Below are 57,671 nucleotides of genomic sequence, written 5' to 3' on the forward strand. Positions count from 1 at the left end.
GCCGCTCGCGCAACGACCAGACCGCCAATGACCTGCGCCTGTTCCTGCGTGATCACGTGCGGACCCTGGCCGTTGAAGTGCTGACCTTGCAACAAGCGTTAGTGGATCAGGCCGAGCAACACATCGAGAGCATCTGTCCTGGGTTCACCCACTTGCAACAGGCCCAGCCGATCGTCTTCGCCCACCACTTGCTGGCCCACGCCCAATCGATGCTGCGCGATGTGCAGCGTCTGGTGGATTGGGATGTGCGCACCTCGCTGTCGCCACTCGGCGCGGCGGCCATGGCCGGTTCCGCCATCGCGCGCCTGCCGCAGCAGTCGGCCAGGGAAATGGGCTACAGCGGTGTTTGCGAAAACTCCATCGACGCCGTGGCCAGCCGCGATCACGTTGCCGAGTTCCTGTTTATCGCCAGCATGCTGGGGATCAACATTTCCCGCCTCGCCGAAGAGTTCTGCCTGTGGTCGTCGCGGCAATTTCGCTGGGTCGCGCTGGACGATGCCTACGCCACCGGCAGTTCGATCATGCCGCAGAAGAAAAACCCGGACATCGCCGAACTGGCTCGGGGCAAGGCCGGTCGCCTGATCGGTAACCTGACCGGTTTGCTGTCGACCCTCAAATCCCTGCCGCTGTCCTACAACCGCGACTTGAGTGAAGACAAAAATGGCGTGCTGGACAGCGTCGACACCCTGCTGCTGGTACTGCCGGCGATGGCTGGAATGGTCGCGACGATGAAGGTCAACGTCGAAGAACTTCGGCGTCAGGCCCCGCTGGGTTTCACCCTCGCTACCGAAGTGGCTGACTGGCTGGCAGTGCGGGGCGTGCCGTTCAAGGAAGCTCACGAAATCACCGGCGCACTGGTCCAGGCCTGTGAGAAACATGAGATCGAATTGTGGGAAGCATCCCCGGCGCTGCTGGCCGAGATCGATTCGCGCCTCAAACCTGAAGTGCGCGACAGCCTGACGCTGGAAGCCGCCATCGCCGCCCGCAGCGGCTGGGGCGGCACCGCGCCGCAACAGGTGCGCGAGCAGATCGGCCGACTGAAAACTGCCCTTGCGGCGCAGCAGCAATGGACCGAGAACTATCAGGGATTTCGTCTTTAAGTCAGAGCGCAAAACCTGTGGGAGCGGGCTTGCTCGCGAAGGGGCCGTGTCAGTCGCCATTCATGTTGAATGACACACCGCATTCGCGAGCAAGCCCGCTCCCACAGGGGATTGTGGTTGGCCTGAATTACCAAGTGTACGGAGAAACAACATGAGCCAGACTCAGGCAGAACGACTCCAGGCGGAGCGCAAACTGGCGGAAAACCAGTTCGATATCACGCAGTACCAGCATGTGCCACGGCGTTATTACGGGCGGATTTTCTTCGCCACGGTGATCGTGATTGCGATTGTCGGTCTGGTACGGGCCTTCGCCGAAGGCAAGATCGAATGGTCATACATCGGCCAGTTCCTTACCTCACAGGCCATTATGTGGGGCTTGCTCAACACCATCGTCATGGCGGTGCTGGCGATGGCGCTGGGCATCGTGTTCGGGGTGATCACGGCGATCATGCGCATGTCGGCCAACCCGATCCTGCGCTATGTGGCGCTGACCTACACCTGGCTGTTTCGCGGCACGCCGCTGATTCTGCAGCTGCTGCTGTGGTTCAACCTGGCGCTGATTTTTCCCACCATCGGCATCCCCGGCCTGTTCGAAATGGACACCGTAAGCCTGATGACGCCCTTCGCCGCCGCCCTCCTCGGCTTGAGCATCAACCAGGGCGCCTACACCGCCGAAGTGGTGCGTGCCGGCCTGCTCTCGGTGGACACCGGGCAGTACGAAGCCGCCAAATCGATCGGCATGCCGCGCCTGCAAGCCTTGCGCCGGATCATCCTGCCCCAGGCCATGCGGATCATCATTCCGCCGGTGGGCAACGAGTTCATCGGCATGGTGAAAATGACCTCCCTGGCGAGTGTCATCCAGTATTCGGAACTGCTCTACAACGCCCAGAACATCTACTACGCCAACGCCCGCGTGATGGAGCTGCTGATCGTCGCCGGTATCTGGTACCTGGCCACCGTCACCGTGCTGTCGTTTGGTCAAAGCCGTCTGGAGCGTCGTTTCGCTCGCGGCGCCGGCAAGCGTTCTTGAGGAGTTCAACATGAGAAGCATCGTCAAGGCCGTGAGCCTGAACAAGTACTACGACCATTTCCACGCGCTCAAGGACATCAACATCGAGGTCGAGCAAGGCGAAGTGCTGTGCATCATCGGCCCGTCTGGCTCCGGCAAGAGCACGCTGCTGCGGTGCGTCAATCAGCTGGAAAAAATCGACAAGGGCGGCCTGTGGGTCGACGGCGAGCTGGTGGGTTACCGCATCGCCGGCAACAAACTGCACGAACTCAATGAGTCGCAGATCGCCCGTCAGCGCCTGGCCACCGGCATGGTGTTCCAGCGCTTCAATCTGTTCCCGCACATGACTGTGCTGCAAAACATCATCGAAGGGCCGTGCCAGGTGCTCAAGCGTTCGCCCAAAGAAGCGCACGAAGAAGCCTTGGAATTGCTCGCTCGCGTCGGCCTGGCCGACAAGCGCAACAGCTACCCGATCGAGTTGTCGGGCGGTCAGCAACAACGGGTGGCGATTGCCCGCGCGTTGGCCATGCGCCCCAAGCTGATGCTGTTCGATGAACCCACTTCGGCACTCGACCCGGAACTGGTCGGTGAGGTGCTGTCGGTGATGCGCGACCTGGCGCAGACCGGCATGACCATGATCGTTGTCACCCATGAGTTGGGCTTCGCTCGCGAGGTTTCCAACCGCATGGTGTTCATGGACGAAGGACAGATCGTGGAGGCTGGAAGCCCCGAAGAAATACTAATAAGTCCGCAAAACCCACGCACCCAAAGCTTCATTTCTGCCGTTCGAACCTAAGCGCCAGCCTCGTAAACCAAGAGCTGCGTAATAACACTCATAAGAGAACGACCATGAAGAACATAGTTATCCCAGCAGTACTCGCAGGCGTTATGGCTTCCAGCTTCACCTGGGCCGCCGAGCTACCGGCCAGCATCAAGGCCAAGGGCGAGGTCGTTGTGGCAATCATGCCGAACTACCCGCCAATGGATTTCAAGGACCCGGCCACCAATACCCTCACAGGGCTCGACGTTGACCTGGGCAACGCCCTGGCCGAACGTTTGGGCGTGAAGATCAAATGGCAGGAAACCGGCTTCGAGCAAATGATCAACGCGCTGACCACCGACCGCGTCGACATGGTGATGTCGGGCATGACCGACACCGCCGAGCGTCAGGCCAGCGTGACCTTCGTCGACTACTTCACCAGCGGCCCGCAGTTCTACACCTTGCAGAAAAACAAGGACTCCAACGAGATCATTGATCTGTGCGGCAAGAAAGTCGGCACCAGCCGACGTACGACCTTCCCGACGGAAATCTCCGAGTGGAGCAAGGCCAACTGCGAAGCCGCCGGCAAGCCCGCGATCAACGTGATCGGCACCGAAGGCTCGGCGGACGCCCGCGCGCAACTGCGTCAAAGCCGTATCGACGCGGCCATGCAGGGCAGCGAAACCCTGCCGTACCTCAAGACCCAGGAAAAGGACATGTACAAAACCGTGGGCCTGCCAATTTCCAAGCAATTCACCGGGCTGGGTGTGAGCAAGAAAAAGCCTGAGCTGAGTGAAGCGGTGAAAGTGGCGATGCAGAGCCTGGTCGATGACGGCAGCTACCAGGCGATCCTGAAGAAGTGGGACCTGGAACTGGGCGCGATCAAAACTGTGACCATTAACGCCGGCAAGTAATGCTTGCCCCGTAGGAGTGAGCCTGCTCGCGATAGCGGCCTGTCAGATGACATAGGTGTTGAATGTACCGGCCTCTTCGCGAGCAAGCCCGCTCCCACACTAACTCTGGGTTGATCACAATTTTGTGGCCAACCGAAAAACCTGTGGGAGCGGGCTTGCCCGCGAAGGCGGTCTGTCAGGAGACAAAGATGTTGAATGTGCCAACCTCATCGCGAGCAAGCCCGCCCACACTAACTCTGGGTTGATCACAATTTTGTGGCCAACCGAAAAACCTGTGGGAGCGGGCTTGCCCGCGAAGGCGGTCTGTCAGGAGACAAAGATGTTGAATGTGCCAACCTCATCGCGAGCAAGCCCGCCCACACTAATTCTGGGTTGATCACAATTTTGTGGCCAACCGAAAAACCTGTGGGAGCGGGCTTGCCCGCGAAGGCGGTCTGTCAGGAGACAAAGATGTTGAATGTGCCAACCTCATCGCGAGCAAACCCCGCCCACACTAACTCTGGGTTGATCACAATTTTGTGGCCAACCGAAAAACCTGTGGGAGCGGGCTTGCCCGCGAAGGCGGTCTGTCAGGAGACAAAGATGTTGAATGTACCGCCCTCTTCGCGAGCAAGCCCGCTCCCACAGGGTTCGGCGTTTACTTATAAATAGTTGGAGCACCACATGTCCTCCTCACCCCAGCCGACCTGGCCCGACCAGCACACAGCCTGTCTCGCTCTGGCCTTCGACCTCGATGGCCCGACCGGCGATGCAATGCTCAACGGCTCGATCTGGCGCAAGCCCGAGTATTTCGGTTTCGGTGGTTATGGCCCCTATCGGGCGCTGCCGCGGATTCTCGATTTACTGGATGAGTTCCAAATCCCGACCACGTTCTTCGTCCCGGCCTGGGTCGTAGAGAACTGGCCGAAACAGTGCCAGGCAATCGTCGAGCGCGGGCATGAGGTGGCTTACCACGGTTACAAACATGAATCCTTTTACGCCCTGACGCTGGACCAGCAAAAGGACGTGATGCACAAATCCCGCGAGGTCTTCTGGAAGCATCTGAACATCCGCGCCGAAGGTTTCCGCACACCATCCGGCGACTGGCGAGCCGAAACACCGGCCATGCTGGTGGAAGCCGGCGTGACTTATTCCAGCAGCATGCGCGGCGATGATCGGCCGTATCTGGTCAACGTGCCGGGCTTCGATACGCCGCTGGTGGAAATCCCCGGCCGCTGGGAAATGGACGACTACGCCTCCCTCGCCTACACCCGCGCGCCGGACTTTCCATCGGGACTGGACCGCACGGCGAGCTACGAACTGACCCTGGACAACTGGTGTCGCGAGTCGACGGTGCCATGGATGAAGGGTTGTGCCTGACCACCCTGTTCCATCCCAAGATCATCGGCAAACCGGGGCGCATCCTGCTTCTGGAAAAACTCTTGGAACACATGCGCCAACGCGAGGACGTCTGGTTCGCCACCTGCCGCGACATCGCCCACTGGTGGCTGAAGGAGCATCACCATGGCTGATTCCATCGTCTGGCCCAACGGCTACCGCTGCGCCGTGGTGCTGACCGTCGATTACAACGACATCCACGGCATCCTCACCCAGGCGCCGGAAGTCGCCGGGCGCGACAAGACTTTATCGGTGTGGCGCTACGGCACCCAACGCGGCGTCGAGCGGTTGCTCAAGCTTCTCGAAGAGCTGGGCGTTTCCAGCAGTTGGTTCATTCCCGGCATCGTCGCCGAGGAAAACCCGCAGCACATCCGAGCGATCCAGGCTGGCGGGCATGAGATTGCCTGCGCCGGGTATCGCCATCAAAACTACGACAACCTGACGCTGGCCGAGCAAAGTGCAGAGGTCGCCAAGGGTTGCGCGGCCTTGAGCGCGCTGACCGGTCAGCTTCCCACAGGCTTTCGTATCCCGGCCGGCAACGGTGCGCCCGGATTCATTGAAGCGTTAAGGGGACATGGCATCCGCTGGGATTCGTCATGGCGCGGCGATGATTTGCCCTTCGCTCATCCGACGGCCCCCGAAGTGATCGAGCTGCCGTTGCACTACGAACTGGAAGACGAACCCTACTTCGCCTTCAACCTCAGCCCGGCGGTGCCGCCGGCACAATCGCGGATCGCCTCTTACAGCCACACGCGGGGCAATCTGCAAATGGACTTCGCCGGGTTTCACCGCTTCGGGCTGTGTTACGTGCTGCGACTGCACCCGGAAATCATCGCCACGCCCGGGCGGATCGGCATATTGCGTCAATTGCTGCAAAGCATCCAACAGCATGACGACGTGTGGATTGCCACCGGTGCCGAGGTCGCTCAATGGTGGGCTGAATCGGCAGCGCCCGTGGCCGAGGATCATCCGGCGGCCGTGTACGAACGTCATTATCGGGATTACGGCGTATGAAAGATCAGGAGATCGCAGCCTTCGGCAGCTCCTACAGTGGGGTGATGCGGATGGAGCGGTTGGTCCATGGGCATTGCCGGTTGGAAGCCTACGATGACGAAAAGCGTCGCCACCCGCGAATTGCTTACTGGATGTCGCGCATTCGCCTTGAAGTAGACCCGCTACTGTCGGAGGATGGCGAGCCTGTGGTTAGCGTGCAGACCGTGGACGGTCGGCAAGCGAGCCTGTGTGTTGAGGTGCCGTTGGGTGCGCCGGGCAATCCGCTGAGTGATGAGGCGCTGGAGGAGAAGTTTTTCAGTCTGGCGGGGCGGGTGATGCCGCAGGAGCAGGCGAAAGGGTTGCTTGAGCAGTTGTGGCGGCTGGAAGAGCTGGAATCGGTTCGCGCCCTTGATCGGTGGCTGAGTTGAATAGTGTGTTGCCTGGTCCGGCCTCTTCGCGAGCAAGCCCGCTCCCACAGTTGATCGGGTTGATCACACATTTTGTGATCGGCACAGTTTTAATGTGGGAGCGGGCTTGCTCGCGAATGGCAGCGACTCGATATCCCGGCGAACACCGCAGAATCTGAAATAAGGACATTTGCCCACCGTGGCCACTTACTCCCTCGTTATCCGCCGCTTGATGATCGTTTCGCTGACCATCGTCGTCAGCCGCGCCATTACCAGCCCGTTGCTCACCCTGTTTCTGAGCAACAAACTCGGCCTCAACCAACAGGACGTCGGCCTGTTGTTGGGTATCGCGGTGTTCATCGCCACGCTGCTCGCGCTTTACGGCGGTTACATCATCGACCGCCTCGAAAAACGTCGGCTGCTGATTCTGACCATGCTCTCCAGCGCCATCGGTTTCGTGTTGCTGACCTTCGCCGAAAACCTCTACCTGACCACCGCCACCCTGGTGCTCACCGAAACTGCTTCGGCGCTGTTCCTGATCGGGTCCAAGGCAATCCTCAGCGAAAACCTGCCCGTGGGCCAGCGCGCCAAGGCTTTTTCACTGCGCTACACCCTGACCAATATCGGCTACGCCACCGGCCCGATGCTCGGCGTGGTGATCGCCGGGGTGCAGCCGCTTGCGCCGTTCCTGATCGCCGGCGGCATCGCATTCTTCAGTATTTTCCTGATGAGCGGGATTCCCAAAGACCCGGCCGAGACACCCGCCATCGGCCAGCCCCAGAGTTTCCTCAAAACCCTGATCACCCTGAAGAACGACCGCACACTGATCATGTTCACTTGCGGCTGCCTGCTCAGCACCGTGGTGCACGGTCGTTTCACCCTGTATCTGTCGCAATACCTGCTAGTCACCCAAGACACCAAACGCGCCCTGGAAACCATGGCTGCCCTGCTCGCCTGCAACGCCATCAGCGTGATCCTGCTGCAATACCAGATCGGCCGGTTCCTCAAACGCGAACAACTGCGTTACTGGATTGCTGGCGGCACCAGCCTGTTTATCCTCGGGTTGATCGGTTTCAGCCTGGCTGACAGCCTGGTGAGCTGGTGCGTGGCGATGTTCATCTTCACGCTTGGCGAAATGATCATTTACCCGGCCGAATTTCTGTTCGTCGACACCCTGGCCCCGGAAGAACTGCGCGGCAGCTACTACGGCGCGCAGAATCTCGCGGCCCTCGGTGGGGCGCTGAGCCCGGTGATCTGTGGCTATCTGCTGCTGCACACGCCCGCGCCCACCATGTTTTATGCTCTGAGCGCGTTGACGGCGATGGGCGGTTTGCTGTGCTTCATGAGCGGTCGACGCGTGGCAATACCGCAAAAATAATGCACTGAAGCAGCATTAATATGAATTTGTCAGCATAAGGAATGATCGGCACACTGTGCGCCGTTCCTCCCCCAATAGTTGGAACTACTTCAAGGGCTTTCTGGGTATCCCAGCTAAGCCTTTTTTTTGCCTCGATTTTTTATGGACCGTTTGCCTCATGTTCGCTCGCTGGTTACCTGCCGCCATCAACACCCGCCCTTCAGAATGGAGCCGCGCCGCCATCGGTATGTCACTGGGCACGATGTTCAGCGTCTGGCTCTGCAGTCAGGTATTCGGCATGCAAGTGGCGCTGCATCTGATCGGGCCACTTGGCGCCTCGGCGGTGCTGTTGTTCGCTGTGTCCTCGGGCGCGCTTGCCCAGCCGTGGTCGATTCTTGGCGGTTACCTTTGCGCGGGAGTGGTCTCGCTGCTGGTGGCTCATGTGCTCGGACGCACCCTCGGCAGCGCTTGCCTGGCGGCGGGCATGGCGTTGATTCTGATGTGCTGGCTGCGTTGCCTGCACCCACCGGCCGGTGCCTTGGCGTTGCTTATGGTGATAGCAGACCCGGCGACCATCGCCCTGGAGTGGAAAGCCCTCGGCCCGGTGATGCTCAGCGCTTCGACGATGCTGCTCAGCGCATTGGCGTACAACAATCTGACGCGCATTCGTTACCCCAAACGTCCCGCTGAACCGGCGCCGATGATGCCCGTCCCCGACAGTCAGGCGATCACCGCCGCGGATCTGAAACTGGCCCTAGCCGACATGGAGGCCTTCTACGACGTCACCCCCGAGGACCTCGAGCAGTTGATCCATGCCAGCGAGTTGCATGCCAGGCGGCGCAGTATCGGAGATGTATTTGCCAACAAGCGGTGAAGATCAAAAGATCGCAGCCTTCGGCAGCTCCTACGTGGTCCATGTGCACCGCAATTTTGCGCATGAACACCAATCCCGTAGGAGCTGCCGAAGGCTGCGATCTTTTGATCTTGCTTTAAGGCACAAACGCAAACTAACCCTGCACATATGCCGGTTGTACATCACAAATTTGCACTGTTACGATCCTCCATCGCTCGCGCGCGAGCTTCTCTATAAAGAACAATAAAAGCAGGGAGTTAGTGATGACTGCTCAGGTTTCATCCCCGACAACACAGTCCATGGATGCCACGCAAAACGAAGTGTTGGCCGAGGTTCGCAATCACATCGGTCACCTGACCCTCAATCGCCCCGCCGGCCTCAACGCCATTACCCTGGACATGGTGCGCAGCCTGCAACAGCAGCTCGATGCCTGGGCACAGGATCCGCAAGTACATGCGGTAATGTTGCGCGGCGCTGGTGAGAAAGCGTTCTGTGCCGGCGGCGATATCCGCTCGCTGTATGACAGTTTCAAAAACGGCGACACCCTGCACGAAGACTTCTTCGTCGAGGAATACGCCCTTGACCTCGCCCTCCATCACTATCGCAAACCGGTCCTGGCCTTGATGGACGGCTTTGTGCTGGGCGGTGGCATGGGGCTGGTGCAAGGCGCCGATTTGCGGGTGGTCACCGAACGCAGCCGCCTGGCGATGCCGGAAGTGGCCATCGGTTATTTTCCGGACGTTGGCGGCAGTTACTTCTTGCCGCGCATCCCCGGTGAGCTGGGCATTTATCTCGGGGTCAGCGGCGTGCAGATTCGTGCCGCCGATGCGCTCTATTGCGGCCTGGCTGACTGGTACCTGGAAAGCGCCAGCCTGGGCGCGCTGGACGAGCAACTCGATCACCTCCAATGGCACGACACGCCGCTCAAGGACCTGCAAGGTGTGCTGGCGAAACTCGCCGTACAGCAACTGCCGGTAGCGCCCCTGGCGGCGTTGCGGCCGGCCATCGATCACTTCTTCGCCCTGCCCGATGTGCCGAGTATGGTGGAACAACTGCGTGCAGTGACCTTCGCCGATAGCCACGAGTGGGCCACGGCCACCGCCGACCTGCTGGAAAGCCGTTCACCGCTGGCCATGGGCGTGACCCTGGAAATGCTGCGGCGCGGTCGGCACCTGAGCCTGGAACAGTGCTTCGCCCTCGAACTGCATCTGGATCGTCAGTGGTTCGAACGCGGCGACCTGATCGAAGGCGTGCGCGCCTTGTTGATCGATAAAGACAAGAATCCGCGCTGGAACCCGCCGACCTTGCAGGCGCTGGATGCCGAGCACGTGGCGAGTTTTTTCACCGGGTTCGACCCAAGCTGGAGCTGAGCCATGCACGATATCGAATTGAGCGAAGAGCAAGTGATGATCCGCGACATGGCCCGGGATTTTGCCCGTGGCGAAATCGCGCCCCATGCACAAGCCTGGGAAAAGGCCGGCTGGATCGATGATGGTCTGGTGGCGAAGATGGGTGAACTGGGTCTGCTGGGCATGGTGGTGCCCGAGGAATGGGGTGGCACTTATGTCGACTACGTCGCCTACGCCTTGGCGGTGGAAGAGATTTCCGCCGGTGACGGCGCCACCGGTGCGCTGATGAGCATCCACAATTCCGTGGGCTGCGGGCCGGTGCTCAACTACGGCACCGAAGAACAGAAACAGCAATGGTTGCCGGATCTTGCCAGCGGCCAGGCCATCGGCTGCTTCTGCCTCACCGAACCCCAGGCCGGGTCCGAAGCGCATAACCTGCGCACCCGCGCCGAATTGCGCGACGGCCAGTGGGTGATCAACGGCGCCAAGCAATTCGTCAGCAACGGCAAACGGGCGAAACTGGCGATTGTGTTTGCCGTGACCGATCCGGAGCTGGGCAAGCGCGGCATTTCGGCGTTCCTGGTGCCGACCGAAACCGCGGGTTTCATCGTCGACCGCAGTGAACACAAGATGGGCATCCGCGCTTCCGATACCTGCGCCGTGACCCTGAACAATTGCACCGTTCCCGAGGCCAATCTGCTGGGCGAACGTGGCAAAGGACTGGCCATCGCCCTCTCCAACCTCGAAGGCGGCCGCATCGGCATTGCTGCGCAAGCCTTGGGCATCGCCCGGGCAGCGTTCGAAGCGGCGCTGGCTTATGCACGGGATCGGGTGCAGTTCGACAAGCCGATCATCGAGCACCAGAGCATCGCCAATATGCTGGCCGACATGCACACCCGACTGAACGCCGCACGCTTGCTGATCCTGCACGCCGCGCGCTTGCGCAGTGCTGGCAAACCGTGTCTGTCGGAGGCTTCACAGGCCAAGCTGTTTGCCTCGGAAATGGCCGAGAAGGTCTGCTCGTCGGCGATACAGATTCATGGCGGGTATGGGTATCTGGAAGACTACCCGGTGGAGCGTTACTACCGGGATGCGCGGATCACGCAGATTTATGAAGGGTCGAGCGAGATACAGCGGATGGTGATTGCCCGGGAGTTGAAAAATTATCTGGTGTGACACCTAAAAAGCTTCGCGAGCAAGCCCGCTCCCACATTTGATCTTGGGTGTTCACAAATGCTGTGTACACCGCAGGACTAATGTGGGAGCGGGCTTGCTCGCGAAGGCGTCCGTGAGAACGCTACATCACTTACCCAGGAACTGCGCCTCACGCTTGCCAATAAACGCCGCCATCCCTTCCTTTTGATCCTGCGTGGCAAACGCCGCATGGAACACCCGACGCTCAAAACGCACGCCTTCCGACAGGCTGACTTCAAAGGCGCGGTTGACGCTTTCCTTGACCATCATCGCAATCGGCAGCGACTTCTTGGCAATCAGTGCCGCGACTTTCAGGGCTTCTTCCAATAACTCATCCGCCGGCACGATCCGCGCAACAATGCCGCAACGCTCTGCTTCTACGGCATCGATCAAACGTCCGCTCAGGCACATTTCCATGGCCTTGGCCTTGCCCACTGCGCGAGTCAGACGCTGAGTGCCGCCCATGCCCGGCAGCACGCCGAGGTTGATTTCCGGCTGACCGAATTTGGCGTTGTCGCCCGCCAGAATGAAGTCGCACATCAACGCCAGTTCACAACCACCGCCCAAGGCGAAACCGTTGACTGCGGCGATGATCGGCTTGCGGCGGTTGGCCACCCGATCGCTGTCGCTGAACAAGTCGTCGAGATAAATCTGCGGATAGGTCAGCTCGGCCATTTCCTTGATGTCGGCACCGGCGGCGAAGGCTTTTTTCGAGCCGGTCAGCACGATGCAACCGATGTTCGAATCGGCTTCCAGGCCATCGAGGGCATGGTTCAGTTCGCTGACAATTTGCGCATTCAACGCGTTCAAGGCTTGCGGACGGTTGAGGGTAATCAGGCCGACGCGGCCTTGGGTTTCCAGCAAAATCGTTTCGTAGTTCATATATGACTCCTGATAAACACTCGATCCCCCGTAGCAGCTGCCGAAGGCTGCGATCTTTTGATCTTGCTCTTCTGGCGTCATCAAGTGCGACACAAAAACAAGATCAAAAGATCGCAGCCTTCGGCAGCTCCTACAGCGGTTCCTTCTCAAAGATTGCGCGAAATGACCATGCGCTGAATATCGCTGGTGCCTTCGTAGATCTGGCACACCCGCACGTCGCGGTAGATCCGCTCCAGCGGGAAGTCGTTCAGGTAACCGTAACCGCCAAGGGTTTGCAACGCCGAGGAGCAAACCTTCTCGGCCATTTCCGAAGCGAACAGCTTGGCCATGGACGCTTCGACCAGCGCCGGTTTGCCGCTGTCGCGCAATGCCGCCGCGTAATGCACCATCTGCCGGGCGACGGCGATCTGGGTGGCCATGTCCGCCAGCCGGAAGGCCACCGCCTGGTGTTCGATGATCGGCTTGCCGAAGCTCTCGCGTTCACGAGCATAGTCGCGGGCCGCTTCGAACGCGGCGCGGGCCATGCCCACCGATTGTGAGGCGATGCCGACACGGCCGCCTTCGAGGTTGGCCAAGGCGATCTTGTAGCCTTCGCCCTCCTCGCCCAGTCGATTGGCCACCGGGACTTTCACATCCTCGAAGAGGATCTGGCAGGTGTCGGAGGCGTGCTGACCGAGTTTGTCTTCGACTCGCGCGACTTTGTAGCCTGGCGAATCGGTCGGTACGATCAGCGCTGTGATGCCGCGTTTGCCGGCACTCGGATCAGTCACCGCAAACACGATCACCACCCCGGCGTTTTGCCCGGAAGTGATGAACTGCTTGCAGCCGTTGAGCACGTAGTGATCGCCATCCAGCCGAGCCCGGGTTTTCAGGCTGCTGGCGTCGGAACCGGCTTGCGGTTCGGTCAGGGCAAACGCACCGAGCATCGCGCCGCTGGCCAGTGGCTTGAGGAAGCGTTCTTTCTGCTCGTCGTTGCCGAACTTGAGGATCGGCACGCAACCCACCGAGTTGTGCACGCTCATGATGGTCGAGCAGGCGCCATCGCCCGCAGCAATTTCTTCCAGCGCCATGGCATAAGCCAGGTAACCGGTGTCGCAACCGCCCCACTGCTCCGGCACCAGCATGCCGAAGAAGCCCAGGTCGGCCATCTCGCCGATGGCTTCCTTGGGGAAGCGATGTTCGCGGTCCCATTCGGCGGCGAACGGTTTCAGCCGTTCCTGGGCAAACTGCCGGGCCGCGTCGCTGATCTGAAGTTGTTCGTCATTGGGAATCATGCCAAGTCCTTAAAAATACAGTTGCCCTTGTAGGAGCTGTCGAGTGCAACGAGGCTGCGATCTTTTGATCTTGATCTTTAAAAAGCAAAGTCAAAAGATCGCAGCCTCGTTTCACTCGACAGCTCCTACAGAAACCATGCGGGCCTTAGTAGAGGCATTCCACGGCCATGGCCGTGGCTTCGCCGCCGCCGATGCAGATCGCTGCAACGCCGCGTTTCAGGCCTTTCTGGCGCAGGGCCGAGAGCAAGGTCACGAGGATCCGCGCGCCGGACGCACCAATCGGGTGACCCAACGCACAGGCACCGCCGTGGACGTTGATCTTCTCGTGGGGAATCTCCAGTTTGGTCATGGTCACCAGACTCACCACCGCGAACGCTTCGTTGACTTCGAACAACTCGACTTCGTCCAGCGACCAGCCGGTTTTCTTCATCAGCTTCTTGATCGCGCCCACCGGTGCCACCGGAAACAGCCCCGGCGTATCGGCAAACGCGGCGTGGCCGTGAATCACCGCCAGCGGTTTCAGGCCTTGTTTCTCTGCTTCGGAACGGCGCATCAACACCAATGCCGCCGCGCCGTCGGAGATCGAACTGGAGTTCGCCGCCGTCACAGTGCCGCCATCGCGGAACGCCGGTTTCAGCGAGGCGATCTTGTCCAGTTTGGCTTTCGGCGGCTGTTCGTCATGGCTGATCAGCACCTGCTCTTTGCCGACGGTCACGGTGAGCGGCACGATCTCGGCGTTGAAGCTGCCGTCCTTGATCGCCTGTTGCGCGCGGGTGGTCGAAGCAATGGCAAACGCGTCCTGAGCTTCACGGGTAAAGCCGTTGGTTTCAGCACAATCCTCGGCAAAGGTGCCCATCAGGCGCCCCTTGTCGTAGGCATCTTCCAGGCCGTCGAGAAACATGTGATCAAGCACCCGGCCGTGGCCCATGCGGTAACCGCTGCGGGCGCGGTCCAGCAGGAATGGCGCGTTGGACATGCTTTCCATGCCCCCGGCAACGACCACATCGGCACTGCCGGCGATCAGCATGTCGTGAGCCAGGATCGTGGCTTCCATGCCCGAGCCGCACATCTTGTTCAGTGTCGTGCAACGGGTCGACTTATCCAGCCCGGCGCCCAGTGCCGCTTGCCGCGCCGGCGCCTGGCCGAGGCCGGCGGAGAGCACGCAGCCGAACAGCACTTCTTCTACGGATTCAGGGGCGACACCGGCGCGTTCGACGGCAGCACGAATCGCCGCGGCGCCCAGCTGCGGCGCGGTCAGGCTTTTCAGTTCGCCCTGAAAACCGCCCATCGGGGTGCGGACGGCGCTGACAATAACAATCGGATCGTTGGAAAGTGTCATGACAAATCCTCCTTATTTGGCGGCCATGCGCAAGGCACCGTCGAGACGGATGACCTCGCCGTTGAGCATGCTGTTTTCTATGATATGCCTGACCAGCGCGGCGTACTCGCCCGGCTTGCCCAGACGCGGCGGGAACGGCACGCCAGCGGCCAGAGACTCGCGCACTTCCGGGGTCATGCCGGCCATCATCGGCGTTTCGAAAATGCCCGGGGCGATGGTCATCACGCGGATACCGAAGCGCGCCAGTTCACGGGCGGCGGGCAAGGTCAGGCTGACGATCGCGCCTTTCGATGCCGAATACGCGGCCTGACCGATCTGGCCGTCGAAGGCCGCGGCCGACGCGGTGTTGATGATCACCCCACGCTCACCGTCTTCGTCAGCTTCAGTTTCGGCAATCGCCGCCGCCGCCAGACGCAGCATGTTGAAGCTGCCGATCAGGTTGACGTTGATCACCTGGCTAAAACTGTCCAGCGCATGAGGACCGTTCTTGCCGAGGATCTTCTCGCCACGCACGATACCGGCGCAGTTGACCAGACCATTGAGGCCGCCAAACGCTTTGACCGTCGCCTGCACCGCCGCTTGCGCCGCCGATTCATTGCTGATATCCGCCACCACGCTTTGCGCGCCCAGACGTGCAGCCTGGGCCGCGACGGCTTCGGCGTTCATATCCACCAACATGACCCTGGCACCAGCAGCTACCAGCATTTCAGCGGTGGCGGCACCGAGGCCGGACGCACCGCCGGTGACGAGAAAAACCTTGTTTTCGATCTGCATCATTGTTTCCTTGGATTCAAGCTGAAACGTTCTTCGCGGCGGCCTCTTGAGCCTTGGCGATTTCCTGGTTGCGCAAGATAAAGCGCTGCAATTTGCCGCTCGGGGTTTTGGGCAATTCGCTGACAAATTCAATTTCACGGGGGTACGCGTGCGCCGCCAGACGCTTGCGCACGTGTTGGCGCAACTCCTCGGCGAGTGCTGGTTCGGCGCGGTATTGCGGGCTGAGCACGACGAAAGCTTTCACCAGCTCGGTGCGTTCCGGATCGGGCTTGCCGATCACCGCTGCCTCGACCACCGCCGGGTGTTCGATCAGCGCGCTTTCCACGTCGAACGGGCCAACGCGGTAGCCGGAGGTGGTGATCACGTCGTCGCTGCGGCCGACGAAGCTGATGCTGCCGTCCGGGTTCCACTCGACGGTGTCGCCGCTCAGGTAATAATTGCCGACGAACGCCTTGGTCGGCGCGCCTTCGTAGCCGCCGAACCAGCACATTGGCGACTGAGTGCGGTCGATGGCCAGAATGCCGGGCTGGCCGACGCCCAGTTCTTTGTATTCGTCGTCGAGCACCACGATGCGGTGGCCCGGTGAGGCGAAACCGGCAGCGCCGACGTGCACCGGATGATCGAGGCCATGGTGATTGCACAACACCATGCCCAGTTCGGTCTGGCCGTAATGGTCGTGGATCACCACGCCGAGGTTATCGGCGAACCAGCGAATCACTTCCGGGTTCAGCGGCTCGCCGGCGCTGCTGACGATGCGCAGCTTGCCCTTGATCGAGCGGGAGAATTCATCGCCACCGGCAATCAGCAAGCGGTAGGCCGTCGGCGAGCCAGTGAGGTTGGTGATCCCGTATTTGTTGATCACCCGGCAGGTGCTTTCGAGGGTGAACGGGCCATCGTAAAAGGTGATCGGGTGCCCCATCGCCATCGGTCCGGTGACGCCGAAATAGATGCCGTAGGCCCAACCCGGATCGGCGACGTTCCAGAATGCGTCTTCAGGGCGCAAATCCACCGCGTCACGGGTGTAGCTCTGGAACGCGACGATCGCCTTGAGCGGCACCGACAGCGCTTTTGACGGCCCGGTGGTGCCCGAGGTGAACATCAGCAGGAACGGGTCTTCGCCGGTCAGCAATACCGGTTCGCACTCGCAGGAATAATTGGCCAGTTCGGCCCAGAAACTGAAATCGCCCCGCACGATGCCCTGCCCCTTGGGGCCGCCAACGGTGACGATGGTCGGGCAGTCGGCCACTTCAGCGAGTTTCGGGCGATTGACGGCGTCGGTTACTACGACTGCGGCGCCGGAGCTGTTGAGGCGATGTTCGATGGCTTTCGGGCCGAAGGCGGTAAACAGCGGCTGATAGACCGCGCCGATGCGCCAGGTGGCGAACACGGTGATCAGCAATTCGATGTTGCGAGGCAGGAGGCCGGCGACTTTATCGCCCTTCTTCACGCCCTGGGCCAGCAGGAAATTGGCAAACCGCGCGGCTTTGTCCTGCAAGTCGCTGAAAGTGTAAGTCGCGCTGCTGCCATCGCGGCCTTCCCAGAACAGCGCGATGCGCCCCGGCAAGACATGCCGGTCGCAACACTCAACGCAGGCGTTGAGCGCGCTCAACGACCCGGTGAGCGCGGCATCGACGGTGTGCTGATAATTGAACTGTGACGTAGCAGACAAGTAATCGCGCATTGCCAGAATCCCTGTGTGTTTTTATTAGGCTGGGGGAACCGTAAACAACAGGGAAATACTCGCTCTGCGCGGGGAGCGGGACAATGGTCAAAGCTATCAAGTTGGGTGACTGGTTTGGCCAAGGTCGAAGGATGTGGCGGCTGTAGATGATCCCTGTAGGAGCTGCCGAAGGCTGCGATCTCTTGATTCTGATCTTCTGACTGAATCGAGAACCGCACAAAATCAAGATCAAAAGATCGCAGCCTTCGGCAGCTCCTACGGGAGCGAATTCCGTCAAGTGGCTTCGTTAAGAATCAAACTCCGATAATGCCCAGGATTAGACCCCGACCACTTGCGAAACGCCTTGTAGAACGAGCTGGTATCGGCAAATCCCAAACGGGTGGCGATTTCGGCGAAACTGATGGCAGGCTCGGCCAGCCAGACGATGGCCAATTCCTTGCGTACGCTGTCCTTGAGCCCCTGATACGTCTGGCCCTCTTCGGCCAGGCGCCGGCGCAGGGTCGAGGCCGACATGCACAGTTGTTGCGCCAGCGCCTCGGTTTCCGGCCAGTGCTCGGCGGGCAGTTGCCGCAGATCGTGTTTGATCCGACTGGCCAGGCTCTCGGGATCGCGGTATTTGACCAGAATGTTCGCCGGCGCATGGGCCAGGAAGCGTTTGAGCTCTTCAGGGCTGCGCTTGATCGGCAAATCCAGGCAGTCAGCCGAGAAAATCATCCGCGTGCGCGGCCGGTCGAACCGCAGGTTCTCGGAGAACATCACCCGGTAATCATCACAAAAATCCGGTGCCGGACAACGCAACTCGATGGCCAGGATCGGGATCCGCCGCCCTGCCAGCCAGCAGGCCACGCCATGCACGATCATCCAGTAAGTGAAATAGGTGAAGGCACGACGCGGGTCTTCGTCGTCCTCCAGCAGGACGATTTCCGCCAGGCTTTGCTGACGCACCAGTTGCGCGGGCAGACGCTCGAGCATCAATGACAAAAAGCTCAGGCCCGAGGTCAGCCCGGCGGACAGAGTCGGCTGAGCCATGGAGCAGCGACACAGAAACTCAAGGCTGCCGGCCTTGAGTTTGCGCGGGTCCATGCCAAAAAATTCATCGTCCCCGCGCCGGGCCAACAAGCGCCACAGCCTCGCATAAGCAGTGGCCGGAACACGGGCGTCGCTGGTTTGCAGCAGCGCAGGATCGATGCCGACCTTGTTCAACACCTCTTCGGTGGCAACGCCGGGGGCACAACTTTGCAGCAGCGCTTCACGCACCAGTTGAATGGCGATAGTGTCTTTTTCCGACATTGCGCGAGATGTGCCCTGTTGTTGTTTGAGTGGTGGGCATATTAGCGCAGCCAAGGTCAAAAGATCGCAGCCTTGGCAACATAACCGGCCTGCGACTGACATCAACAGTCAGTCGCAGGATTTCCGCTTGGCGGATGGGGTCTCGTCAAGGTTTTTCCAACGACTCCTAAGCTGTCAGCACTATGAAGTTATCGAGTGCCCGGCCAATCGGGCTACCGGTTTTATCCAACGCGTACCATTTTCCATTGTCTCGAATGGCCGTTATTTCGGAACCGTCGACAGTACCGGTGACCTGATTGATAAAAGTGTTCATCCGATTGGGTTGCACGGCCCCAGCGGCTCCGCTGGCAAAACCTCCAAACCATCCCCTGAGACGGTCCAGACATGTCTGCAGACTTCCAATACCCGTCCCCGCCAATGTAAACATCCCACTCTTGCAGAGCCTGGCGAAACCGCCCAAGGTTCTTGCGCCGCCTGCGACAAGGCCTGAAACCCCATCCAGCGGGTTAACCAATGAAACCGTGGTCTGCCCGGCAAGTTTGATGACTTCAAAGGCCTTGGCTCTGATAGGGGTGATCGACTTCAACACCGTCGACAGTTTGCCCACCCCCCCGGCCACCGTGCCCAGGCTGGAAACCAGGTCTGTAAAACAACCGAAGGCACCGTTGATGAAACGCATTCGATCCCCCGACCGCAAATCTTCCGTACAACCCACGAACGGAATGAGCTGCAACAGGAAATTCGTGACTTTTTCCCGGTACGCCCGATTTTCTTCTGCGGTGGTAGTGCCTTTGGCTTTTTCAAATAAAAAGTCCCGCTCTCCTTGAAGAAGATTGCCGTTAATGATTCTGTCGACAATGTCCGAGGTCCTTTGTGAGAAGTAACTGTTCGGCACGGACCCACGGATATTCACTTGCGCTGTGCTGGCGGGAAGGCTTCCACCCAGTTCTTCGATAATCAGCTTTTTCGACTTAGCACCTTCTATCGGTTCGAAACCTTTTGCATAGGCATCAAAGTCAAACCGCAATTCGGTTCCACGTTGTACGTCAACGTTGACCGGCCCTCCTCTACTCACCCGGGCCTTTTCGATTTTCATATTGCCGTTTAGTGGCAACTCCTCCGGCAAATCCGTGCGTTTGATGATTAACATCCGCCCAGGAAACACTTCGAAGTAGCTAACGTTTCTCCGCTCGCCGTCCTGGTATTCAGTGCGCAACAGCGTTCCTTGGCGACCGCGGAAACTTGCCCGGTCCGTCGATGTTTCATCTTCTTTAAGCTTCCCCGTTTCTTCGCGCAACGTAAAAAACCGCACTTCCCCACACTCAAGGCTCTGACGATCTTCCAACGGCAAGGTCGCAATCAGGGATTTGGTCGCGGTGATAAAGCTTTGTTTTCGCGCATTAAAAAAAACATCCACGGAGTTACTGAAAGCGTCCTTTAGAAGGGGCAATTTGGTCCAGCCGGAGTCAAAGTCCATATTTGGCATCTGCACATCACACATTTCCCAATCGCCTGGAGTGTCCTCGTCCATATAAGCCTCGACGATCGATTTCGTGGGCGCCTTATTATCTGTGCCGAGTTCTTCGTGCTGCCGAGGCCCGAGTATTATGTTCTCGATGGGAACCTGAACTACCGCCGGCAGTGGCCGCTCTTGCGCCTCGGCCTCCGTTAGTGCCTTGGGTGTTTTTGGAAAGGCGATCCGAAGCTCTAAAGCCGCAAGCTCCCTACGCGTATGCAGTTCGAGCGTAAATCCTTTCAGCGCCTCAGAAAGATCCTTTCTTTGGGTTGCAAATTTCTGCGCTGCTGTCTCGTAATCCTGGGAAGAGTAAGCGCAATCTGCACGACGTTGTATAACGCCATTCATGACGGCCCATATAATTGAAATGTCGGCGGCAAGACTTTTGAACAACAGTTCCTGCTCGGGTGTCGTGGGTTCAAGCAGCGCAAGCGACATCAACTGGTCAGGGGTCATGATTCGTGAACACCCGGGAGCCAGAACCTCAGCAATGGCGATCCCCAGGCTCAGGGCCATCCAGGCCGCATTGCCCACCTGAATGCCCTTATTGAGATCCTGCGCGAGAAATTCTGGCGCTGCATCTGCCAGAAACAAATGCGCAATCAGGGGTGCCGACAGAGAACTTACGCCCTTGTGTTCGATCAGGTGCTGTTCAATCTCTGTCCGTACCACCGTGAGATCACGCCCCAGGTTTCCTGCCTGGTAAACGTCGTAACCTGCGATGATTCCGGGCTTACCGCAGGCGTCAGGATCGACGACCAGTTTGATCGCTGCCAGCAACAATTTTTGATAGTGCTCGGGCGCAGCCGTTTGCCCGGTACCATACCAGTGCAGTTCCTGGAGCAATTGGAGCCCCCAGGAATCGGCTTGGTCTTTTGCAAACATCTTGTTCAACAACTCATCGGCATTGTTGCGCCTGAATTCAACGGATGTGCCGGGTAACAAGTCAGCGCCCAATTCATCAATAATCGAGCTGCCATCGCTCAAAAAATCGCTCGCCTTAATTTTCGCTCGTTCGGCCGCAGTCAGTCGTACCAGTGACGGGGAGTTCGCCAGTAACTCAGCACCGTAGTCGCCCAGTGGGGTTGCCTGTGGCAATGAAGCTTGTAGCCATCGGATGATGTTGCGGACTTCACCCGCGGTGTTCACAGCGCCAAATCCGCTGAAAGACAATATTTGTTTAAAGTCGAAGCACAGTGGAGCGTACAGCGCATTGCCCGTATCCCTGACCATGCGCAGCAAGTTGTTGAACGGTGCAACCAATGGGCGTTGGCGGGTGACCAGGGCCGTCAGGTCATACCATTCTGACCCGTCAACAAAGACCTCGATTTTGTTTTCACTAATCCTGACAGGCAGTGAATTGAAGTCGATGCGTTCGCGCTCAGAAAGGGCAATCATTTGCGGCTGCGCGAAAAAATTATTCAAATGATGAACAATTGCCAAGCTCTTGTGCGCCAGCGGAGAGTCGCCGGCACTTTCACTGTATTTATTGGACAACTTGAGGTCTTCGTCGTCCGGCTGATCCTTCACCAAACTAACCAATTCATTGATCAGCGTTTCTCGTGCCTTCGCCTCTCTGATCGACTCCTTGGCGCATTGACACTCTTTATCGAGTTCGACCTTTTCATCGGTCGTGATCTCAGGCCATCCCTCCAGTTTCAGGCGGCTAGCAAGTGCACTGGCTTCCTCATCTGAAGCCGGCGGTACCACCCCATAAAAATCCAGCATTACGTTACACGGAATAAGTTTCCGATCATCATTCACATACGGTAAACCGAAGTCTCCCGGATCAAGGACTTGCCGGGCGGCTAGAACTTGCGCTGCTACCCGCCACCATCCCGAGTTATCCCATACGGTAAACGTTTCTGTGGTACTCACGCCGTTAAGGGTGACATTGGCTGATATTGAGCATTCTTGAATGTTCAATGTGCTCAGCGTCAAACCTTTGGCTTCGAACCAAGCAAGCACCTTTGGGTCGTTCACGGCTTGTTTGTAGAGATCCAATGGCCTCTCGATCAGACTGCCTGGCGTGGCAAGCAATGGAATATTTTGATTGGCCTCCAATTGTCCGAGCATGAGTGCTTGTAGCGCTCGATCCGCCGGTGCAGTGACATCTGAACCGCTCGTGAGGTCGAGCACCCTGGCCGCGCGCTCTTCGGCACGCGTCATGCCCGGGTTCGATGGAACGAGCTGTAGCTGGTGCGAGGTGCTTTGGGTGCCCGATAGCGACCTGGACAACTGGGTCTGTGCTGGAGAATCACGTTCGGATTGAGATGATGCGATGGTACGGGTGGCGCTGGCAGCGGCAGCGGCAGCGGCAGCGGCAGAAGACGCGAGCATCTTTTTAGATTCCTTTCACATGAATGTATGGCGCGTCAGCCTAAAACGCACCCCTGAAAGGAACTATAAAATTACGCTCTGCCGCTAATGACCCCTGTGCCTGGTTCTCTCGGGCCACAACCCCGTATAGGTTTACAGAATCCGATAGAGCAACCGTTCAATCCGCACCCGACTGACGCGCCGAAGAAACCTGGCAACCCCCGCCGGATAATCCGGCAGCGTTTCCAGATCCTGATACCGCTCGATGCGGTGGGTGTGCAGGAAAATCTCCGCCAGCTCTTTTTCACGCGGCGCCAGTAATTCGCCTTTCGGATCATCGATCAGCAACGCGTTTTCCAGGTCGAGACGGAATGCACGCGGGTTGAGGTTGTTGCCGGTCAGCAAGGTATAGCGCTGATCGATCCACATGCCCTTCAGGTGATAGGTGTTGTCATCATCTTTCCACAAATGCAGGTTCAGCTTGCCACTGTCGATACTGCGCTGATGGCGCTTGGCGAAGCGTCGCAGGCTGATCTCGTAAAGGTAGGGCAGCGCCGCGATTACCTTGAACGGTTCGCTGGGCGGGATGTAGAAATCGTTGGCGGTTTTGTCGCCGACGATGATGTCGATCTTCACGCCCCGCGCCAGCGCCCGATTGATTTCCCGGGTCACGGCCAGCGGCAGGTTGAAGTACGGCGTGCAGATGGTCAGCTGATGTTGCGCACTGGCGATCAGCTCGCAAATCACCCGACTCAACGGGTTGTTCTTGCCCACACCGAGCAATGGACTGACCGATAAATCGCCCTTCACCGTGCTGCCTGCCGTGGTGTCGTATGCCGCGTGCTTTAAACGGCTGCGCAAGTCGCCGATGTCGTGACGCAAGCTGCGGGTGGTCGGCAGGTTCGGCAAGTCGAGGCGATGCACCGCTTTGGAGGCGATCAGGCCATGCTGGATCAGGTGCTGCATCGAATCGGCCAACGCGTGATTCTGCAACAGGTGATAACGATCGAAGCGGTACTTGCCGAATTTATGCAGGTAAACATTGTTCAGGCTCGCGCCGCTGTAGAGCACGCAATCATCGATCACGAAGCCCTTCAAATGCAGCACGCCGAACAGCTCGCGGGTCTGCACCGGCACGCCGTACACCGGCACAACGCTTTCGTGGGTACGGGTCATTTCCTGATACCACGCCGCGTTGCCCGGCTGCTTGCCGGCACCGATCAAGCCGCGCTGGGCGCGTAACCAGTCCACGATCACCACCACGTCCAGTTCCGGGCGCGCCAGTTTGGCGGCATGCAGGGCATCGAGGATTTCCTGCCCGGCCTCATCCTGTTGCAGGTACAGCGCGACGATATAGATGCGTCGGGTTGCCTGAGCGATTTGCTCCAGCAGACAACGACGGAACTCGGCGGCGCCAGAGAGGATGGTGACGGCATCGGCGGTCAGCGGAAAACTGCGCAGTTTAGGCAGCAGAGAGCGTTTGAAAAGCGACGGCATAGGGCTCGCAAAGGGTCGAATCCGAAGAGCCCGAGAGCTTACACCATGGAAGGGTTTGGGTCTTGTTACTGTCTGTAATGGCCTCTTCGCGAGCAAGCCCGCTCCCACATTTGAAATGCATTCCCTGTGGGAGCGGGCTTGCTCGCGAAGGCAATTTTATGGGCGCCAAAAATAATTGCTTGACCAAGGAGAACGATCATTCTACTGTTAGCCACATGAACGAAATCACTAGCAACGACACACGCGACATCATTCTGGACGTCACCGAAAAGTTGATCTACAAAAGTGGCATCGCTGCCACCGGCATGGATCTCCTGGTGAAAACCGCCGGCGTTTCCAGAAAAAGCATCTACCGCTACTTCGCCAACAAGGAGGAGCTCACCGTCGCGGCCCTGCAACGCCGCGATGTGCGCTGGATGAATTGGTACCGAAGCGAAGTCGGCAAGGCCGAGAGCTCGGCCGACCGGCTGCTCAACCTGTTTACCGTGCTCAAGACCTGGTTCGCCTCCGAAGGTTTTCGCGGGTGCGCATTCATTAACACCAGCGGCGAAACCGGCGATGCGCAAGACCCGGTTCGCCTGGTTGCCAAAGACCACAAACAGAAACTGCTCGACTACTTGTGCGAGCTCTGTACCGAACATGGTGCAACAGACCCGGAGACGCTGGCCAGACAGCTGCTGATCCTGATCGACGGTGCCATTACCGTAGCGCTTGTGATGGGTGATCACAGTGCCGCCGATAATGCGCAATGCATGGCGCGAAAGTTATTGGACCTGTAACACTTTAAATAAGCCGACAACTTGCTGGAACATTAATTTGATAGGGAGACTTGATATGTCTACTGCCGAAGTTCGTCCGCCATTGCCGCCGTTTACCCGTGAATCGGCCATCGAAAAAGTTCGCCTGGCCGAAGATGGCTGGAACTCCCGAGACCCGGAACGGGTGTCTCTGGCCTATACCCTGGACACCCAGTGGCGTAACCGCGCCGAGTTCGCTCACAACCGCGAAGAAGCCAAAGGTTTTCTGACCCGTAAATGGGCCAAGGAACTGGACTACCGGCTGATCAAGGAACTCTGGGCCCATGGCGATAACCGTATTGCCGTGCGGTATGCCTACGAATGGCATGACGATTCGGGCAACTGGTTCCGTTCCTACGGTAACGAGAACTGGGAGTTCGACGAGAACGGCTTGATGTTCAACCGTTACGCCTGCATCAACGACATGCCGATCAAGGAAAGCGACCGCAAGTTCCACTGGCCGCTGGGCCGCCGACCGGATGATCACCCGGGCTTGTCTGATCTGGGTCTGTAGGTTCACACCGTTCAAATGTGGGAGCGGGCTTGCCCGCGATGGCGATGTCACAGACAACATTTTTGTTGAATGTGACACCGCCCCGGCCCTGTGAACATTCCCCCTGTAGGAGCTGCCGAAGGCTGCGATCTTTTGATTTTAAAAAGCAAAGTCAAAAGATCGCAGCCTTCGGCAGCTCCTACAAATGCATTGCCCCAGACCGGTCGCCGCAGAGATTGGATGTGGGTAAGATACCCGCCTTCCCCCCCCCCCCGCAGCCCATCTTCTGCGCCCTGCCGAATAAGCCCATTCCATGCCTTTCGAACTCAGCGTTGACCTCACTACCCTGGCCGTTCTGGCTCTCGTCGCTTTCATTGCCGGTTTCATTGACGCCATCGCCGGCGGTGGCGGTCTGTTGACCACCCCGGCGCTGCTGACCGCCGGCCTGCCACCGCACCTGGTGCTGGGCACCAACAAGCTCAGTTCGACCTTCGGCTCGGCCACTGCCAGTTTCACCTTCTACCGGCGCAAGTTGTTCCATCCACGGCAATGGATGCACGCCATTGTCGGCACGTTGGTGGGCGCACTCACCGGTGCCGTGGTCGCTCATTACCTGCCGGCGGAATGGCTGAACAAGATGCTGCCGGTGATCGTGTTTGCCTGCGGTCTGTATCTGTTGTTCGGCGGCACACCAAAGGCGCCGCTGGACAGTGACGCACCGATCAAGAAGAAGTGGCAATCTACCCAAGGCTTCAGCCTCGGTTTCTACGACGGCGTGGCCGGCCCGGGAACGGGTGCGTTCTGGACCGTCAGCAGCCTGCTGCTCTACCCCATCGACCTGGTCAAGGCCAGCGGCGTGGCGCGCAGCATGAACTTCGTCAGCAACATCGCGGCGTTGTCGGTGTTCATCTTTTCCGGGCAGGTGGACTGGATCATCGGCCTGAGCATGGGCCTGTCGGTGATGGTCGGCGCCTTCTTCGGCGCGCGCACCGCCATCAGCGGCGGTGCGAAATTCATTCGCCCAGTGTTCATCACCGTGGTGCTCGGCTTGACCGTCCGGCTAGCCTGGCAGCACTGGTTCAGTGTGGCCTAAGCGCCGCGCCACATAAACGTCGATCAGGTAACGGGCAATCGAGCGTGACGCCGGCAACGGCGGCAGCTCGTGCACGTTGAACCACTGGGCGTCTTCGATCTCGTCCTCCTGACAGACAATCTCGCCGCCGGCGTACTCGGCGTGAAAACCGAGCATCATCGAATGCGGGAATGGCCAGCACTGACTGCCCATGTACTGGATGTTCTTGACCTCGATCTGCACCTCTTCGCGGACCTCGCGAATCAGGCAGTCCTCGGCCGACTCACCCGGCTCGGCAAACCCCGCCAACGTGCTGTAGACCCCGGTGACAAAACGCGGCGAACGAGCCAGTAGAACCTCGTCGCCACGGGTCACCAGCACAATCATGCTCGGTGAAATGCGCGGATAGTGGCGAATATCACACGGCTCACAGTACATCGCCCGCTCACGCGGCACCTGGCTCATCACCTGCCCGCAATTGCCGCAAAAACGGTGTTCACGGGCCCATGTACCGATTTGCGCGGCGTAGCCGAGCACCTTGTAGACGGTGTGATCGCCCTCGAGCATAAACGCTCGCAGGCCTTTCCAGTTGCAACCCGGTACTTCGCTGTGGCTGCGCAGCTCCAGCAGGTAGACCGGTTCGCCATCCAGGTGACCGATGCCATGCTCGGCGAGAATCGACAGGTCCTGGCGCTTGAGCCATTCGCGTGGAAACAACGCGCCATTGTCATCGAACAAAAAGCCTTCAGGGCTGCGCGCCACGGCCCAGCCGCCGGGTTGATCGGTGTCCAGTACTGCGGTGGTCCAGCGTGAAATCATGGTTAATCAATCCAGAAATTCGGGTTTCTGTTTGCTCATATGGGCGGCCATCGCCACGCGCAGATCGGTGGATTGCAGCATGGCGGCGTTCCAGGTGGCGACGTATTCGAGGCCGTCGTCGATGCGATGGTCGCGCATGTAGCTGATCATCTCTTTGGTGCCAGTGACGGCAATCGGCGACTTGCTGGCGATTTCACGGGCAATGCCCATCACACCTTCAAGCAGGCTGGCGGTGTCGCTGTAGACACGATTGACCAGGCCGATGGAGCGCGCTTCGTCGGCGCCAAAGGTGCGACCAGTGTAAGCCAGTTCACGCAGCATGCCGTCACCGATTATCCGTGGCAAGCGTTGCAAAGTGCCCACATCGGCCGCCATGCCGAGGTCGATTTCCTTGATGGAAAATTGCGCATCCTCGGCCGCGTAACGCATGTCGCAGGCTGAAACAAGATCGATGGCGCCACCCAGGCAATAACCCTGAATCGCCGCCAGTACCGGCTTGCGACAGTTGTCGACGGCATTGAACGAGGCCTGCAGCCTGAGGATCGTGCGCCGCAGCAGACGCGCATTGCGGCCGACATCCTTGCCCAGTTCATTGGCCACACCGGCCAGCATCATCAGATCGATGCCCGAAGAAAAATGCTTGCCGGCACCACTGAGCACCACCACACGGACTTCATCGGTATCGTCGATCCACTGGAAAATCTCGATGATCTCGCTCCAGAACGCGGCGTTCATCGAATTGATCTTTTCCGGGCGGTTGATCTGCACATGGGCGATGTTATCGGCCAGTTCGACGCTGAAGGCGGTGTATTGAGACATGGCAGTGATCCTTTACCGGGCAGAATATGAGGCCCGAACTATAACAAGGCATCCGTGCCGACAGTAAGGCAGCGGTTCGGCCAAATGCGGGACTGGTTTCAGGTTCTTTAGCGTCTGGGTTGACCTCATCGCGAGCCTGCTCCCGATTGCCCGCACCACCGAAATTATTGAGAGCCCGCCTTAGCACACGAGCAAACTTGTCACTATGCTTGCGCCTGACTTTCCAAGGAGGAGCCCCACCCATGCCAATTTCTTCACGAGCAGCCCTGCTGGTTATCGACGTACAGAACGACTTCATTCCTGGTGGTCAATTACCGGTGCCGGAGGGCGATCTGATCGTACCCTTGATCAACCGTCTCAGCCGCCAGTTCAAGCAGGTCATCATTGCCCAGGACTGGCACCCGCCCGGCCATGCCTCATTCGCTTCCAGCCACCCTGGGCGCAAACCTTACGATGTAGTTCAGTTGCCTTATGGTGAACAGACGCTCTGGCCTGAGCATTGCGTACGGGACACACCCGGCGCCGAGTTCCACGCGAAACTGGACCTGCCCCACGCCCAACTGATCATCCGCAAAGGCTGCAATCCGGACATCGACAGTTATTCGGCATTTCTGGAGGCGGATCGAACCACCACCACAGGCTTGGCCGGGTATCTGAAAGAGCGCGGTATCGACACGGTTTACATGGTCGGGCTGGCACTGGATTTCTGCGTGATGTTTTCTGCGCTGGATGCGCGGGCGGCGGGGTTCAATGCGTTTGTGGTGATGGATGCGTGTCGGGCGATTGATCTGGATGGGTCGCTGGCGGCGGCAATTGACCGGATGCAGGTGGCTGGGATCGGGTTGATTCCATCAACCGAATTGCTTGGCTGAACGATTATGCATAGCTCCATGGGCAATGACTCCTTGTGGCGAGGGAGCTTGCTCCCGTTCGGCTGCGAAGCAGTCGCAAAACAGAAGCCCGCGCCCTGTCTGAAGCCCGCGGTGTCAGATTTCGGGGCCGCTTCGCGACCCAGCGGGAGCAAGCTCCCTCGCCACAGGGACGGTGAAAGATTCAGACAGGTGTCGGCAACCAGAGTCGGAACCGAGCTCCCCCCAACGGCGAAGCTTGTGCGGTGAGTGTGCCGCTCTGTGTTTCCAGCGCCCGGCGGCTGATTGCCAGGCCCAGACCAAACCCGCCAGTGGCGCGATCCCGGCTGCGGTCCAGCCGATAAAACGGCTCGAAAATCCGCTCCCGCTCTTCTTCCGGAATGCCGATGCCATCGTCATCCACCCAGATCTCACAGCCCTTGGGGCACACCTGCACGCCGATCTGAATCCGTTTTTCGCAGTAGCGCATGGCGTTGCGCAGAAGGTTCTGGATCGCCCGGGCGGTCAAGCGCGGGTCCAGTGAGAAGCGTTCGAGCTGGCCGTTAAGCAGCACATCGATCACGATTTGCGGTGACTCAAGCTCTTCATCGACGCTGCCCAAAATGCTGTCGATGAACTCATCCAGCGACACATCGACCTGTTCCGGCAGCTGCCCCGGGTTTTGCAAACGGCTGTAAGACAGCAATTCCAGCACCAGCTCATCCAATTCACGAATGTGCGCGACCAGGCCTTGTAGACGTTCACGGCTGGGGGGCGGCAAGTCATCGGATAGCGCCAGGGCCAGGCCGAAATCCAGCCGTGTCAGTGGTGTGCGCAGTTCGTGGGACACGGCGTTGAGCAGATCGCGTTGCTGGTTGAGCAAGTTCTCGATGTCGCCAGCCATGGTGTCGAACACGTGGGCCAGGCTACCGATGTTGGAGCTGGGGGAAATCTGTGTGCGCTCGCTCAAGTGCCCCTTGCCAAAGCGTTCGGCGGTGCCTTTGAGGCGTTCCAGATCGCGCCAGTGCGGGCGTAGCCACAGCAACAGACAGGCGAGCATGGTGGCGCCGATCAGCACATTGATGCTCCAGTACAACCAACTGACGTCCGTCGGGTCCGGCGGCACGACCATCTTCACGACCAGTTGCTCGTTCAACGGCGCCACGGCCAAGGTGCGCCAGCCCCAATCGCCGATGCGCACGACGTTTTCCCCGCGCTGCAAGCGCGCACGTTCATCCGGAGTAAATTCGGCGTCATCGTTACGGGCCAGCACAATGTCCAGCGGCTGGAATTCCTTGTCCATTTCGTCTGCCAGCGCCGGCCACTGCTCAATAGGCACCGCGCGAAACTGCTTGACGATCAGCGTTTGCAAACCTCGGGAATAGTCGAGGTTGTAGGTGACAAAACGCTCATGGAAAACCTGGATGACCAGGTCCGGCACCAAGTAGATCGCCGCGCTGAACGAGACGATAGTCACCAGATAGAGGCGAAACAGAATTCTGAACATCGACTCAGCATTCCCACTCGGAGCGGCTGAACAGGTAGCCCTTGCCCCACACGGTCTTGATTTTGCGCGCCTCGCCAGCGTGGTCGTCGAACTTGCGCCGCAGCTTGGAGATGGCGACATCCACCGAGCGGTCGGTGCCGTTGAATTCGATACCGCGCAGGCGTTGCAGAATCTGGTCGCGGCTCAGTACTTCGCCGGCATGCCGGGCCAGCACCACTAGCAAGTTGTATTCACCGCTGGAGAGCTCGACCAATTGCTCACGCCAGGTCACGGTGCGCTCCGACAGGTCGATGCACAGATTGCCCATCAGAATGCGATCATTGGCGGTCATCGGTTCGCTGAGACTGCTGCGGCGCAGCAAGGTGCGCACCCGGGCCAGCAAGACGCGCGGTTCGCAAGGTTTGGTGACGTAATCGTCGGCCCCCATTTCCAGGCCCAACACTTGATCGTGGCTGTCGTCGCGGGCGGTGAGCATCAGGATCGGCAAAGTCGCCGAATCGGCCCGCAGCAAGCGGCAGACCTGCAAACCATCGAGCCCCGGCAGCATCAGATCGAGAATCACCAGGTCCGGAGGATTGAGCCGCGCCCGTTCGCGCACATGATCGCCACGGTTGATCACGCTGACGCAATAGCCGTTGCGTTCCAGGTAGCTGGCAATCAGTTCGGAGAGCGCGGAGTCGTCTTCGACCAGGAGGATGTTGGGCATGGTGTTTCCAGAAAGTGCAGTGGCGCCTGTCAGGGCCTCTTCGCGAGCAAGCCCGCTCCCACATGGGATCTATGTCGCACTGAAGATCAAATGTGGGAGCGGACTTGCTCGCGAAGGCGGCATCACAGGCGCAAAGGAATCAAGGCGCCAAGGATATACGCCCTCACGCCCGCGCGAGCAAACCCCTTACACAATTTCACACAGCGCTTACAAAGCTTCACCGCTACCCTCGTCGGCCCCCCGTAGGATACGGGGGTCAATATTGGGGTATTTACATGTCAAAGAATCTGCTTGCCCGGCTCAGCCTGATTGCACTGGCGTTGACGCTGAGTGCTTGTGATCAGTCCTCGACCGCCGAAGAACAGGCGCCGCTGGTCACCGTGCGGGTTGAAACCGTCGAAGCCCGGCCGCTGTCGATCAGCAGCGAGCTAAGCGGGCGGATTGTCGCGCCACGCATCGCCGAAGTGCGCGCCCGAGTCGCCGGCGTGGTGTTGCAGCAGGCCTTCCGTGAAGGCAGCGACGTAAAAAAAGGCGACGTTCTTTTCCGTATTGACCCCGCACCGTTCAAGGCCGATTTGGACAGCGCCGAAGCCGCATTGCGCAAGGCCGAAGCCAATGCGTTCCAGGCCAGATTGCAGGAACAGCGCTACGCCCAGTTGATCGAAGGCAACGCCATCAGCGGTCAGGATTATGACAACGCCCGGGCCAATGCCCGGCAGACCGCCGCCGATGTCGCCGCCAACAAAGCTGCCGTGGAGCGGGCGAAACTGAACCTGGGTTACGCCACCGTCACCGCGCCGATTTCCGGACGCATTGGCCGCGCACTGGTGACCGAAGGCGCGCTGGTCGGGCAGAACGAAACCACCCCTTTGGCATTGATTCAGCAGTTGAACCCGATCCACGCTGACCTGACGCAATCGACCCGTGAACTCAACGACCTGCGCCGGGCGTTCCGTTCCGGCCAGTTAAAAGAAGTGGGCCAGGGTCAGGCCAAAGCCACCTTGATTCAGGACGACGGCAGCCTCTACCCGCTGCCGGGCAAGTTGCTGTTCACCGACATTACCGTCGATCCGGGCACCGGCCAGATCATCCTGCGCAGCGAGTTCCCCAATCCGGACCTCGACTTGTTGCCGGGCAGCTTCGTGCGTGTGCGCCTGGAGCAAGCGTTCAATCAGCAAGGCATCAGCGTGCCGCAACGGGCCATCCAGCGTGACAGTGCCGGCATCGCCCAAGTGCTGCTGCTCGATGCCGAACAGCGGGTCGGCCAACAACCGGTCGAACTGGGTGCGGTGCAGAACGATCGCTGGATCGTCACCCACGGTCTCAAGCCCGGCGACCGCATTGTCACTGAAGGCCTGCAACATGCGCGCCCCGGTGAAAAAGTCCAGATAGATGACACCCCTCTTCCACTTGCCCAGGTTTCTGGTCAGTAAGCAGGACGCTTTTTTATGCCGCAGTTCTTTATCGACCGCCCGGTGTTCGCTTGGGTGATCGCCTTGTTCATTCTGCTGGCCGGTGCGTTAGCCATTGGGCAGTTGCCGGTGGCGCAGTACCCGAACGTTGCGCCGCCGAAAGTCGAAATCTATGCCACCTACCCCGGCGCATCGGCGCAGACCGTGGACGAAAGCGTGGTCAGCCTGATCGAGGAAGAGCTCAACGGCGCGGATCATCTGCTGTATTTCGAATCCCAGAGCAGCCTCGGCAGCGCCACCATCACCGCGACTTTCCAACCAGGCACTGACCCGGAAATGGCGCAAGTCGACGTGCAAAACCGCCTCAAGGTGGTCGAGTCGCGGTTGCCGCAAGCGGTCACTCAGCAAGGCTTGCAGGTGGAGAAAGTCTCCGCCGGTTTCCTGCTGCTGATCACCCTCACCTCCAGCGACGGCAAGCTCGACGACGTAGCGCTCAGCGATTATCTGGCGCGCAACGTGATGAACGAGATCAAGCGTCTGGACGGCGTCGGCAAGGCCCAGTTGTACGGTGCCGAACGGGCGATGCGGATCTGGATCGATCCGCGCAAGCTGATCGGGTTCAACCTGACGCCGGCCGATGTCAACGCCGCCATCGTTGCGCAGAATGCTCAGGTTTCGGCGGGCAGCATCGGCGACTTGCCAACCCGCACCACCCAGGAAATCACCGCGACCATTCTGGTCAAAGGCCAGCTGTCGACACCTGAAGAATTCGCCGACATCGTCCTCAAGGCCAATCCTGACGGCTCCACGGTGCGCATCGGCGATGTGGCGCGGGTCGAGATCGGCAGTCAGGAATATCAATTCTCCACGCGGCTGAACGGCAAACCGTCGACCGCCGTCAGCGTGCAACTGTCGCCAGGCGCCAATGCCCTGAGCACCGCGACGCTGGTGCGGGCGAAGATGGATGAACTGGCGCGCTACTTCCCGGCCGGCGTCGAATACAAGATTCCGTACGACACTTCGCCCTTCGTCAAAGTCTCGATTACCAAGGTGGTCTACACCCTCATCGAGGCGATGGTGCTGGTGTTTGCGGTGATGTTCCTGTTCCTGCAAAACATCCGCTACACGCTGATCCCGACCCTGGTGGTGCCGGTGGCGCTGATGGGCACTTTCGCGACCATGCTCGCACTGGGCTTCTCGATCAACGTGCTGACCATGTTCGGCATGGTGTTGGCCATCGGCATTCTGGTGGACGACGCCATTGTGGTGGTGGAGAACGTCGAGCGGATCATGGCCACCGAAGGCCTGTCGCCTAAGGACGCGACGCGCAAGGCGATGAAGCAGATCACCGGAGCGATCATCGGCATTACCCTGGTGCTGGTGGCGGTGTTCATTCCGATGGCGTTCATGCAGGGCTCGGTCGGGGTGATTTACCAGCAGTTCTCGCTCTCCATGGCCACGTCGATCCTGTTCTCGGCGTTCCTCGCCCTGACCTTGACTCCGGCCCTGTGCGCGACACTGCTCAAGCCCATTGCTCAGGGTGAACATCACGCCAAGGGCGGCTTCTTCGGCTGGTTCAACCGGCGCTTCGAACAACTGACCGAGCGCTATCAGGGCTGGGTCGCCTATGCGCTGAAACGCACCGGGCGTTACCTGTTGATCTACGGCGTGCTGCTGATTGGTCTGGGCGTGTGTTTCAGTCGCCTGCCCTCCTCGTTCCTGCCCGTTGAAGATCAGGGTTACACCATCACCGACATTCAACTGCCACCGGGTGCGAGCAAGAACCGCACGGTACAGGTGGTCGAGCAGATCGAAGCACACAACGCCACCGAACCGGGTGTCGGCGACAGTACGGTGATTCTCGGTTTCAGCTTCTCCGGTAGCGGACAGAACGCCGCGCTGGCATTTACCACGCTCAAGGATTGGTCGGATCGGGGTAGCGATGATTCGGCGAGTTCGATTGCCGATCGCGCCAACATCGCGCTCAGTCAGATCAAGGACGCCATGGCCTTTGCGGTCCTGCCGCCGCCGGTGGATGGCCTCGGTACTTCCAGCGGATTTGAGTTCCGCTTGCAGGATCGCGGCGGCCTCGGCCACGCGACGTTGATGCGGGCGCGCAGCGAATTGCTCGCCGCGGCCGAGAAGAGCCCGATCCTGATGAATGTGCGCGAAAGCGCCCTGGCCGAGGCGCCGCAGGTGCAATTGATCGTCGACCGTAAACAGGCGAATGCGCTGGGCGTGTCGTTTGCCGACATCGGCAGTGTGCTGTCCACCGCCGTCGGTTCTGCCTACATCAACGACTTCCCCAATCAGGGGCGGATGCAGCGGGTGGTGGTGCAGGCTGAGGGCGATCAACGCAGTCAGGTGGCCGATCTGCTGAAGATTAACGTGCGCAACAACGCCGGGAAGATGGTGCCGCTGTCGGCGTTTGTCCAGGCCAAATGGACCCAAGGGCCGGCGCAGTTGACCCGTTACAACGGTTATCCGGCGATCAACATTTCCGGTGAGCCGACGCCGGGCCATAGCACCGGTGAAGCCATGGCGGAAATCGAGCGGCTGGTGGCGTTGGGGCCTGCCGGGTTGGGTCAGGAATGGACCGGGTTGTCGTTGCAGGAACGCTTGTCCGGCAGTCAGGCGCCGATTCTGCTTGGCTTGTCGTTGCTGATCGTCTTCCTGTGTCTGGCGGCGTTGTACGAGAGCTGGTCGATTCCGACCTCGGTGCTGCTGGTGGTGCCGCTCGGCGTGCTCGGCGCAGTACTCGCGGTGACGTTGCGCGGGATGCCCAACGATGTGTTTTTCAAGGTCGGGTTGATCACCATCATCGGTCTGTCGGCGAAGAACGCGATCCTGATCATCGAGTTCGCCAAGAGCCTGTATGACGAAGGTCATGACCTGATCGACGCCACGCTGCAAGCGGCGCGATTGCGCCTGCGGCCGATCGTCATGACCTCGCTGGCATTCATCCTCGGCGTGGTGCCATTGGCAATCGCCACCGGGGCCAGCTCGGCGAGCCAGCAAGCGATCGGCACCGGAGTGATCGGCGGGATGATCACGGCAACCCTGGCCGTGGTGTTCGTGCCGGTGTTTTTTGTGGTGGTGATGAAGTTGGTGCGCCGCCGACATTCCTGACCAAGCAAAGTCCCCCTGCCCCCTTGCCCCCTTGCCCCCTGTAGGAGCTGTCGAGTGAAACGAGGCTGCGATCTTTTGACTTTGTTTTTTTAAAATCAAGATCAAAAGATCGCAGCCTCGTTTCACTCGACAGCTCCTACACAGCTCCTACACAGCTCCTACACAGCTCCTACACAGCTCCTACACAGCTCCAACATTGTTCCTTCATAGCTTCTACACAAAGCGCGATGACCTGGGCTATGGTGGGGTTACTTCTGCTGCTGTGAGTCCTCATGCCCTTCCTCACCCACACCCACCCTCGCCTGTCCGCCGCCATCCTGCTGGGCATCGCGGTGGGCATTCTGGCTCCGGCCGATTCGCTGATCAGCAAGATCCTCTTTGGCTGGAATGCCGGCGTCTGGATCTACCTGCTGTTGATGTTCTGGCTCACCATGCGCTCGAAAGCGACCGACGTAAAACGCATCGCCGAAATCGAGGACGAAAACGCCGGGCTGGTGCTGGCGCTCGTGTGCATCGCGGCACTGGCCAGTCTGGCGACCATCACCTTCGAACTGGCGGGCAGCAAAGACCTGGAAACCACGCGCAAGCTGTTGCACTACGGCTTCACCGCGCTGACGGTGATCGGCTCGTGGCTGCTGATCGGGGTGATTTTCAGCGTGCACTACGCACGACTCTTCTACACCTGGGAAGGCAAGGAACCGGCACTGCGCTTTGCCGAAGGCCTGACGACACCCAATTACTGGGACTTCCTGTATTTCTCGTTCACCGTCGGCGTGGCGGTGCAAACCTCGGACGTGGGCGTGGCGACCCGGGAGTTGCGCAAGATTGTACTGGCGCAATCGTTGATCGGGTTTGTATTCAACACGGCGATCCTTGGGTTCTCGATCAACATCGCTGCCGGGCTATTTGCCTGAATGAAGCATGGGTTTCATATCCACCCTCAACGCAACCAAACCGGCCTTACCCGGTTTGTCCAATGACCCCGTTTAACGGCGGCGAACTTCCCTGACTGTTGTACGCTGTGATTCTCACGTCGTAACGGGTATTGGGAATCAAAACCGGTTTCAGACTTCCGATAGTCGATTGATAAGGCAGCTCAGTACCTCCGGGTCCGGTAATGATGATTCTGTAACCGATCATATCGGCCGGTTCAGCTGGAGCATCCCACTGTAAATGAGGAACCAACCCCGCCGTCACACGAAAATTTCTCGGAATGCTTGGCAATAGCAGCGGATTGGCTCCAATTACAATCCTCGCTGGCACGGATAGATTCCCGGCGGCATCTTTGGCGCGCACGTCGAATATTTCGATCTCCCCTTCTATCAGCCCATTGAACAGGTGACAGGTACCCGTAGCCGGGACCCACGCGCCTTCGTTGCGTCGAACGACATATCCTGCGACACCTACGTTATCTTGTGAGGCACGCCAGCTCAGGGTTGCACTGCCAGACGTCACCGGGGTGAGTTCAAGTGCCTGCGGACAAGTGGGTGGAACGTGGTCGTGGGTGATCACGCTCACGCTTTCAAAGCGGGCGGGATTGGGCGATTCGAGTCGGCGGGGTTGAACCTTGAACACGTATTCGGTCTCAGGGGCCAGGCCTGTCGCGATGTACTCCAGCGCCGTGGTATGAACGATGGGGCGACCTGGGCAAGTGATCTCGTAATCACGCAGGTAGGACGGGTCCAGCGGCCTCTCCCAGGTCAACCTTGCTTCGGAAAAGGTTCGGCCCGGAACGCTCAAATTGCGCGGTTGAGTCTGGTCCGGCCCAATGGCTGCGGACGTCCTGGCAGGTTCTGACGGACCGCTTTCATTCAAAGCCCGAACTTCGAAGAAGTATCTGGTTGAGAAGGCCAGATGCCTGATCAGGCAGTTCAAGTAAGTGGTTGTCTCGGTGCCTATGACCTTGCGATCCGCGTCGTCGATACCGTAGGCGATTTCATAGCGGGGATACTGCGGCGCGCCCCAAACGATACGCACAGTGTCGTGCTGGACCTGTACTGCGCCAATCACTGGCAGCTCAGGAAGAGGTGGGCCGTCCAGCGTCTTTTGGGTGATGCGTGCCGGCGATGAGGTGCCGTTGTTGTTGCGCGCACTGACTTCGACAAAATACAGCGTATTTTTGATCAGGTCCGTCAACGGTTGTCGCAACAGCCGGGTGGTCAGCGTGGTCGCGGAGCCAGCGGGTTCTACGCCATAACGAATGACATAATCGACAGCGCCCGTTGAGGCGGTCCACTCCACGTCAAGCGTCGAAACCGCAGCGGTTGCTCGCAGCCCACCGGGCGCCGCAGGAACCTGCAACGTCTGCTTTGTGACTCGCGTTGGCGGTGAATCACCGACGTTGTTGGTGGAACGAACGTCAAAGTAATATTGGGTACCAGAACTCAGGCCGTGCAATATATGCGCGGTACTCGTCGAGGTTTCGTTGCCGATCACCGGCCCGTTGGGTGCCAGACCGTAACTAAGCTTGTAGCTGGAGGCGTTCGCCGGGCCGGCCCAGATCAGGGCCATTGTGTCCTTCGTCGGCGTGGCCAACAGATTTGTAGGGCTGGCCGGTACGGCGGATGCTGGTTTGGTCGTGGCTTGTGCGTCTTTGCTGCCGGGAGATGCCTCGTCACCCTTGAGGCCGAACGCTTTTATCGTGTATTGCGTGTTCGGGTTAAGGCCCGTGATCAGGTGAACCAGCAAACTGATCGGGATATCAAGCTCGCCAACGGCCGCACCTCCTGTTTCCCACTTCAAACGCGTGCCGGTATGCCCGCCACCTGCCCCGTAGGCCCAGCTCACAAAGATGGACGACTCCGACCGTGCGGTCGCCGAGATCGCGCCCGGAATAGCGACATACGTCACCTCCGGCTCCGTGGCCGGCTGTTCCTGGTTGTTCATTGCGAAGTGCTCTGGCTATGGTTGCTACGTCTCCCATTTAAATACCATTCGTTCGTGTCGCACCACTGACAGAACTGTTAGTGGCGGCCCGGCGTTTTCTCTGCTACCCAGAGTCGACGCGACGAACGGGCACGACATTACCCCGCCTGCTCAGGTCGTTCGCAGCAGATTTTTTTCGTCAGTTTTTTTGCTGCCAGGCGAATTCGCCGACGATAAAAACCCCGTCCAATCAGAAAATTACCGCTGGATCCTTAAGACTCAATACCCCGTAGAACCCTCCTACAAACAGGGGTGCTTTTGCTGACAGCGTTTTCTGCGACGTCTGATTAAAGTCCGTCACCTGTAATTTGTGACAGGTTCCAAGGAGGTTGAATCGCGCTATAAGAAAACCGTACCTCCAGCCCTGCTCGGGTGCCTGAAGGACGGTCGCGCGAACCAGGCCTTTACGAAGTAGGAAGATTCTGCCGCGCCCACGCCGTCAATGATGATAAATGGGAGATTCAACCATGTACCGCTCCATCGCCACATCAGCTCGATCATCACAAGCCCAGGCCAATTTCCAGCCTCAGGAGTGCAAGCAACCCCAAGCGATAAAACTCACCAATCGAGAGAAAGAAGTCTTGCAGTGGAGCGCCGCTGGCAAGTCGTCCTGGGAAATCGGCCAGATCGTCAGTTGCACCGAGGCCGGTGTGAATTACCACTTTTGCAACATCCGCCGAAAGTTCGGCGTGAGGTCGCGCTGGATCGCCATGGCAATGGCACTGGAACAAGGATTGATCCAAATGCCTTGAGCCAGTCTCTCCACGGTGGTCTGCGCGTTATTGACTCCTGTCGAGACATTTCATGTACTTGGAACAACCGCCTCAATCCACAGAGCTTCCCTCTTTGCGCAACAGTGCCCGCGACGATATGCCCGTGTCGTACGGGCACCGTCCGGACAAACCGCTACGCATCATCCTCGCCGACGATCACCCCGTGGTACTGATGGGCGTCGAAACGGTCTTGTGTCCACCGCCACGTTCAGCGTTCTCTATTGTTGCCCAGGCCCACAACGCCGATGAATTGATCCACCATCTGGAGCGCACGCCGTGCGACCTGTTGATCAGCGACTACTCGATGCCTTATGGCCGCTTTCCCGATGGTCTGGCGTTGATGGGGTATTTGAAGCGCCATTTCGGCCACATCCCGTTGATCGTGATGACCATGCTGCGCAACCCTTCGCTGCTGCAGGCGTTGCTCAATGCGGGCGTCAGCGGCGTGTTCGACAAACGCAGCCCGTTGAGCGAACTGAAACGGGCCGTTCATACGGTGATCAAGGGCCGGCGATATCTATGCGCGACATTTGCCGGCGCCCTGGAGGCCCAGACCTTGCCATCGTCCAGCGTCGATGCGCCGTTGGTCAGCCTTTCCGAACGAGAGCTGGAAGTGGTGCGGTTGTTTGTCCAGGGCTTGTCAGGGCGGCAAATCGCGGCGCAATTGAATCGTAGCGAAAAAACCATCAGCCGACAGAAACGCACCGCCATGGACAAGCTGGGACTTGGCCATGACGGTGGGTTGGTGGAGTTTGCGCGGGTGAGTGGGTTAAAAGGTTAAGTCCAAATGTGAACGGTCTATCAAGCGTTACTCCTGCGCCAAAGCGCAGGAGTAACTCATCTCACGCTACGTCATTGAAATCTATCGCCGTTTTTTCTGTCCTTCGCGGTTTGGTCTCGTACCCACTGCTCTCTTATTCTCCGAAGTTCTTCTTCTGTAGGCTTTTTAGGCTTCGGTGTGGCGGATGGCTGAGCACTCACGGATTTCGGTACTCTTGGGGGCTCGTCAGGAAGTGGCATTCGCCCACGTTTTGATTGGTCAATGTATCCACTATTACGCCCCCCCCCATACTTTAAAGGGGCTGAGTGAGTTGGACTGCCTTGAAAATCAGAATGTTTAACCCAACGCTTAACAGAATCGGCTCCTGATTCTTTACTCACTCGCAATTTTGAAGGCACATCCTTCTTAACAATTTCATAAGCTGATGCATCCGGGCTGGTTTTAATAGTGCCTTTGGCTAATGTATCGACGTGAACGCTTGCCAGTTTACTTGTGCTGGCAGCAGACCCACCCGTAGAGCTGACAATACTCTCGGCCACACTTGCACGGGTCTTGGTCACCGCTCCCTCCGCCAACGCGGCAGTGTTTTTTATGAGCTTGTCAAGCGCTAAATCAGAAACTGACTTTACAAGTGTTCCAAGTGGCATATGCCCCGTCGGATCCATAAACCCAATCGGGTTCCCCACACAATACGTATATGTATTCATCCCCCCCTTCCAAAACGGACTCAAGCTATCCGGACTATGAAACCGCATCAACAGCGGATTAAACGCCCGATACCCATTACCCAACAGATACCATCCGGTTTGCTCTTCCCGTCGTTCACCGTTGTAGCCCAAATGCCCACTGAACGCCGCGTCATCCGCACGATGGCCGTACGCCGAATACGCAATTTCATTGCCCCCGTCCTGGCTCAATTCACACAACACGCTGTTCTTGTCATCGCTGACAAGGAGTAAGGACTTTGGGTCAGCACCTGCCTGGTGCTCGGCGAGCACCTTGCCGTCCGCTCGCAGGAAAGTACTGCTATTGGCCCCCGTGATCTGATTGGCCAGATTGCCGTCCTGATAAAAGCGCTGTTCATTGCCGCCAGCGGTGCCGAGTCCACTCAGGGTGTCCAGCGAGTCATAGTGATAGTCGGTGGCTGTTTCGCCTGCCTGGGCACTGACACTGATCAGACGCCCCAGACTGTCATACCCCAAAATACGCCCCACTTCGTCCTGCAGCAGATTACCGTCGGCGTCATAAGTAAAATCAATCCTGGGCGGATACAGTGGATCGTCCGGCCGCGCAGGTGTCAGCGTGTTGGTGAGCCCGGTCAACTGACAGGGGTCCTTCTCGTTGGTGTATTCGAAATAGATGGAGTGACGCCCGCCTTCAAACGTCGTCTCCACGAAGTTCAGGTTGTCCCGCCCGTCAAAGCCGAACAGCTGACCCTTGATGACTTTTCCATAAGGATCTTCCGGCCGTTGACTGCCTGTGCAGTTGTAATCGACCAGGCGCCCACGTTCGTCATACCCATAGGTTTCGTCACGCAGTGTCTCGCTGCCTTGCATCAATGTCCGCTGGACAACCCGGTCGACCTCATCGTAGGTCTGGCTCAATGTTTGTTTTATCTGATTGCCCAGATCGAACGTACGCAGCACCTCCCGCCCGAAATCATCGTATTCAAGATCGATCCGCAGCTGCTGCGTGCCGTCGATGGTTTCAATCGTCTTGAGCTGCGCCTGCTCGTCGTAGGCGAACGTTGAGCGCGTGCTTCCCAGACGGGTTGCGGTCAATTGCGCGCGGGTGTTGTATTCATACTCCTGGGTTTGCCCCAGAACATCGGTGTAACTCATCAAGCGTGCTTGCCGGCTGTACTCGTAATACATGACGCGCGTGACTTCGCCGGTCTGCCCGCGGCTTTCGCTTTTCAGTTCGCCAGTGCTGAAGTACTCACGTTCAAGGCTATGCGTGATGCCCGACGGGTCCACCTCTTCAGTGGTCCGCAGGCGAGCATTCTGGGCGTCATAGGTATAAATCGCAGTACTCTCCTGCGCACTTCGTTGCTCTGGATCCTCCCCCAGCTCCGGCCGATACACGTAACCGATTTCAATCCCACTGGGACGCCTGACGCTTTTCGGCTGGCTCTGGCCCGGATCAAAGGTATAAACACTTTCCCGCCCGCCAGTGATCGAAAGGACCATGCGATCGAGGCCATCGAAGCCCTGCTCCCCCAATACATCGCCGTTGACGCTGATTTTTATCGGCAGGTCTTCGCTGCTGTGCCCGGCATACTGGCGCTCGACGACGTTGCTGTCCGGCAACACGGTTTTGGTCATCCGGTCAAAACCATCGTACTCATATCGCGTCAAGTTGCCCGCCGCATCCTGCTCTTCGGCGGTACGCCCCAGCCCGTCGTATTGATAAACATGTTCGCTGATCTGCTGACCACCCAGGTCGATACGTTTGACGCTGTCGGGCTTGTCAAAAAGATTGTTGACGGTGATGGTTTTACCCATGCCTTCGAGCCATTTTGTGGTTGTGCGGGCAATGGGGTCAGTGACCTCGTGTTCCTGCACGCCATCGGGCCGCACAACGCTGCGCTGCTCGCCCCAATCGTCATAGTTGAACAAACTGGTCAAGGCTACGTCGGTTGCTCGCTCCCAGTCGATAACCGTCTCGCTGGTCATCTGTTCCCGGTTGTTGTAAGTCGCACGATAAATCTCACGATACTTCTGATCATCGCCGCCAAGGGCATCAGCATCACGCCGGGTTTCCCTGATGACCCGATTGTGCCCGTCCAGGTAGGTGATGGTTTCAACGCCCTTGACGTCCCTGGCACTCTGCATTGCCTGCTGGCCCGATGTATTGGTCAGCGTATAGGTGTAATTGCGACTGGCCATATAAGGTGTGCCTGGTGCCACGGTTTCCCTGGTCACACGCCCGAGCAGGTCATACTCATATTCGATTTCAACATCGTTGTCGTCACGATTGAGCAATGGTTCGCCATTGAGCAGCGAGTGCTGCAACGTGATGGTTTTTTTCTCCCTGTCGAAGCCGGTCAGGGTGCTGACGGTGTGCTGGACCGTTTCGCCATTGCGCGCGTTGCGCGTCTTGCTGTAGCTGTAGGCCGTGGTCGTGGTCAGGCCGTTAAGCGTCACCGCATCCAGCATTTTTCGTCCGTGAATGAAGGGATCATCCGGGGTATTGAGGTATTCGTAGGTCGTCAGTTGCAATGACTGCTCCTGACCGCTGCCGAGTTGCACCAAAGTCTCGTCCCTGATCGCCAGCCACGGTCCGGAACCGGCCAGGCCGGGCTCGGCCGTGTAGGTGTAGCGGGTTTGCAGGGTCGGCGCCTGCCTGTAATTGGATGCGGCGGGCGTGACCGTCTTGCTCTTGAGGGTGCGCACAAACCCCTGCGGGTCGGCCGGGCAACCATCCTCGCCATCGGCCTTGTACCACTCGCTGGTTTCGGTCACGCCGTTGGCGTTGACCTGGCTCAGCAGGTTGCCGAAGTCGTCGAAGGTGGTGGTGACGACCTCCTCATGCCGGGGCAGCGTGGCGCTGACGAGGCGCCAGGTCTGGGTGACCTTTTTCGGCAGCTGGCAATAGGGTGCCTGGTCCTTGAAGTCCAGGTCGGGATCGATGTGGTATTCGGTGTCGGTGGTCTGCTGGGTGTTTTTCGCCGGGTCGCTGCTGTACTGGGTGGTTTGCTCCAGCGTCATCAGATGAAAGCGATTGAACACCCGCTTGATTTCACGGACCGCCTTGCCCGCCAAGGCGTCCCAGAGGATTTCCCGGGTTTCGTACTCGTACGCCGTGCGCACTTTGTACAGGTTGTCCAGGCCATCGTCGCTCCACGACAGGCCGCTGCCGAAGCCCAGGAAGTTATGGTCCCAGGCATCGTACTCGTAGCGGGTTTCGACGGCGGGTTGGCCAAAACCGGGGTCGCGCCTGTGGCTCGCCACCCGCGGCAGGGTGCGCCCGGCCTGGCCGGGGAAATAATGCGCGCGGCTGGCATAGGTGACGGTTTCATGGCCGCCGGTGGGGGTGTAGACGTCTTTTAGGCAGCTCAGGCCGCTCTCGAATACGTAGTCGAAACGCCACGAGGCGTGGTCGTCGGTGGGCAGGACCAGGGTCTCGCTCTCGCCACCGACAATGCTCATCTGGAACAGCGCTTCGAAGGCACTGCCCGGGTGCAGCGTGATTTTCAACAGGTTGGTGGTGCGCACCAGGCTGAGCAAGCGGGTGCTGTCGGTATCGTTGGTGATGCTGCTCAACAGCGGTTCGGTGCCGAAGGCCACATAATCGAGGGTGACGCCGTGGCCCTGGGGCGAAAGCATTTGCACCGGCAGTGCGACCTCGCCCTGGCGGACTTCGAGGATCTCCACCAGCCCGGCCTTGTGCTCGACGCGATAGCGCCGGTTGCCCAGGTCATGGAAGTGAAAGGAGTCGATTTTCTGTTCCGGAATCACCGGGCCATTGGGCCCGCCGAGGATGACCTTGAACGTTTCACCGGTATACAACGACAGCACGCCGTTGGTGGGGTTGAACTGCGACAGTTGCAAGTTCCAGCCCTTGCCAAAGCCGCTGTCGGCGGCATTGAGCGGGTTGAAGTTCAGTTGCAGCGGAACGACCGGGCCGCACAGGTTGTTGGCTTTCAATTCAGGCAGTGAAATGGCACAGGTGTATTGCCCGGTGCGCGGGTCGACCTGGCTAAGTATGAAGCTCATGAAATTGAAGGCGTTGGAATGCACGGAAGTTGATGTCGACATGACTCACATCCTTAAAAAATAAAATAAAGAGTGCGACCCACAACGGATCGCACTGATGCTCAACTACTGACTTTATGAACCGATGATTGTCAGTTTATTTCGATTAGTACCATCGAAGCCGATTCGCACGCTGTGTTTGTTGCCATAAACATCGATGACAATCACGTGCAGGGCTGCATCAAAATCAGCTTTGGCATAACGATCATACTGCCAATATTCACGGCGATGCAGACTGAACAACACCTGACCCTCAGGCACCGGGTACCCTGGATTCACGATGGGAAGTGGTACTTGGGTCTGGTCACCCAATCGACGCAGCAGAATTTCGTCAATGTGCAGGATCTGCTGCCCCTTATCATTTACAACATCGGGTAACGCATAGCCGGTGAGGCTGTAAATATCTTCCAGCTGAGTATTACTTTCCCATTTGACCATGCTGGAATTACCGACAAACTGAATGTCTTTTATATTTACCTGCTCTCCCTTGATCATCAACTTCAAGTAATAGTAATAGGTATTGGTTAGAGTAACGTTGTCTTCATCGCCCTCCACGCGGAGCGGCTCTTTATCACCGAACGTCAACACGACCTGACCGATAGTTCCTCCAGCCGGCGGTGGCTCTGCAACAAGCTTGAGCACCTTATTAGTCTGTTCGTTATCATCCTTGCTGGGATTGGAGAAGAACGGCTCCCCGCTATCATTCCGAATTTGGGCCGCTATCAACAAGTCCTCTACATTATGACACTGGACAAAAAACTCTTTGGTGCGCATCGGGGCTTCGCGGGCTTGTTCCGGGATCGTCGATTGAGCGTTGCGCGCGAGGCCCGGGTGAGGTTCATAACCATTTTTGGATCCAGTGACGTACCATTTTCCACCCTCAGGTACGCCACCCTCTCCTACTTCCGGCAACGGATTTTTTTCATCTGCAGAGACCAGACGAATACTCTTGTACTCTGCATCAGACAGCTCCAGTGGGTCAGGCGCCCCGTCATAGACCGCAGGGCGGAACCGAACCACGACCCTGGCCTGCTGCAAACCGTTGGCCCATACCCGGACAGGCTCGGAATCCACGCCAAAATCAAACGTGTCGACGGCAAACCAGTCCGACACCCGGGCGTGTTCGTTCAGGTGAACAATGCTGTAGCCGGAAATCACCCCGGCCAGGGTTCCTTTCACTACGCTATAAGGTTGCGAGATCACGTCAGGTGCCGTGAACTCACCTGTATCGGGATTGACCTGACCTTCTCCCGCGACCACCGACCACTTAAGCGAAACGTCCTCGGGGCCTGTAAAAAATGCGCGGCCATTCGCCCGTACGCCGGGAACGAAGGCCGGGGTAGTCACCACAGAAAAAGTCCCATTGAGCAACAACACCGTGGCAATGGCCTTGTCACCGGTGAGACTGTCCTCAATATCAATCAGAACCGTTTCCAAAGTGTTCGCCGGTGGCGTCTGCGGCCGCGTATAGATCACCTCGCGACCCTGATTGGCGCTCAGGGAGCCCTGGTTGCCACGCAACGACCACTTCAACGTGCCGGCCCCCAGGGTGGTTGCCTTCAGCGTGACGGTTGTCGCGTCACCGTCCCTCATATCGATCTGCACCATCGAAGGCGTCACCACCACACCAGCCAACGCCACGGTGACCAGTGCCGAGGCGGTCACCTCATTACCGGTGGCCGGGTCGGTGTAAGTGGCAGTTACCACATTGCGTGCTGCCGTGCTTTCGAGCAACTGCCCCCCTGGCGCCGTGTACTCGCCACTGGCGTTAATGCTGCCCAGGGCCCGGGCACCGTCGACACTGCGTACACTCCAGGTGACATCTGTGGCCTTGATACCCAGTTGGCGGATGGTGAAGGTTTGTTTCTCACCGGCCTTGATCACCGGCATCAGCGGATCGAGGGTGAACGTGGTTTCCTTCGGGTCAATGTGCCCGAAAAGCGCCAGGTCACCGGGCAGTCGTGCCTGGGTCAGTTGCAAGGCGTTGCGTTCAGGGAAGAGCAGGTTACTGATGGCCAGCACGTTGATTTCGGGGATTTCTATCTTGGAAAAGTTCGTTAACTTATCAAGAACTGAGAGCTTAAAATGATTGTTTAGCCATGTTCGTTCATTCGCTGCCATTGGAAACAACGCCGTACCTGCCTCATCGGCGCTAAAATTATAGTTTGAATTATACGAATAACCTGGCACCCGAAAAAACTCAATCTTGTTATCAATCCCGACAACAGGTTGCATTCTAAACCCAACAAAAATATCAACAAATGGGTAGAAATCAATATCCACATCTGGCCACGGCACAGGATTATTTTCATAATAGTTTAATGGAAACTTAACCTCAGGCTTCCAATAAAACTCCAAAAATGACTGCTCATTTACGAATACCCGCATTGCCCTATCATTCAAAACATGATCAAAATCAATTATCAGAGGACCTCTATTCGTCAGTGTTTCGTCATGTACCAAGTCATTATTCCATACCAATCTAAATCCTGGAAAATCAATACCCCCTGCAATCGCTCGCAACGATCGAGTGACAAAATTGGAATCATCCACACGTTCAAATCTTAAATTATCACCAATTTGATTCTCGAATGCGGACTGTAAATACCAATCAAACACCACCCGACTGGCCAACACCAACGACCCCGAATAAAGGGCCTTGCCCTGCGCATCCCGATCATTGGGAATCAAATAGTCCAGCGCGCCTTCCGCCGGCTCATTCCCTTCCTGCGGATTCCCCTTGGTCCTGACCAGCAGCACCACCGAGCCTTCACCGTAGTCGTCGGATGTGCGTATTTTTCCTTCCTCAGTGGCCATGGTGCGGATCATGAATGAACGGGGCGCCAGCAAATCGACGTCGCGCAAGTCCAGCATGCCCAAGGCATAAACCCGGTCTTCGGGTTTCTGCTCAAGGAACAGCGCCTTGAAGAAATCCCCCAGCAACTCTTGCGATTTCTCTTCATTCACCAGGTTGCAACGGCAGTTGTAGCCGTCACCGATATCGACAATCACCTGCCCTTGCTCATTGACCGTACCCTTGCTGGCAGCGAGGTCGATGTCCATGGTTACCGTGTACCCTTGATGGGCGCTCACCACATAGCTGTAAAGAATGGTCCCCGGGACCTGGTTGCTTCCCTTGCGCACATAGGAAACCGTGCCCGACACAATATCCATGGTCGCGGTCACTCGGGAATCACGCAGCGAGGCCTTCTCGAAACTCAAGCGAGGCTGGCTCAGAATCAACCCACTCAACTCAAGCACCTCGGCACCGTCCGGTGTCATCGCCGGCGCACCAAAGATCTGTTTAATGAAACTGTCCTGGTTGAAGCGCGTAATGTACTGCTGCTCCAACAGGCTGTTGACTTTGGCCCGATTCATGAATACCACGGCGTCCCAGCCGAGGGTAATTGATTTCCCTTGCATCCGACGTGTAAGTTCAACTAACGAATAATTTGACATGGTGCACCCGATTTAATTGAAAATTTAATAATTAGGCACTGCGAACGGTATGATCGACCGCTTCAATCAGGTCTGCGTATTTACTCAGGGGTAAAGGAATGACGGCTTGACCGTGAAATTTCACAACGCCAGAAATATCTGCAGTGCCGGACAGCACAACAAATTCACCGGGATCGACCTTGTCCGGCTCGGTATATATCCCGGTAGTGGCATCGAAATTTCCATTCCCTGAAAGTTTGCTCCAGGTTAGGGTTATAACTTCAGGAACGGGGACAATAGGCCCCTGTTCTCCTAACAATTGAAAATGCGCCTTGCCACCCGGTAGATCACTTGAACTGGCCAGCACCATGGGAGCCGGTATCAGCACTTTCTCAATCATCAAGGTGATATGAGATACGGCTCCAGTCGTGGGATTCTTGATCTCGATTTTATCAATCGGGAAAGCCGTATCGAGGTCCATGTTCGTCCCGGCGGTATACAGATACTGGTTCGGATCTGTTGGGTCTACCGTTACGGTCGATCCCCATTGCGGTGTCAAGATGCTCCACTGCAAGGGTACCTGGTCCAGCGATTGCGCAGTCAGGGTCATCGTTTTGCCTGTTTCACAACTGGCATACAACGGGTTGGCCACGATGACGCTATGCATTACCGAGACCAGCGCTGAACTCTTGACCGGTGCGCCATCGAGCGTCCCTTGGGCAGTGACCATCACCGCGACAAAACCATCGGCCAGACTGCCCGCAGACGGCGCCGTGTATACGCCAGCGGAACTGATCACCCCAGGTTGAGCGATATTGCCGTCGACATCCTTTACGCTCCATTGCACGTTGCTGGGCATCGGCGACAAGGTAAATTGCAGTGTGCTGCCGGCCTCGATTGTCGAGTTCATTGGCGAAACAGTGGTGGTCGTGCGCAGCGGATCAACTTGACCGAAAACCGCCAGATCTCCAGGGACAAAGGCGTCGGTTAATTGCAGGGCGTTGTGCCCGGGGAACAATAAGTTCCGCACAAGGAATGTATCCAGGGTAGGAGTCTTCAGTTCTTTGAGTGGTTCATAGACATAAGGATGAAAATACTCTTTGATTTGGGGCACCAAATAGGTAGTCACGTCCCCTATATCATGTAAATAGTCATAACCTCTCATATCCAGCAAAAATCGAGAGCTGTTCGTGTTGCGATTGAAACTGACGACGCCCGTTTCCTTATTCAACACAACGTCAAATTTGACACTGTATGTCGAGAGAAAATCGAGTTCACCACGATCCCACCCTTCGCCTGTATCCCAATAAATAACACGACTAAATGGGAGCTTGTAGTTTTTATTCCAGGAAAACTCAATATATCTTCCTTCCCCCTTTATCGTCAGGGCCGCCCCGCCTTCATCAATATTGAAACGGGTATGCAGCGTCGTCCGAAACGTAGCATCGAAGTCATCGTCGCGAACTTTATAGTCATAAACAAACTCTTTCTCAACGCCACCGGTAGCACCTCTTAAGCTCCAGCTCACATCCTGCCCGCCACCATTTTCCGGCGTATAATCCAGGAAAGTAATGCCATTCCCGATATCAGATGTTGCCGGGCCACGCATGATCCTGTCGAAAAGCACCCGACTCGACAGCAGCATAGCCCCGGTATATTTGGTGCCTCCCTCGTCCGACGGAATCAGATAAGTCGAATTGGCATTCGGAAAATCCTTGCCGTCCTCGCCGTCCCTCAAGGTGATGAACATCATCACGGCGCCATCACCGTAGGCTTCATCTCCCAACACGGCCTGGGGATCAGACTTCATGACCCTGATTTCAAAATTTTTGGGCGTTAATGCACCATTCAGATCGCCCGCCAGTCGCCCGAGCGGGAAGATCTTCTGCTCCGGCTTCACCTCATTATTAAAATACTCTTCGAAACGCATGCCCACCTCCAGCTGGGCCAAGTCACCAATTACAAAGTTCGCCTTGAAAGTATCGGCCATACTGATATCAATCACGACATCACCCAGGCCACTGACCGTACCTTTGGTTACCGGTTGATCCATCCATAATTGGGGGCCACCTACCGGAAGTACCTTTCGCATCTTCGAAACAAAAACAGCACCTCCTGTATTTCTTTTAGTGCTGACAATCATCCCGCCGACCATATCCATGGTCAGTCGTGCCCGCGCAGTCATACTGGGGTCCGAGCTTTCGAACGACAGTCGTGGCGCACTCAGTTTCAAGCTGAATAGATGTTCTTTATAAGAACCGTCGCCCCAGTCCATCTGCATATTGGCAGGCTGGATATAACCATCGTCGGTATTGAACCGCTCAACGTAGAGTTGAAACAGCAATTCGTTCGCCTTGCGTTGATCGTATAATGTAAAGGCATCCCAACCACTGGTCATGGATTTACCCTGCATCTCGCCGAGCAGTTGCGTCAATGTCAACTTACTCATGTCTCAGCACCTCAAATAAAGTAACGTTTTTGCCATCAAGCCAGAAGCTTCAGCGATAGCGGCCTATTGAAAGTTACGGTCGAGTGCCCGCCATCAAAGCTCACGCTGGCTCTCAAGGTTAATGTGTCGTTAATTGCAATATCCGCCAGGTCCGTTCTCAACAATCTGGCTTTTACGCCGTCGGTGGTTTCTTCTGGCTTGACCGCACGTGCGGCAATAATGTCGCGTTCCGTAATACCGGGAGCGGTCAGCCATAAACGCACGGTTTGCTCAGTCGATATGAACGACCAGGTTTCCACACTCAACAAGGCACCTTCCGGTGGAATATCCGACAAACTGAGCGTTGCCGGCGCCCCGATCTGGGCTTTGTCACACTCAATGCCGGGATGGCCACTGATCTGTCGAATAAACAATTGCAAGGGAGGTTCGGCGTCTTGGCCTGCAACCTGATAAGTCACTTCGACTGTTTTACCGAAGTTCGCCGGAAGCACTTCGGGTGGCACCCGAAACTTCATGGGGTTAAGTTGGCTGGGTTCTGTTGTTTCATAACTGCCCGTCGCTTCATAACCTTTCCAGTAGGCCGTGACTTCATCGCCATCGCCAATGGTGGCTGCGGCAGGTATCGTGATATAGGCACCGTTGATAGCCTGTGTTGGATTGAGCTCGTCACGGTCGTTAACGAAGACGCTGCGATCAACCGTGGGCGTGGGTAATACGAGAGGTTCGCGAATGCTCAGCTCCAATGCGGCACCGGAACCGGCAGCATCGGGCCGTGCATACTGATAACGCAGGCTGACGGTGCCGCCACGATTGTCCAGCAGCCACTGCGCCGCAATGGGTACTTCAATCCTGCCGGTTTCGATATTGGAGATGTCAATTTTCAAATACTGGATGGTGTTTTTGGTCGGGCCACTGCCCGAACCGATACGCGTGCCATACACCAGCACTTCATCACCGACACGAATCCTGGGATACACCGGAACGACCACGCGGATGCCATCGGGAAACTGGCCGGGATTGATCTCGCTACCGGTCAGGTCCTTGACACTGGCCACGGGCAGTTCTGGCGCCGCAGGCGGTGTCACCAGGAAGGTGCGTTCGGCCGATACGGTGTCAGTGAGCCCCGACGAGGCATAGGTAATCTCGTAACGCAGGGTGATCTTGCCTCCTCGCAACGCTGCTGCGCTGGTTCTGGGCACTGACCAGCTCAACACCTGGCCGGGGTTGTTGCTCGGGTCGGTATCGGTATCGCTCAAGGTCTTGGGGGGAATACTAACTACAGGGCCATCACTGCCATCAGCCCGCTCGCCTTTCCAGATAACCCTGACCACATCACCGTTGGACATGACGGTATAAGGGACCACCGCAACGGTCATGTTGCCTTCAATCGCGTCCGGGTCCAGCTGAAGGTCATGGGATTCTTTTATCTGCGGCGCGGATAACAGCCCATGCCTGCCAATACCGAAATGGATTCGCTTGGACTCTTCCCTCGAAGTTTCGCCAGCACGCTGCAGAAAAAACGAATAGAACACCTGGCCCTTGACCAGCGCTTGCACGGTGTGATTGGGAATCGGCATCAGGAACTCGGTCTGACCCGGTTGCGGATCCACATCGATCCTGACCCCCCCGTGATCTACCGGCGTGCCGTCTTCTGCCAGCCCGAGCCAGCTCTGATAAAGGCCATCACCCAGCGCGGGATCGGTGTACCTGGCGAAAGTAGGAAGTGGTTCGCCATTCAACGCTTCCGGATCAATTGTACCGTTGATCAAAAGTGGAATGATCGGTGCGTCTAAATCACCCGCAGCCATAGTAGTACTCCTGCACAATCCAAAAATACAAATAATAAAATCGGCATATGACGCCGTCAGAAAACTTGAGTGTCGACCCACGTTTTACGCCGATCAAGCAACGCTGGGTACTAGCAGAACTGCTAGTTGTCAAACTCGCAGCCGGTGCTAAAGTCGGGAAGAAATAGACCCTATGCGTCTTCCGTGAACCTGCTGGAGGTAATTGATAATGAAACTATACACGTCACTATTCAGGTTGACCGCTTGTGCATGTCTTGCACTTTACGGGGCAAGCTCTGCTGTCTCGGCATCGAGTGAAAACAGCCCAATACCCGAAACCAAGGCGACCTATGGCGATATTATATTCTTCAACTCAAAAGGCGAAAAAAAATGCACCCTGTCAATTCCAGAGACCAAAGACTTCTTCGACTTCAGTCAATCTGGCCAAAGTTGCGAAAACAATCTGATGGCGAGTTTCACACTCGAGAATGTTCCCTCGGCAACATTCATTCGATTCTTTGAAAACGAAAATTGTAGTGATGCACAAACCAATGACAACTTTTTCATACACCTCAAGACAGTCAAACAACCAACAGACTGGGGCACCCCTCCAACCCCGCCGACACCGACAATGAACTTTAACGACTTCAAAAAAAGAGAGGCAGGCGACTTGATTCCAAATAGATACATTCGAGTAGAACGGCAGTGGGAAGGGAGTGACGTTGCCAACGAAGATTGGGATGAGCGAATCAGCTGCGTTTATATTGAGCGCTCCCAGCCAGTTAATTAATCCCCCACTGAAATAGCTCTGCCTTTTTGCATTCCCGCCAAATAACGAGGCGCCTTTCATGAGCACGTCCACCTCGATACATTCCAACGCGTTTAATTTCATGGACTTCATTCAAAGCCAGGTCGACCCGCGCACCGGGCAATACACCTGTGCCATTTCACTGCCTGAATTGAAAGCCAACAACCTATGCGGCCCGGTCGTTCCGCTGCAACTGAACTTCAACCCGCTCAATGCCGCCGACAGCGGCTTTGGCAAGGGCTGGAACTTGCAACTGTCGCAGTTCAACCCCTCCAACGGCGTGCTGTCGTTGTATACCGGTGAAACGTTCAAGGTCATCCTCGGCGGGCCCAATGGCCCGGTGATTCCGGAACAGAAAATCGACTCCTTTCACTTCCATGACCTGGGCAACCGGCGCTATCGCGTCGAGCACAAGGCCGGGCTGGTGGAGATCCTCGAAGTCCGCCAGGGCGAGGTCGCACTGCCGGTGCAAATGCTTTCGCCCCAGGGCCACGGCGTCACCCTCGATTATGTGGCCTTCGGCACCGAACCGCTGTTGAGCAGCATCACCAACGATACCGACAGCACCCGCTTGCTCAGCCTGGTGCGCACCACCAACCTGTTGAAGATCACGCTGCACCCGGGCAGTGCCTTCGAAGCGCTGTTCCAGATGAGCATTGTCGGTGGTGAGAGCGAGACCCTGGTCCTGCCCACCGACGACCACGCCTCGTGGCGTTTCGACTACGTATTCGAGAGCGGTCTGACCTGCCTCAAAGACGTCTACACCCCCACCGGCGGCCATGAAACCGTCACCTATGCCAGCCGCGCGCATTATTTCCCCGGCCAGGCCGGGCGCACCCTGCCGCGGGTGGCGAGCCACAAGGGCGACCCCGGTTTTGGCCAGCCCGTCATCGAAACCCGCTACGAGTACGATGCCCGGGACCATAACTTCCTGGGCTTCGGCAGCGGCCTGTCGTGGAGCGACGATGGCCTGGACAACCTGTACAAAGTGCGCACGGCGTACGAGTACGAAACCCGGGAAATCCTCTGGGACGCCTTGGCGGGCAAGGCGGTCCGTGAAATCAAGCGGGTGTATAACCGCTTTCACCTGATGACGCAGGAACAAACCACCCAGCACAGCAGCGACCCGGCGAAAAGTACCCTGCAGACCACCGACACCGAGTACTACATTGATCCAAGTTTGGACTTCAAGGACCAGGCACCCTATTGCCAGCTGCCGAAAAAGGTCACCCAGACCTGGAGCCTCGTCAGCGCCACGCTGCCCCGGCATGAGGAGGTCGTCACCACCACCTTCGACGACTTCGGCAACCTGTTGAGCCAGGTCAATGCCAACGGCGTGACCGAAACCAGCGAGTGGTACAAGGCCGATGGCGAGGATGGCTGTCCGGCCGACCCGCAAGGGTTTGTGCGCACCCTCAAGAGCAAGACGGTCACGCCCGCCGCATCCAATTACGGGCAGGCGCCGACCCTGCAAACCCGCTACACCTACACGGCCGAGCCCGGCCTGGACGGTTCCGGGCCATGGCTGGTACTGCGCGATGAAATGCTGCAGCACATGGTCGACGGCCGTGTAGCAACGCAGCTACGGAACATTCGCCATGACTACCTCAATACACCACAAAATCCACTGACCCATGGCCTCATCAGCAAGATGACGCAAACGTTGCATGGCCTTGCCGAGACCTTGACCACCACCCTGTACCGCTACAGCATCACCCGCAATGTCCGCACAGGGACAATGGTCATGCGTACGGACAGTGAGTTGATTGGATACGATGACAAGCCGGACACGCCAATACGCAAAACTATCACCCAGGAACACTCGTTGCTCAACGGTTTCAAGCTACTCACCCAGGATGACAGTGACGTAAAAGTCGCCTTCGAGTATGACCGGCTCGGACGAGTGATCGAGGAAATCGTCGCGCCAGACTCCGATAACTACAAGGCCAGCCGTACCTACACCTACACACTGACCAATGGCGGCATGGGTCAACAGGCGAAACAAAGTGCCAAGGACGTCAAGGGCGTTGAAACCATCACCTTCCTCGACGGCCACAATCGCGTGATCAAAGTCGAACGCCAGGACGCCGATGCCCTCGGCGGAGACACCCAGGCGTATCGCGAAACCTATAGGGCGACCTACAACAACCTTGGTCAATTGATCAGCGAGACCACCACCGACTGGGAAGGCGCAGCGGACAAACCCTTGACCAGCCACCGTCAATACGGCACCTGGGGCCAGGAATGCAAAATTATCGGCACCGATGGCGTGGCAGAGGTGACCGAAGTCGACCCCACCACACAAACCCTGCGCAGCTGGACCGAAAGTACCGTGGCCCCGATCAAGGTCAGTGGTAAAAGTCGCGTGACGCTCAACCGATTTGGCAAGGAAGACAAGATCGAGGCGCTGGACGCACAGGACAACGTCGTTGGCTCGCGTGAGTATCGGTATGACGGTTTGGGCAACTGCGTTGAGCAGATCGACGAAATGGGCGAGTCCACCCGTTTCGAGTTCGATCTGTTTGCCCGGCTGCAGACCACGACCCTTCCCGACTACACCGAAGTGCGCCGCACCTTCGCAGCGCATAGTGCCGATGAGCTGCCAATTGACCTGCAGGTGGTCGTCAATGAACAGCTGGTCAGCGTCGGCACTCAGACTTTTGACGGCCTGGAACGCCGGACCACGTTGAAAGTCGGGCCGCGTCTTCAATCGTTCGAATATCTGGGTGGCGAGTCTCAGGTCAGCACGGCGATCACTGCCAGTGGCAAAAAGATCACCTACGAATACACATCGGGCCTGGTAGATACGCCGGTTGGCAGTATTGCCCCGGACGAGCAGTCGAGCTTCAACTACGACCCGCAGAGTGCGCAACTGACCTGGTCGCAAAACACTCAGGGCGAGTTGACCTTCAACTACAACAGCAGCGGCCAGTTGCTCAAGGAGTTGTGGAAGGACGAGCGCTCCGGCAAACAATGGGAAAGCCGTTACACCTACACCCTGAGCGGGCGCCCGCTGACCCGCCTGGATGTCGACGGTTTGACCTGCACCTATGCCTATGACGAGAAGGCCCGGCTCAAGAGCCTCACCCAAGGCCGGTTGGTTGCGACCTTCGAGTACGACAATCTGGGGCGAGTGTACGAAACCACAACCCGTAACACCTACACCGGGCAAACCATCACCACCACACTGGCCTATGACGATCAGGGCCGGGAAGTCAGCCGCACGATGGCGCTTGACGGTCACCCGGAGCAAACCATCACCCAGACCTACCGCGATGACAGCAAACTGCTTGATCGCCACTTGAAAGTGGATGATCAGACCGAACTGCACGAGACCTTCGGTTATGACCAGCGAGGACGTCTGACCGCCTACAACTGTGAAGGCCCTGCCCTGCCCCGGGATCGCTATAGAAACGCCATCAAGGAGCAGTTGTTCGAGTTTGATGCACGGGACAATGTGACCGGTGTCTACACGCTGTTTGACGACGGTACACGAGACGATGCCATCAGCTATTTCGCACCGAACGACCCGTGTCAGCTGGTGGAAGTCACCCACAGCCACAGCGACTACCCGCCGAGTTGCAAACTCGACTACGACGGGGACGGAAATCTGCTACACGACGAAAACGGCCAGACCCTGCACTACGACACCCAGGGCCGATTGCTGCGCGTCACCGATAGCAACGGCAAAGACGTCAGCCAGTACCGCTACGACGCCCATAACCATCTGCTGGGCGTGACCCGGGGCGTACAAGCTGAAACGTTGCGTTTTTATCAGGATGATCGCCTGAGCCGCACCGAACAGGGCGACAGAAAGATTGATTACCTGTACCTCAACGACCAGCCTCTGGGCCAACAGGAGCAAAACGCCCCAGAGCAAACATTGCTGCTGATGACAGACGTCAAAAACAGTGTACTGGCGGAAGGTGGCCAGGATGGCCTGCAAAAAGCGGTCTATGGCGCCTATGGCGAACGTAACCCGGACGACGACTTGAAATGCCTGCTGGGTTTCAACGGTGAAGTGCGTGACGAACTCAGTGGCTGGTACCTGCTGGGCCGGGGCTATCGGGCCTACAACCCGACGCTGATGCGCTTTCATAGCCCTGATTCGTTAGCCCCGTTCGGTGCCGGCGGGATTAACCCTTATGTGTACTGCGCGGGAGACCCGATCAACTTTGTCGATCCAACGGGGCATGCCAACCGAGGAATTAATATAGAAGGTCTTTTGGGCACGATTTTTGCTGCTGCAGCTCTAGTGATCGGCGTCGCGATGATCGCTGTTGCGCCGCCGGTTGGCGCGGCAGCCTTCGTGGCGACTGCTGCAACTTCCATCGCTACGGCTGTCGGCGCCACCTACACCTTCGTCGAAGGCGCGAGGGCCATGACTAGCCGCGAATTGCAGGTTCGCGAGAGTAGCGGGAGGAATGCCTTGATCGCGGGTGGTTTGGACCTGGCACTTACCGCAG

At 57.9% G+C, this 57,671-nt stretch carries 37 protein-coding genes and 2 pseudogenes (2 of these 39 running past the window's edge); 22 read left to right on the forward strand and 17 right to left on the reverse strand.

Annotation, left to right across the window (positions count from 1 at the left end; translation table 11 throughout):
• The 11 genes and pseudogenes from argH to ABH909_RS17720 form a co-directional block, all read left to right on the forward strand.
• Positions 1 to 1,100: the 3' portion of an argininosuccinate lyase gene (gene argH, locus ABH909_RS17670; protein WP_429435533.1), read on the forward strand. The gene continues 328 nt to the left of window position 1, outside the view; only the last 1,100 of its 1,428 coding nucleotides appear in the window; the start codon falls outside the window, past its left edge; it ends in the stop codon at positions 1,098 to 1,100.
• Positions 1,101 to 1,251: 151 nt separating this feature from the next.
• On the forward strand, positions 1,252 to 2,130 hold the full coding sequence (locus tag ABH909_RS17675; RefSeq protein ID WP_063343603.1) for an amino acid ABC transporter permease: 879 nt from the start codon (positions 1,252 to 1,254) through the stop codon (positions 2,128 to 2,130).
• Between the two features lie 10 nt (positions 2,131 to 2,140).
• The gene (locus ABH909_RS17680; RefSeq protein ID WP_150727267.1) at positions 2,141 to 2,905 is read left to right on the forward strand and encodes an amino acid ABC transporter ATP-binding protein; all 765 of its coding nucleotides are present in this window, start codon (positions 2,141 to 2,143) and stop codon (positions 2,903 to 2,905) included.
• 53 nt (positions 2,906 to 2,958) lie between these two features.
• On the forward strand, positions 2,959 to 3,783 hold the full coding sequence (locus tag ABH909_RS17685; RefSeq protein ID WP_429435537.1) for an ABC transporter substrate-binding protein: 825 nt from the start codon (positions 2,959 to 2,961) through the stop codon (positions 3,781 to 3,783).
• 663 nt (positions 3,784 to 4,446) lie between these two features.
• Positions 4,447 to 5,294 (forward strand): annotated as a pseudogene (locus ABH909_RS17690) (polysaccharide deacetylase family protein).
• The gene (locus ABH909_RS17695; RefSeq protein WP_429435540.1) at positions 5,287 to 6,174 is read left to right on the forward strand and encodes a polysaccharide deacetylase family protein; all 888 of its coding nucleotides are present in this window, start codon (positions 5,287 to 5,289) and stop codon (positions 6,172 to 6,174) included. Before ABH909_RS17690 ends, ABH909_RS17695 begins: the two are co-directional and overlap by 8 nt.
• A gap of 56 nt (positions 6,175 to 6,230) precedes the next feature.
• Positions 6,231 to 6,581: pseudogene (locus ABH909_RS17700) on the forward strand (MmgE/PrpD family protein); the annotation flags it as partial.
• A gap of 178 nt (positions 6,582 to 6,759) precedes the next feature.
• Positions 6,760 to 7,938, forward strand: coding sequence for an MFS transporter (locus tag ABH909_RS17705; protein WP_429435543.1), 1,179 nt, complete (start codon positions 6,760 to 6,762; stop codon positions 7,936 to 7,938).
• Between the two features lie 157 nt (positions 7,939 to 8,095).
• Positions 8,096 to 8,791, forward strand: a complete 696-nt coding sequence (locus ABH909_RS17710; RefSeq protein ID WP_429435546.1) for an HPP family protein — start codon at positions 8,096 to 8,098, stop codon at positions 8,789 to 8,791.
• A gap of 242 nt (positions 8,792 to 9,033) precedes the next feature.
• Positions 9,034 to 10,140 carry an enoyl-CoA hydratase/isomerase family protein gene (locus tag ABH909_RS17715; protein ID WP_429435549.1) on the forward strand — a complete coding sequence of 369 codons (1,107 nt, stop codon included), beginning with the start codon at positions 9,034 to 9,036 and terminating at the stop codon, positions 10,138 to 10,140.
• A gap of 3 nt (positions 10,141 to 10,143) precedes the next feature.
• Positions 10,144 to 11,295 carry an acyl-CoA dehydrogenase family protein gene (locus tag ABH909_RS17720; RefSeq protein WP_008072412.1) on the forward strand — a complete coding sequence of 384 codons (1,152 nt, stop codon included), beginning with the start codon at positions 10,144 to 10,146 and terminating at the stop codon, positions 11,293 to 11,295.
• A 126-nt stretch (positions 11,296 to 11,421) separates the two neighbouring features.
• On the opposite strand, the gene ABH909_RS17725 is transcribed toward ABH909_RS17720, so the two are convergent.
• The 8 genes from ABH909_RS17725 to pssA all read right to left on the reverse strand — a co-directional run bounded on the left by ABH909_RS17725 (position 11,422) and on the right by pssA (position 23,885).
• The gene (locus ABH909_RS17725; protein WP_429435552.1) at positions 11,422 to 12,195 is read right to left on the reverse strand and encodes an enoyl-CoA hydratase; all 774 of its coding nucleotides are present in this window, start codon (positions 12,193 to 12,195) and stop codon (positions 11,422 to 11,424) included.
• A 146-nt stretch (positions 12,196 to 12,341) separates the two neighbouring features.
• Positions 12,342 to 13,469, reverse strand: a complete 1,128-nt coding sequence (locus ABH909_RS17730) for an acyl-CoA dehydrogenase (protein ID WP_095634009.1) — start codon at positions 13,467 to 13,469, stop codon at positions 12,342 to 12,344.
• A gap of 145 nt (positions 13,470 to 13,614) precedes the next feature.
• The gene (locus tag ABH909_RS17735; protein WP_192342986.1) at positions 13,615 to 14,808 is read right to left on the reverse strand and encodes an acetyl-CoA C-acyltransferase; all 1,194 of its coding nucleotides are present in this window, start codon (positions 14,806 to 14,808) and stop codon (positions 13,615 to 13,617) included.
• Between the two features lie 12 nt (positions 14,809 to 14,820).
• Positions 14,821 to 15,582: an SDR family NAD(P)-dependent oxidoreductase gene (locus tag ABH909_RS17740; protein WP_429439962.1), complete on the reverse strand. Its 762-nt coding sequence runs from the start codon at positions 15,580 to 15,582 to the stop codon at positions 14,821 to 14,823.
• A 16-nt stretch (positions 15,583 to 15,598) separates the two neighbouring features.
• Positions 15,599 to 17,263, reverse strand: coding sequence for an AMP-binding protein (locus ABH909_RS17745; protein ID WP_429435555.1), 1,665 nt, complete (start codon positions 17,261 to 17,263; stop codon positions 15,599 to 15,601).
• A gap of 273 nt (positions 17,264 to 17,536) precedes the next feature.
• Positions 17,537 to 18,553, reverse strand: a complete 1,017-nt coding sequence (locus ABH909_RS17750; protein WP_429435558.1) for an AraC family transcriptional regulator — start codon at positions 18,551 to 18,553, stop codon at positions 17,537 to 17,539.
• A gap of 166 nt (positions 18,554 to 18,719) precedes the next feature.
• Positions 18,720 to 22,409, reverse strand: coding sequence for a hypothetical protein (locus ABH909_RS17755; RefSeq protein ID WP_429435560.1), 3,690 nt, complete (start codon positions 22,407 to 22,409; stop codon positions 18,720 to 18,722).
• A gap of 132 nt (positions 22,410 to 22,541) precedes the next feature.
• Positions 22,542 to 23,885: a CDP-diacylglycerol--serine O-phosphatidyltransferase gene (pssA, locus tag ABH909_RS17760; RefSeq protein ID WP_429435563.1), complete on the reverse strand. Its 1,344-nt coding sequence runs from the start codon at positions 23,883 to 23,885 to the stop codon at positions 22,542 to 22,544.
• Positions 23,886 to 24,100: 215 nt separating this feature from the next.
• Between pssA and ABH909_RS17765 the strand changes: the two genes are divergently transcribed.
• The 3 genes from ABH909_RS17765 (at position 24,101) to ABH909_RS17775 (ending at position 26,268) form a co-directional block, all read left to right on the forward strand.
• Complete coding sequence (locus tag ABH909_RS17765) at positions 24,101 to 24,664, forward strand: TetR/AcrR family transcriptional regulator (RefSeq protein WP_429435566.1); 564 nt, start codon at positions 24,101 to 24,103, stop codon at positions 24,662 to 24,664.
• A 55-nt stretch (positions 24,665 to 24,719) separates the two neighbouring features.
• The gene (locus ABH909_RS17770; RefSeq protein ID WP_008012921.1) at positions 24,720 to 25,196 is read left to right on the forward strand and encodes a DUF1348 family protein; all 477 of its coding nucleotides are present in this window, start codon (positions 24,720 to 24,722) and stop codon (positions 25,194 to 25,196) included.
• Positions 25,197 to 25,488: 292 nt separating this feature from the next.
• Complete coding sequence (locus ABH909_RS17775) at positions 25,489 to 26,268, forward strand: TSUP family transporter (RefSeq protein WP_008067915.1); 780 nt, start codon at positions 25,489 to 25,491, stop codon at positions 26,266 to 26,268.
• Here the strand turns inward: ABH909_RS17775 and nudC are convergent.
• Both nudC and ABH909_RS17785 read right to left on the reverse strand, forming a co-directional pair.
• Complete coding sequence (gene nudC / locus ABH909_RS17780) at positions 26,236 to 27,066, reverse strand: NAD(+) diphosphatase (RefSeq protein WP_429435569.1); 831 nt, start codon at positions 27,064 to 27,066, stop codon at positions 26,236 to 26,238. The two genes, ABH909_RS17775 and nudC, sit on opposite strands and share 33 nt — an antisense overlap.
• A gap of 6 nt (positions 27,067 to 27,072) precedes the next feature.
• Entirely contained in the window at positions 27,073 to 27,885 is an 813-nt protein-coding gene (locus ABH909_RS17785) for a crotonase/enoyl-CoA hydratase family protein (RefSeq protein ID WP_429435572.1), read from the reverse strand.
• Positions 27,886 to 28,127: 242 nt separating this feature from the next.
• Between ABH909_RS17785 and pncA the strand changes: the two genes are divergently transcribed.
• Positions 28,128 to 28,757: a bifunctional nicotinamidase/pyrazinamidase gene (gene pncA / locus ABH909_RS17790; RefSeq protein ID WP_429435574.1), complete on the forward strand. Its 630-nt coding sequence runs from the start codon at positions 28,128 to 28,130 to the stop codon at positions 28,755 to 28,757.
• Between the two features lie 181 nt (positions 28,758 to 28,938).
• Here pncA and ABH909_RS17795 read toward each other — a convergent pair whose 3' ends face one another.
• Positions 28,939 to 30,240 (reverse strand): ATP-binding protein, encoded by a 1,302-nt coding sequence (locus tag ABH909_RS17795; RefSeq protein WP_429435576.1) that lies wholly within the window; start codon positions 30,238 to 30,240, stop codon positions 28,939 to 28,941.
• Positions 30,241 to 30,244: 4 nt separating this feature from the next.
• A complete protein-coding gene (locus ABH909_RS17800; RefSeq protein ID WP_429435579.1) occupies positions 30,245 to 30,946 on the reverse strand; it encodes a response regulator in 702 nt (233 codons plus the stop codon).
• A gap of 275 nt (positions 30,947 to 31,221) precedes the next feature.
• On the opposite strand from ABH909_RS17800, the gene ABH909_RS17805 reads away from it, so the two are divergent.
• From ABH909_RS17805 to ABH909_RS17815, 3 genes are all read left to right on the forward strand, one after another.
• The gene (locus tag ABH909_RS17805) at positions 31,222 to 32,379 is read left to right on the forward strand and encodes an efflux RND transporter periplasmic adaptor subunit (RefSeq protein ID WP_429435582.1); all 1,158 of its coding nucleotides are present in this window, start codon (positions 31,222 to 31,224) and stop codon (positions 32,377 to 32,379) included.
• Between the two features lie 15 nt (positions 32,380 to 32,394).
• Positions 32,395 to 35,487 (forward strand): multidrug efflux RND transporter permease subunit, encoded by a 3,093-nt coding sequence (locus ABH909_RS17810; RefSeq protein WP_429435584.1) that lies wholly within the window; start codon positions 32,395 to 32,397, stop codon positions 35,485 to 35,487.
• Between the two features lie 272 nt (positions 35,488 to 35,759).
• Positions 35,760 to 36,401, forward strand: coding sequence for a DUF1345 domain-containing protein (locus ABH909_RS17815; RefSeq protein ID WP_429435586.1), 642 nt, complete (start codon positions 35,760 to 35,762; stop codon positions 36,399 to 36,401).
• A gap of 46 nt (positions 36,402 to 36,447) precedes the next feature.
• Here the strand turns inward: ABH909_RS17815 and ABH909_RS17820 are convergent, their stop codons facing one another.
• Positions 36,448 to 38,373 (reverse strand): fibronectin type III domain-containing protein, encoded by a 1,926-nt coding sequence (locus tag ABH909_RS17820; protein WP_429435589.1) that lies wholly within the window; start codon positions 38,371 to 38,373, stop codon positions 36,448 to 36,450.
• Between the two features lie 491 nt (positions 38,374 to 38,864).
• Between ABH909_RS17820 and ABH909_RS17825 the strand changes: the two genes are divergently transcribed.
• Both ABH909_RS17825 and ABH909_RS17830 read left to right on the forward strand, forming a co-directional pair.
• Positions 38,865 to 39,164, forward strand: a complete 300-nt coding sequence (locus ABH909_RS17825) for a helix-turn-helix transcriptional regulator (RefSeq protein ID WP_429435592.1) — start codon at positions 38,865 to 38,867, stop codon at positions 39,162 to 39,164.
• A 94-nt stretch (positions 39,165 to 39,258) separates the two neighbouring features.
• Positions 39,259 to 39,966, forward strand: coding sequence for a response regulator (locus tag ABH909_RS17830; RefSeq protein WP_429435594.1), 708 nt, complete (start codon positions 39,259 to 39,261; stop codon positions 39,964 to 39,966).
• A gap of 71 nt (positions 39,967 to 40,037) precedes the next feature.
• Here the strand turns inward: ABH909_RS17830 and ABH909_RS17835 are convergent, their stop codons facing one another.
• The 4 genes from ABH909_RS17835 to ABH909_RS17850 form a co-directional block, all read right to left on the reverse strand.
• Positions 40,038 to 44,726, reverse strand: a complete 4,689-nt coding sequence (locus ABH909_RS17835; protein WP_429435596.1) for an RHS repeat domain-containing protein — start codon at positions 44,724 to 44,726, stop codon at positions 40,038 to 40,040.
• Positions 44,727 to 44,798: 72 nt separating this feature from the next.
• On the reverse strand, positions 44,799 to 48,182 hold the full coding sequence (locus tag ABH909_RS17840) for a hypothetical protein (RefSeq protein WP_429435599.1): 3,384 nt from the start codon (positions 48,180 to 48,182) through the stop codon (positions 44,799 to 44,801).
• A 31-nt stretch (positions 48,183 to 48,213) separates the two neighbouring features.
• Positions 48,214 to 50,610: a hypothetical protein gene (locus ABH909_RS17845; protein ID WP_429435601.1), complete on the reverse strand. Its 2,397-nt coding sequence runs from the start codon at positions 50,608 to 50,610 to the stop codon at positions 48,214 to 48,216.
• A 35-nt stretch (positions 50,611 to 50,645) separates the two neighbouring features.
• Positions 50,646 to 52,418: a hypothetical protein gene (locus ABH909_RS17850; RefSeq protein WP_429435604.1), complete on the reverse strand. Its 1,773-nt coding sequence runs from the start codon at positions 52,416 to 52,418 to the stop codon at positions 50,646 to 50,648.
• A gap of 208 nt (positions 52,419 to 52,626) precedes the next feature.
• Between ABH909_RS17850 and ABH909_RS17855 the strand changes: the two genes are divergently transcribed.
• Positions 52,627 to 53,187, forward strand: coding sequence for a hypothetical protein (locus tag ABH909_RS17855; protein ID WP_429435607.1), 561 nt, complete (start codon positions 52,627 to 52,629; stop codon positions 53,185 to 53,187).
• 58 nt (positions 53,188 to 53,245) lie between these two features.
• Positions 53,246 to 57,671, forward strand: the 5' portion of a protein-coding gene (locus ABH909_RS17860) for an RHS repeat-associated core domain-containing protein (RefSeq protein ID WP_429435609.1). Its footprint extends 527 nt past the window's final position; only the first 4,426 of its 4,953 coding nucleotides appear in the window; its start codon is at positions 53,246 to 53,248; its stop codon lies beyond the right edge, outside the window.

Source organism: Pseudomonas sp. BS3782 TE3695 (genome assembly GCF_050435305.1).
Lineage (GTDB): Bacteria > Pseudomonadota > Gammaproteobacteria > Pseudomonadales > Pseudomonadaceae > Aquipseudomonas.

Bases quoted from the DNA above. Each gene is read 5' to 3' on its own strand.
- ABH909_RS17675 (WP_063343603.1), top strand. From the start codon at position 1,252: ATGAGCCAGACTCAGGCAGAACGACTCCAGGCGGAGCGCAAACTGGCG.
- ABH909_RS17680 (WP_150727267.1), top strand. From the start codon at position 2,141: ATGAGAAGCATCGTCAAGGCCGTGAGCCTGAACAAGTACTACGACCAT.
- ABH909_RS17685 (WP_429435537.1), top strand. From the start codon at position 2,959: ATGAAGAACATAGTTATCCCAGCAGTACTCGCAGGCGTTATGGCTTCC.
- ABH909_RS17695 (WP_429435540.1), top strand. From the start codon at position 5,287: ATGGCTGATTCCATCGTCTGGCCCAACGGCTACCGCTGCGCCGTGGTG.
- ABH909_RS17710 (WP_429435546.1), top strand. From the start codon at position 8,096: ATGTTCGCTCGCTGGTTACCTGCCGCCATCAACACCCGCCCTTCAGAA.
- ABH909_RS17715 (WP_429435549.1), top strand. From the start codon at position 9,034: ATGACTGCTCAGGTTTCATCCCCGACAACACAGTCCATGGATGCCACG.
- ABH909_RS17720 (WP_008072412.1), top strand. From the start codon at position 10,144: ATGCACGATATCGAATTGAGCGAAGAGCAAGTGATGATCCGCGACATG.
- ABH909_RS17725 (WP_429435552.1), bottom strand. From the start codon at position 12,195: ATGAACTACGAAACGATTTTGCTGGAAACCCAAGGCCGCGTCGGCCTG.
- ABH909_RS17730 (WP_095634009.1), bottom strand. From the start codon at position 13,469: ATGATTCCCAATGACGAACAACTTCAGATCAGCGACGCGGCCCGGCAG.
- ABH909_RS17735 (WP_192342986.1), bottom strand. From the start codon at position 14,808: ATGACACTTTCCAACGATCCGATTGTTATTGTCAGCGCCGTCCGCACC.
- ABH909_RS17740 (WP_429439962.1), bottom strand. From the start codon at position 15,582: ATGCAGATCGAAAACAAGGTTTTTCTCGTCACCGGCGGTGCGTCCGGC.
- ABH909_RS17745 (WP_429435555.1), bottom strand. From the start codon at position 17,263: ATGCGCGATTACTTGTCTGCTACGTCACAGTTCAATTATCAGCACACC.
- ABH909_RS17750 (WP_429435558.1), bottom strand. From the start codon at position 18,553: ATGTCGGAAAAAGACACTATCGCCATTCAACTGGTGCGTGAAGCGCTG.
- ABH909_RS17755 (WP_429435560.1), bottom strand. From the start codon at position 22,409: ATGCTCGCGTCTTCTGCCGCTGCCGCTGCCGCTGCCGCTGCCAGCGCC.
- pssA (WP_429435563.1), bottom strand. From the start codon at position 23,885: ATGCCGTCGCTTTTCAAACGCTCTCTGCTGCCTAAACTGCGCAGTTTT.
- ABH909_RS17765 (WP_429435566.1), top strand. From the start codon at position 24,101: ATGAACGAAATCACTAGCAACGACACACGCGACATCATTCTGGACGTC.
- ABH909_RS17770 (WP_008012921.1), top strand. From the start codon at position 24,720: ATGTCTACTGCCGAAGTTCGTCCGCCATTGCCGCCGTTTACCCGTGAA.
- ABH909_RS17775 (WP_008067915.1), top strand. From the start codon at position 25,489: ATGCCTTTCGAACTCAGCGTTGACCTCACTACCCTGGCCGTTCTGGCT.
- nudC (WP_429435569.1), bottom strand. From the start codon at position 27,066: ATGATTTCACGCTGGACCACCGCAGTACTGGACACCGATCAACCCGGC.
- ABH909_RS17785 (WP_429435572.1), bottom strand. From the start codon at position 27,885: ATGTCTCAATACACCGCCTTCAGCGTCGAACTGGCCGATAACATCGCC.
- pncA (WP_429435574.1), top strand. From the start codon at position 28,128: ATGCCAATTTCTTCACGAGCAGCCCTGCTGGTTATCGACGTACAGAAC.
- ABH909_RS17795 (WP_429435576.1), bottom strand. From the start codon at position 30,240: ATGTTCAGAATTCTGTTTCGCCTCTATCTGGTGACTATCGTCTCGTTC.
- ABH909_RS17800 (WP_429435579.1), bottom strand. From the start codon at position 30,946: ATGCCCAACATCCTCCTGGTCGAAGACGACTCCGCGCTCTCCGAACTG.
- ABH909_RS17805 (WP_429435582.1), top strand. From the start codon at position 31,222: ATGTCAAAGAATCTGCTTGCCCGGCTCAGCCTGATTGCACTGGCGTTG.
- ABH909_RS17810 (WP_429435584.1), top strand. From the start codon at position 32,395: ATGCCGCAGTTCTTTATCGACCGCCCGGTGTTCGCTTGGGTGATCGCC.
- ABH909_RS17815 (WP_429435586.1), top strand. From the start codon at position 35,760: ATGCCCTTCCTCACCCACACCCACCCTCGCCTGTCCGCCGCCATCCTG.
- ABH909_RS17820 (WP_429435589.1), bottom strand. From the start codon at position 38,373: ATGAACAACCAGGAACAGCCGGCCACGGAGCCGGAGGTGACGTATGTC.
- ABH909_RS17825 (WP_429435592.1), top strand. From the start codon at position 38,865: ATGGGAGATTCAACCATGTACCGCTCCATCGCCACATCAGCTCGATCA.
- ABH909_RS17835 (WP_429435596.1), bottom strand. From the start codon at position 44,726: ATGTCGACATCAACTTCCGTGCATTCCAACGCCTTCAATTTCATGAGC.
- ABH909_RS17840 (WP_429435599.1), bottom strand. From the start codon at position 48,182: ATGTCAAATTATTCGTTAGTTGAACTTACACGTCGGATGCAAGGGAAA.
- ABH909_RS17845 (WP_429435601.1), bottom strand. From the start codon at position 50,610: ATGAGTAAGTTGACATTGACGCAACTGCTCGGCGAGATGCAGGGTAAA.
- ABH909_RS17850 (WP_429435604.1), bottom strand. From the start codon at position 52,418: ATGGCTGCGGGTGATTTAGACGCACCGATCATTCCACTTTTGATCAAC.
- ABH909_RS17855 (WP_429435607.1), top strand. From the start codon at position 52,627: ATGAAACTATACACGTCACTATTCAGGTTGACCGCTTGTGCATGTCTT.